Annotated in this window: 53 protein-coding genes, 3 tRNA genes, 1 other RNA gene and 4 pseudogenes (1 of these 61 running past the window's edge); 51 read left to right on the top strand and 10 right to left on the bottom strand. The window is 44.5% G+C overall.

What is annotated here, in order from left to right; all coding sequences use genetic code 11:
* From BM278_RS05560 to BM278_RS05545, 4 genes are all read left to right on the top strand, one after another.
* Positions 1–684, top strand: partial view of a magnesium transporter CorA family protein gene (locus tag BM278_RS05560; protein WP_090948386.1) — the 3' portion only. 261 nt of this gene lie to the left of the window's left edge; 684 of the gene's 945 nt are visible here — the last part of the coding sequence; the start codon falls outside the window, past its left edge; it ends in the stop codon at positions 682–684.
* A 156-nt stretch (positions 685–840) separates the two neighbouring features.
* Positions 841–1746, top strand: a complete 906-nt coding sequence (gene rarD, locus BM278_RS05555; protein WP_208601755.1) for an EamA family transporter RarD — start codon at positions 841–843, stop codon at positions 1744–1746.
* A gap of 206 nt (positions 1747–1952) precedes the next feature.
* On the top strand, positions 1953–2054 hold the full coding sequence (locus BM278_RS05550; RefSeq protein ID WP_090948384.1) for a YjcZ family sporulation protein: 102 nt from the start codon (positions 1953–1955) through the stop codon (positions 2052–2054).
* A gap of 36 nt (positions 2055–2090) precedes the next feature.
* Complete coding sequence (locus tag BM278_RS05545; protein ID WP_090948383.1) at positions 2091–2243, top strand: YjcZ family sporulation protein; 153 nt, start codon at positions 2091–2093, stop codon at positions 2241–2243.
* 384 nt (positions 2244–2627) lie between these two features.
* Here BM278_RS05545 and BM278_RS05540 read toward each other — a convergent pair whose 3' ends face one another.
* Entirely contained in the window at positions 2628–3986 is a 1359-nt protein-coding gene (locus BM278_RS05540; protein ID WP_090948382.1) for an MATE family efflux transporter, read from the bottom strand.
* Between the two features lie 622 nt (positions 3987–4608).
* On the opposite strand from BM278_RS05540, the gene ilvA reads away from it, so the two are divergent.
* Positions 4609–5817 carry a threonine ammonia-lyase gene (gene ilvA / locus BM278_RS05535; RefSeq protein ID WP_090948381.1) on the top strand — a complete coding sequence of 403 codons (1209 nt, stop codon included), beginning with the start codon at positions 4609–4611 and terminating at the stop codon, positions 5815–5817.
* 116 nt (positions 5818–5933) lie between these two features.
* On the opposite strand, the gene BM278_RS05530 is transcribed toward ilvA, so the two are convergent.
* Positions 5934–6191 carry a DNA alkylation repair protein gene (locus tag BM278_RS05530; protein ID WP_090948380.1) on the bottom strand — a complete coding sequence of 86 codons (258 nt, stop codon included), beginning with the start codon at positions 6189–6191 and terminating at the stop codon, positions 5934–5936.
* 320 nt (positions 6192–6511) lie between these two features.
* Here BM278_RS05530 and BM278_RS05525 point away from each other — a divergent pair, with 320 nt between their 5' ends.
* From BM278_RS05525 to BM278_RS05465, 14 genes are all read left to right on the top strand, one after another.
* Entirely contained in the window at positions 6512–7156 is a 645-nt protein-coding gene (locus BM278_RS05525) for a TetR/AcrR family transcriptional regulator (protein WP_090948379.1), read from the top strand.
* A gap of 132 nt (positions 7157–7288) precedes the next feature.
* Positions 7289–8431, top strand: a complete 1143-nt coding sequence (locus BM278_RS05520; RefSeq protein WP_090948378.1) for an acyl-CoA dehydrogenase — start codon at positions 7289–7291, stop codon at positions 8429–8431.
* Between the two features lie 58 nt (positions 8432–8489).
* Positions 8490–10124 (top strand): AMP-binding protein, encoded by a 1635-nt coding sequence (locus BM278_RS05515; protein WP_090948377.1) that lies wholly within the window; start codon positions 8490–8492, stop codon positions 10122–10124.
* A 78-nt stretch (positions 10125–10202) separates the two neighbouring features.
* Positions 10203–11555, top strand: a complete 1353-nt coding sequence (gene accC, locus BM278_RS05510) for an acetyl-CoA carboxylase biotin carboxylase subunit (protein WP_090948429.1) — start codon at positions 10203–10205, stop codon at positions 11553–11555.
* 20 nt (positions 11556–11575) lie between these two features.
* Entirely contained in the window at positions 11576–11788 is a 213-nt protein-coding gene (locus BM278_RS05505) for an acetyl-CoA carboxylase biotin carboxyl carrier protein subunit (RefSeq protein WP_090948376.1), read from the top strand.
* Positions 11789–11802: 14 nt separating this feature from the next.
* Positions 11803–12702 carry a hydroxymethylglutaryl-CoA lyase gene (locus tag BM278_RS05500; protein WP_090948375.1) on the top strand — a complete coding sequence of 300 codons (900 nt, stop codon included), beginning with the start codon at positions 11803–11805 and terminating at the stop codon, positions 12700–12702.
* 16 nt (positions 12703–12718) lie between these two features.
* Positions 12719–13501, top strand: coding sequence for an enoyl-CoA hydratase (locus BM278_RS05495; RefSeq protein WP_090948374.1), 783 nt, complete (start codon positions 12719–12721; stop codon positions 13499–13501).
* Positions 13502–13531: 30 nt separating this feature from the next.
* A complete protein-coding gene (locus tag BM278_RS05490) occupies positions 13532–15076 on the top strand; it encodes an acyl-CoA carboxylase subunit beta (RefSeq protein WP_425272962.1) in 1545 nt (514 codons plus the stop codon).
* A gap of 125 nt (positions 15077–15201) precedes the next feature.
* Positions 15202–15394, top strand: a non-coding RNA gene (ssrS, locus tag BM278_RS05485) — 6S RNA.
* Between the two features lie 173 nt (positions 15395–15567).
* Positions 15568–16008: a MarR family winged helix-turn-helix transcriptional regulator gene (locus BM278_RS05480; protein ID WP_090948372.1), complete on the top strand. Its 441-nt coding sequence runs from the start codon at positions 15568–15570 to the stop codon at positions 16006–16008.
* A 4-nt stretch (positions 16009–16012) separates the two neighbouring features.
* Entirely contained in the window at positions 16013–16651 is a 639-nt protein-coding gene (locus BM278_RS05475; protein ID WP_090948371.1) for an HlyD family secretion protein, read from the top strand.
* 10 nt (positions 16652–16661) lie between these two features.
* Complete coding sequence (locus BM278_RS05470) at positions 16662–18359, top strand: DHA2 family efflux MFS transporter permease subunit (protein ID WP_090948370.1); 1698 nt, start codon at positions 16662–16664, stop codon at positions 18357–18359.
* A 206-nt stretch (positions 18360–18565) separates the two neighbouring features.
* Positions 18566–18676, top strand: a complete 111-nt coding sequence (locus tag BM278_RS18275; protein ID WP_143093420.1) for an NETI motif-containing protein — start codon at positions 18566–18568, stop codon at positions 18674–18676.
* A 28-nt stretch (positions 18677–18704) separates the two neighbouring features.
* Positions 18705–18908, top strand: a complete 204-nt coding sequence (locus BM278_RS05465) for a DUF6501 family protein (protein ID WP_090948428.1) — start codon at positions 18705–18707, stop codon at positions 18906–18908.
* Between the two features lie 231 nt (positions 18909–19139).
* On the opposite strand, the gene BM278_RS05460 is transcribed toward BM278_RS05465, so the two are convergent.
* From BM278_RS05460 to BM278_RS18650, 3 genes and pseudogenes are all read right to left on the bottom strand, one after another.
* Positions 19140–20282 carry a Ger(x)C family spore germination protein gene (locus BM278_RS05460; RefSeq protein ID WP_090948369.1) on the bottom strand — a complete coding sequence of 381 codons (1143 nt, stop codon included), beginning with the start codon at positions 20280–20282 and terminating at the stop codon, positions 19140–19142.
* Positions 20279–21795, bottom strand: a pseudogene (locus BM278_RS19175) (spore germination protein). Before BM278_RS19175 ends, BM278_RS05460 begins: the two are co-directional and overlap by 4 nt.
* A pseudogene (locus tag BM278_RS18650) lies at positions 21781–22230 on the bottom strand (GerAB/ArcD/ProY family transporter); the annotation flags it as partial. The pseudogenes BM278_RS19175 and BM278_RS18650, both read right to left, overlap by 15 nt.
* A 268-nt stretch (positions 22231–22498) precedes the next feature.
* Between BM278_RS18650 and BM278_RS05450 the strand changes: the two are divergent.
* Both BM278_RS05450 and BM278_RS05445 read left to right on the top strand, forming a co-directional pair.
* Positions 22499–23434, top strand: a complete 936-nt coding sequence (locus BM278_RS05450; protein WP_090948427.1) for a DMT family transporter — start codon at positions 22499–22501, stop codon at positions 23432–23434.
* 24 nt (positions 23435–23458) lie between these two features.
* A complete protein-coding gene (locus BM278_RS05445) occupies positions 23459–23956 on the top strand; it encodes a hypothetical protein (protein WP_244151101.1) in 498 nt (165 codons plus the stop codon).
* A gap of 157 nt (positions 23957–24113) precedes the next feature.
* Here BM278_RS05445 and BM278_RS05440 read toward each other — a convergent pair whose 3' ends face one another.
* On the bottom strand, positions 24114–25370 hold the full coding sequence (locus BM278_RS05440) for an ATP-binding protein (RefSeq protein WP_090948368.1): 1257 nt from the start codon (positions 25368–25370) through the stop codon (positions 24114–24116).
* 204 nt (positions 25371–25574) lie between these two features.
* Between BM278_RS05440 and BM278_RS05435 the strand changes: the two are divergent.
* From BM278_RS05435 to BM278_RS05410, 6 genes and pseudogenes are all read left to right on the top strand, one after another.
* Positions 25575–26251 (top strand): annotated as a pseudogene (locus BM278_RS05435) (DUF421 domain-containing protein).
* Positions 26252–26375: 124 nt separating this feature from the next.
* The gene (locus BM278_RS05430) at positions 26376–26792 is read left to right on the top strand and encodes a GntR family transcriptional regulator (RefSeq protein ID WP_090948367.1); all 417 of its coding nucleotides are present in this window, start codon (positions 26376–26378) and stop codon (positions 26790–26792) included.
* Positions 26758–27657, top strand: coding sequence for an ABC transporter ATP-binding protein (locus tag BM278_RS05425; protein ID WP_090948366.1), 900 nt, complete (start codon positions 26758–26760; stop codon positions 27655–27657). The genes BM278_RS05430 and BM278_RS05425 overlap by 35 nt, the downstream gene beginning before the upstream one ends.
* Entirely contained in the window at positions 27632–29347 is a 1716-nt protein-coding gene (locus BM278_RS05420; RefSeq protein ID WP_090948365.1) for a multidrug ABC transporter permease, read from the top strand. The genes BM278_RS05425 and BM278_RS05420 overlap by 26 nt, the downstream gene beginning before the upstream one ends.
* Before the next feature lie 127 nt (positions 29348–29474).
* Complete coding sequence (locus BM278_RS05415) at positions 29475–29840, top strand: ArsR/SmtB family transcription factor (protein ID WP_090948364.1); 366 nt, start codon at positions 29475–29477, stop codon at positions 29838–29840.
* Positions 29830–31959, top strand: coding sequence for a heavy metal translocating P-type ATPase (locus BM278_RS05410; protein WP_090948363.1), 2130 nt, complete (start codon positions 29830–29832; stop codon positions 31957–31959). The genes BM278_RS05415 and BM278_RS05410 overlap by 11 nt, the downstream gene beginning before the upstream one ends.
* Before the next feature lie 38 nt (positions 31960–31997).
* Here BM278_RS05410 and BM278_RS05405 read toward each other — a convergent pair whose 3' ends face one another.
* Positions 31998–32222: a YczF family membrane protein gene (locus tag BM278_RS05405; protein WP_090948362.1), complete on the bottom strand. Its 225-nt coding sequence runs from the start codon at positions 32220–32222 to the stop codon at positions 31998–32000.
* A gap of 128 nt (positions 32223–32350) precedes the next feature.
* Here BM278_RS05405 and BM278_RS05400 point away from each other — a divergent pair, with 128 nt between their 5' ends.
* From BM278_RS05400 to BM278_RS05365, 8 genes are all read left to right on the top strand, one after another.
* Positions 32351–33982 carry a spore germination protein gene (locus tag BM278_RS05400; protein WP_090948361.1) on the top strand — a complete coding sequence of 544 codons (1632 nt, stop codon included), beginning with the start codon at positions 32351–32353 and terminating at the stop codon, positions 33980–33982.
* Complete coding sequence (locus tag BM278_RS05395) at positions 33979–35187, top strand: Ger(x)C family spore germination protein (RefSeq protein WP_090948360.1); 1209 nt, start codon at positions 33979–33981, stop codon at positions 35185–35187. The genes BM278_RS05400 and BM278_RS05395 overlap by 4 nt, the downstream gene beginning before the upstream one ends.
* Before the next feature lie 14 nt (positions 35188–35201).
* Complete coding sequence (locus tag BM278_RS05390) at positions 35202–36302, top strand: GerAB/ArcD/ProY family transporter (RefSeq protein ID WP_090948359.1); 1101 nt, start codon at positions 35202–35204, stop codon at positions 36300–36302.
* Between the two features lie 270 nt (positions 36303–36572).
* Positions 36573–37949: a SpoIIE family protein phosphatase gene (locus tag BM278_RS05385; RefSeq protein ID WP_244151100.1), complete on the top strand. Its 1377-nt coding sequence runs from the start codon at positions 36573–36575 to the stop codon at positions 37947–37949.
* A gap of 72 nt (positions 37950–38021) precedes the next feature.
* Positions 38022–38420, top strand: coding sequence for an ATP-binding protein (locus BM278_RS05380; protein WP_244151099.1), 399 nt, complete (start codon positions 38022–38024; stop codon positions 38418–38420).
* Positions 38413–38844: an STAS domain-containing protein gene (locus BM278_RS05375; RefSeq protein WP_090948358.1), complete on the top strand. Its 432-nt coding sequence runs from the start codon at positions 38413–38415 to the stop codon at positions 38842–38844. The genes BM278_RS05380 and BM278_RS05375 overlap by 8 nt, the downstream gene beginning before the upstream one ends.
* A gap of 138 nt (positions 38845–38982) precedes the next feature.
* Positions 38983–40701: an ABC transporter ATP-binding protein gene (locus BM278_RS05370; RefSeq protein ID WP_090948357.1), complete on the top strand. Its 1719-nt coding sequence runs from the start codon at positions 38983–38985 to the stop codon at positions 40699–40701.
* A complete protein-coding gene (locus tag BM278_RS05365; protein WP_090948356.1) occupies positions 40701–42497 on the top strand; it encodes an ABC transporter ATP-binding protein in 1797 nt (598 codons plus the stop codon). Before BM278_RS05370 ends, BM278_RS05365 begins: the two co-directional genes overlap by 1 nt.
* Positions 42498–42528: 31 nt before the next feature.
* Here the strand turns inward: BM278_RS05365 and BM278_RS05360 are convergent, their stop codons facing one another.
* Together BM278_RS05360 and BM278_RS05355 are read right to left on the bottom strand one after the other, a co-directional pair.
* Positions 42529–43176 (bottom strand): MOSC domain-containing protein, encoded by a 648-nt coding sequence (locus BM278_RS05360; RefSeq protein ID WP_090948355.1) that lies wholly within the window; start codon positions 43174–43176, stop codon positions 42529–42531.
* Positions 43177–43185: 9 nt separating this feature from the next.
* Positions 43186–44190, bottom strand: a complete 1005-nt coding sequence (locus BM278_RS05355) for an LLM class flavin-dependent oxidoreductase (RefSeq protein WP_090948426.1) — start codon at positions 44188–44190, stop codon at positions 43186–43188.
* Positions 44191–44618: 428 nt separating this feature from the next.
* Between BM278_RS05355 and BM278_RS05350 the strand changes: the two genes are divergently transcribed.
* From BM278_RS05350 to BM278_RS05295, 12 genes and pseudogenes are all read left to right on the top strand, one after another.
* On the top strand, positions 44619–45176 hold the full coding sequence (locus BM278_RS05350) for a thioredoxin family protein (RefSeq protein ID WP_090948354.1): 558 nt from the start codon (positions 44619–44621) through the stop codon (positions 45174–45176).
* Positions 45177–45490: 314 nt separating this feature from the next.
* Positions 45491–45877: a gamma-glutamylcyclotransferase family protein gene (locus BM278_RS05345; protein ID WP_090948353.1), complete on the top strand. Its 387-nt coding sequence runs from the start codon at positions 45491–45493 to the stop codon at positions 45875–45877.
* Positions 45878–45903: 26 nt separating this feature from the next.
* The gene (locus BM278_RS05340) at positions 45904–46593 is read left to right on the top strand and encodes an ABC transporter permease (RefSeq protein ID WP_090948352.1); all 690 of its coding nucleotides are present in this window, start codon (positions 45904–45906) and stop codon (positions 46591–46593) included.
* Positions 46580–46790, top strand: a pseudogene (locus BM278_RS05335) (type I glutamate--ammonia ligase); the annotation flags it as partial. The gene BM278_RS05340 and the pseudogene BM278_RS05335, both read left to right, overlap by 14 nt.
* Positions 46791–47016: 226 nt before the next feature.
* Positions 47017–47901, top strand: coding sequence for a sulfite exporter TauE/SafE family protein (locus BM278_RS05330; RefSeq protein WP_090948351.1), 885 nt, complete (start codon positions 47017–47019; stop codon positions 47899–47901).
* A gap of 262 nt (positions 47902–48163) precedes the next feature.
* Positions 48164–49129, top strand: a complete 966-nt coding sequence (locus tag BM278_RS05325) for an MBL fold metallo-hydrolase (RefSeq protein WP_090948350.1) — start codon at positions 48164–48166, stop codon at positions 49127–49129.
* A gap of 253 nt (positions 49130–49382) precedes the next feature.
* A complete protein-coding gene (locus tag BM278_RS05320; RefSeq protein WP_090948349.1) occupies positions 49383–50177 on the top strand; it encodes an SGNH/GDSL hydrolase family protein in 795 nt (264 codons plus the stop codon).
* Entirely contained in the window at positions 50174–51088 is a 915-nt protein-coding gene (locus BM278_RS05315) for an ABC transporter ATP-binding protein (protein WP_090948348.1), read from the top strand. The genes BM278_RS05320 and BM278_RS05315 overlap by 4 nt, the downstream gene beginning before the upstream one ends.
* Complete coding sequence (locus BM278_RS05310) at positions 51081–52061, top strand: ABC transporter permease (RefSeq protein WP_090948347.1); 981 nt, start codon at positions 51081–51083, stop codon at positions 52059–52061. Before BM278_RS05315 ends, BM278_RS05310 begins: the two co-directional genes overlap by 8 nt.
* Positions 52062–52290: 229 nt before the next feature.
* Positions 52291–52364, top strand: a tRNA-Pro gene (locus BM278_RS05305).
* 11 nt (positions 52365–52375) lie between these two features.
* Positions 52376–52448 (top strand) — tRNA-Ala (locus tag BM278_RS05300).
* A gap of 10 nt (positions 52449–52458) precedes the next feature.
* Positions 52459–52551: transfer RNA gene (locus tag BM278_RS05295), tRNA-Ser, on the top strand.
* Between the two features lie 215 nt (positions 52552–52766).
* On the opposite strand, the gene BM278_RS05290 is transcribed toward BM278_RS05295, so the two are convergent.
* Positions 52767–53402 carry an FMN-dependent NADH-azoreductase gene (locus BM278_RS05290; protein ID WP_090948346.1) on the bottom strand — a complete coding sequence of 212 codons (636 nt, stop codon included), beginning with the start codon at positions 53400–53402 and terminating at the stop codon, positions 52767–52769.
* Between the two features lie 444 nt (positions 53403–53846).
* Here BM278_RS05290 and BM278_RS05285 point away from each other — a divergent pair, with 444 nt between their 5' ends.
* The 4 genes from BM278_RS05285 to nfsA all read left to right on the top strand — a co-directional run bounded on the left by BM278_RS05285 (position 53847) and on the right by nfsA (position 57048).
* The gene (locus BM278_RS05285; RefSeq protein WP_090948345.1) at positions 53847–54680 is read left to right on the top strand and encodes a pirin family protein; all 834 of its coding nucleotides are present in this window, start codon (positions 53847–53849) and stop codon (positions 54678–54680) included.
* A 170-nt stretch (positions 54681–54850) separates the two neighbouring features.
* On the top strand, positions 54851–55123 hold the full coding sequence (locus BM278_RS05280; protein WP_208601754.1) for an autorepressor SdpR family transcription factor: 273 nt from the start codon (positions 54851–54853) through the stop codon (positions 55121–55123).
* On the top strand, positions 55120–55758 hold the full coding sequence (locus BM278_RS05275) for an SdpI family protein (protein WP_090948343.1): 639 nt from the start codon (positions 55120–55122) through the stop codon (positions 55756–55758). Before BM278_RS05280 ends, BM278_RS05275 begins: the two co-directional genes overlap by 4 nt.
* Positions 55759–56298: 540 nt before the next feature.
* A complete protein-coding gene (gene nfsA / locus BM278_RS05270) occupies positions 56299–57048 on the top strand; it encodes an oxygen-insensitive NADPH nitroreductase (protein WP_090948342.1) in 750 nt (249 codons plus the stop codon).
* Positions 57049–57671 lie beyond the last annotated feature (623 nt).

Genomic DNA, 57671 nt, shown 5'->3' with positions numbered 1-57671 from the left:
ACAGAGCAGTATATGATTAGCTATGCAGAAGAAAATGACCCATTGATTGAACAAGTAAAAGAAAAATTGGTTCATCATCGCGAACATGCGTCACATCCTGGATACGTGTTGTATTATTTTTTAGATGTATCGGCGCTTCGTTTTTTACAAGTGATCGATGATATTGCCGACCGCATTCAATCGTTGGAAAAACAAGTGTTTAAAACGCCGTTTGCCAATGAAATTGGCCGCAACATTTATCGCTGGAAAATTCAGATTCATGAGCTTCGGCAGATTGCGGAAGCACAAGAGGAAATGATGAAAATGCTTCAGCATACAAAATTTCCTCACATTCATGCGGAGACAAATCCTTATATGCAAGATATCGTTGGCCGTTTTTCCCGCATTACCGCTGCGTTGGACACGTTTAAAGAAACGTTGTCTGGCATTTTTGATTTGCAGCTGTCATTAAAATCCGATCACATGAATGTCATCATGAAAACATTGACATTAGTGAGCGTGATTTTTATGCCGATGACGTTTATCGCCGGCGTATATGGCATGAATTTTGAAGCAATGCCAGAGCTAAAATGGAAATATGGTTATGTTTATGCCCTTTTGTTAATGACCACAATCGGTATTTCCGTTGCGCTATATTTTAAGAAAAAAGGTTGGTGGGGAGAAACGGATACAAAGGAAAAATGATGTCGTGAAAAAACGTTTCGCCATCGCATTTTGCCTCTAGCGGGCGTTTTTCTTGGAAAAAAACAGAAAAATGATTATAATGGTTCAGTAAAACAAAAGTAATCAAGTATAAAAGGGGATAGAGAAGTGAATCGCATAAGTGAAGAGAAAATCGGAATGTTGTACACGGCATTTTCTTATTTGCTGTGGGGGATTTTACCGCTTTATTGGAAGATGCTAGAATCGCGACCTGCCATGGAAATTTTAGCCCATCGGATCATATGGTCGTTTTTCTTTATGGTCGCGCTGCTTGTTGTAACAAGGCAGATCACATCGTGGCGAAAACTCGTATCGATGATGATCAAGCAGCCAAAGTTGGCATGGGGAATAAGCGCAGCGGCGGTTTTAATCAGCGCGAACTGGTTTATATACATATGGGCGGTCAACCACGGCCATGTCGTCGAAACGAGCTTAGGTTATTATATTAATCCGCTAGTGAGCGTCGTATTAGGAATGGTCGTATTAAAGGAACGTCTCAATGTATGGCAATGGATTTCCTTTCTTCTCGCTACTATCGGAGTTTGCATGATGGCATTCCAATATGGCGCATTTCCGTGGATTGCGCTATCGCTTGCCTTTTCCTTCGGTGTTTACGGGCTAGTGAAAAAACTGGCAAGCGTTGATTCCGCGATCGGCTTGACGTTGGAGACAATGGTTGTCACACCGATTTCTTTCATCTATTTGTTTGTTTTATATCACCAACATGCTTCGCTTTTATCGACGATCACCGTTTGGCAGGCGTTATTATTGATCGGCGCTGGTCCGGCAACTGCCGTTCCACTCTTATATTTCGCAAAAGGAGCGAAGCGGATTTCGCTTACGATGCTCGGATTTCTCCAATATATCGCCCCGACGTTGACATTATTATTTGGAATATTTTTGTTTCACGAAGCGTTTACGAAAGCGCACGTATACGCGTTTAGCTGCATTTGGGCGGCGCTTGTCATTTTTTCTTTTTCCAAAACAAAATGGATGCAAGGGTGGCACGATAAAATCGTTAAACGAAATTCATTTGGAATGTAGAAAACGGATCGAAACATCGGTCCGTTTTTCTTTTATATCGAGCGCGGCGATGAACTAATAAATTAGTCATGGTTGGTTCGCCAACCACTTTTTGTCGAAGCGGGCAAGGTCGAAACAATCCGCTGAACACCCATTTTTATGAAAATATCTAACCATTTGTAACCGAAATGAATAGTCTACTAGTACAAAAATGAAGGAGGTGCTCAATGGTGGGTGCAGCTTACGGCGGTGGATTTGCGCTAATCGTCGTTTTGTTCATTTTGTTGATTATTGTTGGATGCGCATGTATTGGTGGTTGGGGGTACTAATCGCCTAATTAATTAATGTAAGGAGGTGAGCATACAATGCCATATGGCTACTATGGCTGGGGCGGCGGCTACGGTTGGGGTGGATACGGTTATGGCTACGGCTGGGGTGGCCACGGTTATGGCCGTAGTTTTGTGCTTATCGTCGTCTTGTTCATCTTGCTCATTATTGTCGGGGCAACATGGTGCTAACGGTCCAATAATCGGGAAGAAGCTAATCAGTCGCTTCTTCCTCATTTTTTCGTTTTGAGAAAAGGTTTTTCCGCATTGCCAACATCGTTAATGATTTAGCTTTCGAGCATTGTCCAGCCGCGATGATGGAAGTATTTTAGCGAAAAGATGAAAATAGAGAGTTTGAAAATTGTAATTTGCGCACTAATCTCAATTAATTTTATCCGCTTTCTCAAGATTGTATACAAAATTTGGAAAACGCGAACTAGAAAAAGAGAAAATCGTATATTAAACGAAAAAGAGGCTTTAGACAGCCTCTTTTTTCGTATAAATGAATCCTCGTTCGTTTCCGCATTCGTCTTTCGCTATGCCATGGAAGGCAAACGGCAAAGAGTGCCGTCTTTTTCATTGGGAAGAAACTTGCCGGTAGCGGCGCTGGATATAAAGAAGGCGGAAAAAGAGGAATATTGCTCCAGAAGCTAATCCTGCAATCAGTCCGATCCAATATCCAAACGCCCCGAAAGAAGTGAGATTGGCAAGCATATAGCCGAATGGAAGACCGATGCACCAATACGAAGCGAAAGCGGCCCAAAATGTAGCATTGACATCTTTATATCCTCTAAGCGCTCCTTGAATCGGGGCTGCTACGGCGTCGGAAAACTGAAAGAAAATCGCATATAGCAAAAATTGCGTCGTCAACGATAATACATCTTGTTCGTCCGTATAAATTTTGGCAATATCCCCGCGGAAAAAATAAAGCAAAAGCGAAGTAACAATCGCTATCGACACCGCCATTCCAATGCCGATAAAGCTGTATTGTTTCGCGTCTTTGTAACGATTCGCCCCAACTTCGAAACCAACGGCGATCGTCAATGCCATCGAGATGCTCAATGGGATCATGTAAAGAAACGAAGCGAAATTCATCGCGCTTTGATGGGCGGCGATCGTCGTCGTATGAAACTCGCTCATTAACAATGTGACGGCGGCGAAAATGCTCGTTTCAAAAAAAACGGCAAAACCGATCGGCAGCCCGATTTTTAATAGTTCTTTCCATGCGGCGAAAGAAAGACGGTAAAAACGTTGAAATAGGTTGAAGCGCGCAAACCGCCGGAAGCGGACGACGATGATGATTGCGATAAAACAGGAATACCAATATGTGATTGCCGTTGCATAGCCAGTCCCGACGCCGCCGAGTTTCGGAAAGCCCCATTTCCCATAAATGAGCAAGTAGTTAAACAAAATGTTAATAGGAAGCGCTGTTAATGTAATCAACATCGTGATTTTCGTCTGCCCAAGCGCATCAATAAAACAGCGCAGTACGTAATAAAGAAACAACGGAATCATGCCGAATGAAAGGGCAATTAAATAGTCATGGGCGATGCGCTGCACTTTTGCTTCTAAATTCATATGATTTAAAATCGGATTTAAGGCAGCGGCGCCGCTAGCGATGATGACTAGGGCGATGACAATCGCTAAATATATCGCTTGGATGACCGCATGGGAAATTTGCTCGTATCGTTTTGCGCCAAGGTGTTGCGCGACAATCGGTGTGAGAGCGAGCAAAATGCCGCTCGTTCCTGTAAAAATGGGAACCCACAAGTTCGAGCCAATGGCGACTCCGGCTAAATCGCTCGAACTGGCGTGCCCTGACATCGTGACATCGGCAAAGTTCATTGCGTATTGGCCGACTTGAGTAATAAATACAGGCAGAAAAATATGGAGCAACTGAATGATTTTTTCTCTTCGCGTCATCGTTTCTTTCATTAAGACCGCCTCTTTTCAAAAAAATTGCGCCAATAATATAGATTACGAAAAAAATCAGAAAGAAACAATCATTTTATTTTGCTATATTTAATCAAACATTGTGCTAAATACAAAATCAAAAATAATCGCAATAAATAAAAGACATGATGGCTGCCTACTTTTTTTACAGTTTTTTACTTATGGAACAAACAGAAATATTTCGCAAATCGAAATAGATAAAATCTCTATGGCAAAGCGAGAAAATGAAACTATTTTTTTGTATTTATTGAACTATGTTCTAAATAATCAATAAAAATAATCACAAGAAAAAACTCAAATAGAGGATCAAGTCCTGATTATTGTGTAAATTTTCATTTCTTGGTTCAGCAAATTGACGTTTTGGAGAAATCAAACTGTTTTTTGCCGTTTCTTTTTACACAAAATTTTGGACTTAATCCAAATAGAGTCGGTATATTCGGCTTATTTGCATTATATTAAGCTTTTTAGGGTTTCCTTTTGTACGTGGCGCATTTATTAGAAAATGAAAAACGTTATATCCGGATATAATTTGTAGACAAAATATTATTTATGTATAATGATCAATATCGGCTTTTAAATGAACGATAGTTAGGTGATGAAAACGATGTTAACATTGAATGATGTTTTAGAAGCAAAGGAAAAAATGAAAGAGGTTGTTCATGAAACTCCGCTTGAGCATTCCCAAACGTTCACGAATCTTTCCGGAAATGAAGTATACATGAAGCTAGAAAATTTACAAAAGACAGGATCGTTTAAAGTGCGCGGATCGTTCAATAAAATTATGTCATTGAGCGAAGCGGAACGAAAGCGCGGAGTCATTGCTGCTTCGGCTGGAAACCATGCTCAAGGGGTAGCCTATTCGAGCAGCATGATCGGCATTCCATGCACGATCGTCATGCCGAAAGGAGCGCCGTTAAGCAAGGTTGAAGCGACAAAAGGATACGGAGCGGAAGTGATTTTGCACGGCGATGTGTTTGACGAGTCGCTTGAGTACGCGTTCGAATTGCAGCGGCAGCGCGGCATGACGTTTGTCCATCCGTTTGATGATTTGGCGGTTATGGCAGGACAAGGGACGATTGGCTTAGAAATTATCGAGCAGCTTCCGGATGTCGATGTGGTGCTATGTCCGATTGGGGGCGGCGGATTGCTTGCCGGATTGGCGTTTACATTAAAGCAGTTAAAGCCGTCGATTGAAGTATATGGCGTCGAATCGTCTGCTTGTCCCGGAATGACGGCAGCGCTTCGCCATAAAAAGCCGGTAACGATTGCTTCTTCCGAGACGATTGCTGATGGCATTGCAGTGAAGAAGCCGGGAAATATTACGTACGAATATATTGAAAAATATGTCGATGGTGTCGTTTGCGTCGAAGAAGCGGAAATTTCCCGAACGATGCTGTATTTATTGGAACGTAACAAGCTGCTGGTCGAAGGCTCTGCGGCATGTCCATTGGCGGCGTTATTGTATCAAAAATTGCCGTTTACCAGAAAAAAAGTCGTTGCCATTTTAAGCGGGGGCAATGTCGATGTCACTCTGATTTCGCGAATCATTGAACGCGGGCTCGTCGAATCCGGGCGGTTTGTTACGTTTACGACCGTCATTTCCGATAAACCCGGCCAGCTCAATAAGCTGTTGCGCATTATTGCTGAACTGGAAGCAAACGTCATGTCGATCCATCATCAGCGCATTGGTGCAAAAGTATTGCCGGGTCAGGCAGAAATTCACTTCTCGCTCGAAACAAAAAATCGAGAACATATTCATCAAATACATCAAGTCTTGTTGAAGAAAGGATATGACGTCGAATTTTTCCAGTAACATATATGAGGGATGGCGTAACCGCGTCATCCCATTTGTTTTGCAATAAACGTTTGCCTATCGCGAAGTTTTGTTTGCCTGATTTCATCATGCTCCAATTGTTTGCTTTTTGTTTGTCATGTTTCCCTCCCCATTTGTGCCAATTTCGCGCGTTGAATAAACATCTCGGCATCCTCTATTAATCCGCATACGCCGCATTGCACGCGATAGCTCGGGCCGCGATACGGAAGATGGAACGGTTCTAATGACTCGTTCGCATATTCTTGTTCAATTTCGCCTGTTTGTGGATTAAGCTTTACTGCTTTTGGATGTTGCTCGATGAAATGGAAACGGGTTCGATTTGTTTTACAGTTTGGGCATAACATCGGTTTCAAAAGAAACCACCTCCATTTTTATAATTTGGAAAAACGGTCATGATTATGTATAAAATTTGTAAGAAATTTACCTGTATGCCATAGAGGAATCGCATCCAAAGGTGGAGAACATCGTAATGTAGTTAGAGAAAATTAGAAAGGAGAGGAGCAGGATGCAAAATGCGATTACATTGACTCATCGCGGCATGACGTTGCGCGGGATGGAGCATATCCCGGAAAAAGCGGATAGTTGACAATTCCGTAATGATTCCGTATTTTATAAATAGAAATATTTTATTTTTCAGAAAATAACAGTAACATAGAGGTAAAGGAGATTTTTCATGGCAGAAAAAACGTTAAAGGACCGAATTATTGACACAGCACTTCGTTTATTTGAAAAATACGGCTATCATGGTGTGACAGTCGACCGGATTGTGACGGAAAGCAACACATCGAAAGGCGGATTTTATCATAACTTCAAATCAAAAGATGAACTTCTTTATCGCATTCATGACGTATTTATTACGTATGTGTTGAATAAAGCGCAAGAAGCGTATGAAAATTACACAACTCCAACAGAACGGTTATATGCCATCATTCAGTCGTTTGTCAAAGTGTTTCACTTATATAAACCGCATATTGCTGTTTTCTACCAAGAAAGCGCGTATTTAAAACCGGAGTATTCCGAAAAAATTAACCAAAAACGGGATGAATTTAAGCAAATCATCTTCCGCGTTATCCGCGAAGGAATCGAGGCGGGTGAATTTCGGCCTGAATTATCTGTTGAAATTGCCGGAATGTCGATCATCGGCATGGTGAATTGGACATACAAATGGTATAATCCAGAAGGTCCGATGACGATTGAACAAATTGCAAACTATTTCGCTGATTTTATTTTGCATTCCATTTTGACGGAAGAAGCAAAGCAGCGGCCGCAAATATCCAACTTTTTCATTAAACCGTTTTCTTGTTCACTTCAACAGTAATATTAAAAAATTTAAAGAAGCACCAATCATTGTTTTGCATATAAAACAAACCAACTAGTCGGTCTCAATAGTTGTATACTTATTAAACCGACTAGTCGGTTTAAAAATGATAAATTGAATGGGGGAGAGAGAATGAATTTCGCATTAACAAAAGAGCAGCAGATGATTAAAGAGATGGTCCGTGACTTTGCTGAGAAGGAAATCGCGCCATATGCGGCGAAATGGGATGAAGAAGCGCATTTCCCTGTTGAAGTTTTTAAAAAAATGGGAGAGTTGGGGCTTTTAGGCATTCCGTTTCCGGAAAAATACGGTGGCGCTGGCGGAGATACAATTTCATATGCGATCGCCGTGGAAGAAATCGGCCGCGCATGCGGAGGAACTGGATTAAGTTATGCCGCTGCCGTTTCCCTAGGAGCAAGCCCGATTTATTACTTCGGCACGGAAGAACAAAAGCAAAAATGGCTTGTGCCGATGGCAAAAGGAGAAACGTTGGGAGCGTTTGGCTTGACCGAACCAAACGCCGGGTCCGATGCAGGCGGAACGCAGACGACAGCGGTATTAGACGGCGATGAGTATGTCATTAACGGTGAGAAGTGCTGGATTACTAACGCTCAATATTCGAGACAAGTGATTGTCACGGCGGTAACAGGAAAAGACGAACGAGGCAAAAACATCATTTCCGCGATCATCGTTCCAACCGATACTCCGGGATTTACAATCCGCTCGAACTACGACAAAATGGGCGTCCGCGCCTCGAACACGTGCGAATTAATATTTGAAAACGTCCGCGTGCCAAAAGAAAACGTGCTTGGCGATGCGAAAAAAGGGTTTCAACAATTTTTGTACACGCTTGATGGCGGCCGCATCTCCATTGCCGCATTGGCGGTTGGCATTGCGCAAGCCGCGTTTGAGAAAGCGCTTCAATACGCGAAAGAGCGTGTCCAATTCGGTCAGACTATTTCGAAATTTCAAGCGATACAGTTTAAGCTTGCCGACATGGCGATGGAAATTGAGCTTGCTCGCAATATGGTGTATAAGGCAGCATGGTTAAAAGATCAAGGAAAATCGTTTACAAAAGAAGCATCGTTCGCGAAACTGTTTGCTTCGGAAATGGGCTTCCGCGTTTGCAATCAGGCGATTCAAATTCACGGCGGCTATGGGTATATGAAAGAGTATGGAGTCGAGCGCCATTTACGCGACATCAAACTGATGGAAATCGGGGAAGGCACGTCGGAAATTCAACGTCTCGTGATTGCCCGTCAACTTGGATGCTAAATTCTGGGGAACGCGCATATAGTTAGAAAGGAATTTGGACAAAGGGGAGGAGACGTTTATGTTGACGGTCACGGTGGGGAAGCTGCTGGAAGAAAAAGCAAAGCTGCATCCAGATCATGAAGCGGTCGTGTATGCAGACCGCGGCTTAAGAATGACGTACAAACAATTTGACGATTATTGCCGTCTTGTTGCCCGTGGATTTATGGGACTAGGAATCGAAAAAGGAGAACATGTGGCGATTTGGGCGACGAATGTGCCGGAATGGCTTGCGTGCCAGTTTGCTACTGGAAAAATGGGTGCGGTGCTTGTCACGGTAAATACGAATTACCGTGCGGCAGAACTGGAATATTTATTAAAACAATCTGATTCGACCACCCTTCTATTAATAGAACGGTATCGCGATTCCTCCTATATCGACATCCTTTACGAAATTGCTCCGGAGTTGCGCGAATGCAAGCCTGGGCAATTGCAGGCAAAACGGCTTCCAAAATTAAAAAACGTCATCGTGATCGGTGATAAGCGCTATCCAGGTGCGTATACGTGGAACGATATTCTTGCACTGGCACAAGACGTAACGGAAGAGCAGCTAGACGAACAGATGAACTCGCTTGACCCTCATGATGTCATCAACATGCAGTACACCTCAGGTACAACAGGATTCCCAAAAGGAGTCATGCTCACCCATAATAACATTGTCAACAACGCTTACAACATCGCGCAATGTATGAAGCTGACGAAAGAAGACCGGCTTTGCATTCCTGTGCCATTTTTCCATTGTTTCGGATGTGTGCTCGGTACGCTGGCATGCGTCTCAGTCGGCGCGACGATGGTGCCGATTCAAGAATTCCATCCAAAGCAAGTGCTGCAAACGGTTCAAGATGAGAAATGCACTGCGCTGCATGGAGTGCCGACGATGTTTATCGCCGAATTAAACGACCCCGATTTTGAAAAATACGATTTGTCATCACTTCGCACCGGAATTATGGCTGGTTCCCCTTGCCCGATTGAAGTGATGAAAGCGGTTATTGAGAAAATGGGGGCGAGGGAAATTACGATCGCGTATGGGCAGACGGAATCATCACCGGTGATTACGCAAACGAGAACGGACGATCCGATTCACCTTCGCGTCGAAACAGTCGGACGCGCGCTTCCAAACGTGGAAGTAAAAATTGTTGATCCAAGCACGAATGAAGAAGTGCCGCCAGGCGTGCAAGGAGAATTATGCACGCGTGGCTACCATGTGATGAAAGGCTATTACAACAATCCGGAAGCGACGAAAGAAGTCATTGATGAAGACGGATGGCTGCATACTGGCGATTTAGCAGTGATGGATGAAAACGGATATTGCCGGATTACGGGACGACTAAAAGACATGATTATTCGCGGTGGGGAAAATATTTATCCGCGCGAAATTGAAGAGTTTTTATACAAACATCCAAAAATTTTGGATGTTCAAGTCGTCGGCGTGCCGGATGAAAAATACGGCGAGGAAGTCATGGCGTGGATTATTTTGAAAGACGGGGAAACAGCGACGGCGGATGAAATTCGCGAGTTTTGCCGCGGAAAAATTTCGCGTCATAAAATTCCGCGCTATATCGAATTTACCAATTCATTCCCAATGACAGCATCTGGAAAAATCCAAAAATTCAAATTGCGAGAAATGGCGAAACAACGCCTTGGATTAACGAATTAATATGGTTGCTGTCAGGCGCGCTTCTTCCTCGAAGCCGCGCTTGGCCATCAAACAATGACGCAAAGGGTGAATATTATGATGTTTTCAAAAATATTAGTCGCCAATCGCGGGGAAATTGCTGCACGTGTCATTCGCACATGCAAAAAACTAGGAATTCAAACGGTCGTCGTTTATTCGGAAGCGGATGCCGATTCGCTTCATGTGCAATTAGCGGACGAAGCACATCTTATAGGCAAGCCGCGGGTTAGCGAAAGTTATTTGAATATCGAGAAAATAATCGAAGTCGCGAAAATGACGAAGGCGGAAGCCATTCATCCGGGCTATGGATTGCTATCGGAAAACCCAGAATTTGCCCGCCGCTGCGAAGAAGAGAATATCGTCTTTATCGGGCCGAAAGCGAATGTGATCGCAAAAATGGGAAGCAAAATTGAAGCGAGAAAAACGATGGCAGAAGCTGGAGTGCCGATCGTACCAGGCATCTCTTTTCCGCTTCAAGATGTAGAGGAAGCGATAAAAACTGCTGAAGCGATCGGGTATCCGATTATGTTAAAAGCTTCGGCGGGAGGCGGCGGCATCGGCATGCAAATCGCCCGCGATGAAGACGAGTTGCGCAAAGCGTTTGCAAGCAACCAAAAGCGTGCTGCATCGTTCTTTGGCGACGGGTCGATGTATTTGGAAAAGTATATCGCCAATCCGCGCCATATTGAGATTCAGCTTCTCGCTGATCAATATGGAAGCTGCATTTATTTGTGGGAACGCGAATGTTCGATTCAGCGCCGCCACCAAAAAGTCATCGAAGAGGCGCCATCGCCGTTTTTAGACGAAAAAACGCGGCGGAAAATGGGGGAAGCTGCTGTCAAGGCTGCCAAACATATCGGCTATACGAACGCCGGAACGATGGAATTTTTAGTCGATGAACAAAAAAACTTTTACTTTCTCGAAATGAATACGAGATTGCAAGTCGAACATCCGGTAACGGAAGAAATCACCGGTATCGATTTAGTCGAGGAACAATTGCGCATCGCCGCGGGGGAACCGCTTCGCTATAAACAGGAAGACATTCGCCGCGACGGCCATGCGATGGAAGTGCGCATCTATGCGGAAGACCCAAAAACGTTTTTACCGTCGCCAGGGAAAATCACGAGCTTCGGACTGCCGCAAGGAGAAGGCGTGCGCAATGAAACGGCAGTGCAAAGCGGCATGATGGTCACGCCGTTTTACGATCCAATGATTGCCAAACTCATTACGAAAGGAAACAACCGTCAGGAAGCGATCCAACGCATGCTTATGGCGCTAGAAAACTATCAAATTGAAGGAATTAAAACAAACATTTCAATGCTAAAAGAGGTGCTTTCCCACCCTGCGTTCCAAATGGGAGACACAACCACCAATTTCATCGAAAAACATTTGCAAACCGCATCGACAAAATAGAAGAAATGGAGGTAGAAGCGATGAGTCAAGTAGTCGCGTCAATGGCAGGAAGTGTATGGAAAATTGTCGTATCGGTAGGCGACGAAGTGGGTGAAGGGCAAGATGTCATCATTTTAGAATCGATGAAAATGGAAATTCCGATCGTTGCTGAATCTTCCGGAGTCGTGAAACAGATTCATGTGCAAGAAGGGGACTTCGTCAATGAGGGAGATGTGCTTCTCGAACTAGAGTAAGAGGTGGGATGGAAATGAACAAATGGCCAAAGCAAGTTACGATTAAGGAAGTCGGTCCGCGCGACGGGCTGCAAAATGAAAAAACACAGATCGCGACTGAAGATAAAATCGCCTGGATTAACCAATTGTCCAAAACCGGGCTCACTTATATCGAAATTACTTCATTCGTCCATCCAAAGTGGATTCCGCAGCTTGCCGATGCGTTGGAAGTGGCGATGAGAATTGAACGGGCGCCCGGCGTGACGTACGCCGCGCTCGTTCCAAATCAAAAAGGATTGGAAAAAGCGTTGGCCGCAGAAGTGGATGAGGTGGCGGTTTTTATGTCGGCGAGCGAAACACATAACCGAAAAAATATTAATAAGTCGATTGAAGAAACGTTTCCGGTATTGGAAGAAGTAGTGAAAACAGCAAAACGAGCAGGAAAAACGGTCCGCGGCTACGTATCGACCGCCTTTGGCTGCCCATATGAAGGAAACGTTTCGATCGAGCAAGTCATCCGCGTTTCCGAGCGGTTGTTTGCCATGGGAATTGACGAGCTTTCATTAGGCGACACGATCGGTGTTGCCACGCCAAAGCAAGTGCTGGAGTTGCTTGAAGCCGTTTTGCAGCGCTTTCCAAAAGAAAAGCTGGCGATGCATTTTCATGATACAAGGGGGACGGCTTTGGCCAATATTCTCGTTTCGTTGGAAATGGGAATCACAACATTTGACAGTTCGCTTGGCGGGTTAGGAGGTTGTCCATATGCGCCGGGCGCGTCGGGGAATGTGGCGACAGATGATTTAGTCTATATGCTTCACGGCATGGGCATTGCCACCGGCATCGATGTCGAACGATTAACGGCTACGGCTTTGTTCATTCAGGATAAAATCGGCCGTCCGCTTTCTAGCCGGTATTTACAAACGATTGCGCGGTAATCAAAGGAGGGATATGATGCCATCATTCGTTTCATACGAATCGTTTGAAAACGGAATTGCGCTTGTAACGTTAAACCGGCCGGAAGCGGCAAACGCGCTATCGATCGCGCTCTTAAACGAGTTGTCCAAGCTTCTTGATGATCTTGCCTTTGATAAGTCCGTTCGCGCTGTCATCATCACGGGAGCCGGAGACAAAGCGTTTTGTGCCGGAGCGGATTTAAAAGAACGCGCCGGCATGGACGAAACGGAAGTACAAAAAACGGTCGCTTATATTCGTGAGACGATCAACAAGATAGAGCAGCTGCCGCATCCGGTCATCGCCGCGTTAAACGGTTCTGCGTTTGGCGGAGGGTTGGAGCTCGCCCTTGCTTGCGATATTCGCATCGCCGCAGACACGGCGCAATTTGGTCTTACAGAAACATCGCTTGGAATCATTCCAGGCGCTGGCGGAACGCAGCGGCTTCCGCGTTTAATTGGAATTGGAAAAGCAAAGGAATTAATTTTCACCGCTAAGCGCATTACCGCCAAGGAAGCGGAACAAATCGGCCTTATCGAATACGCGGTGCCGCGTACGCAATTAATGGAGAAAGCGCTCGAGATGGCCGGGCAAATCGCCGCCAACGCGCCAATCGCCGTCAGGCAGGCGAAACTTGCGGTCAACCGTGGGTTCGATGTCGATTTGGCGACTGGATTGCGCCTCGAGCAAATGGCATATGAGGTGACGATTCCAACAAAAGACCGTCTTGAAGGGTTGCGAGCGTTTAAAGAAAAACGAAAACCGATCTACAAAGGGGAATAGGAGGAAGGCAGCATGCAACCAAACGATGTCATGAAAAGACAAAATGTGGTGCTGACAGAGCAATTACAGGAACGAATTCGGCAAATTGAACAAGGAGGAGCGCCAAAATACCACGAAAAAAATGCGGCGCAAGGAAAGCTGTTTGTCCGCGACCGCTTAAAATTGCTGTTGGATAACGGGCTCGAATTTGAAGACGCGCTCTTTGCAAACTGCCTTGCTGATGGGCTTCCTGCGGATGGTGTTGTGACGGGGGTTGGAAAAATCAACGGCCAAACGGTATGCGTCATGGCGAACGACTCTACGGTGAAAGCGGGTTCTTGGGGAGCTCGGACGGTAGAAAAAATCATCCGCATTCAAGAAACAGCGGAAAAATTGCGCTGCCCGATTCTTTATCTAGTCGACTCGGCCGGGGCGCGCATCACGGATCAAATCGAAATGTTCCCGGGACGGCGCGGCGCGGGGCGCATCTTTTATAACCAAGTGAAATTATCGGGAAAAGTGCCGCAAGTTTGCCTCTTGTTTGGCCCGTCCGCGGCTGGTGGCGCATATATTCCGGCGTTTTGCGACATTGTCATCATGGTCGAAGGTAACGCCTCGATGTATTTAGGCTCGCCGCGCATGGCGGAAATGGTGATCGGCGAAAAAGTGACGCTTGAAGAAATGGGCGGCGCTCGCATGCATTGCACTGTTTCCGGCTGCGGCGATGTGCTGGTGAAAACGGAGGAAGAGGCGATCGCCTATGCCCGCCGCTACCTATCCTATTTTCCGGCTCATTGCGGCGAAAAGCCGCCAGTTGCGGAAGCGAAACCGACAAAAGCGTTTGAAAAAACGATTGAAGATATTATTCCGTCGAACCAAAACGCCCCGTTTAATATGTACGATCTCATCGAGCGCGTGATCGACGAAGATTCGTTTTGTGAAATCAAAAAGTTGTTTGCGCCGGAAATTATTACTGGGCTTGCCCGTTTAAACGGTCAGTCGATCGGCATTATCGCCAATCAGCCGCGCGTCAAAGGCGGTGTCTTGTTCCATGATTCCGCCGACAAAGCGGCGAAATTTATCACTCTTTGCGATGCGTTTAACATTCCGCTTCTCTTTTTAGCCGATGTTCCAGGTTTTATGATCGGAACAAAAGTCGAACGCGCTGGCATCATCCGCCATGGAGCGAAAATGATTTCAGCGATGTCGGAAGCGACCGTGCCGAAAATTTCGATCATCGTGCGCAAGGCATACGGCGCTGGGCTGTATGCGATGGCCGGGCCGGCGTTTGAACCGGACTGCTGCTTAGCGTTTCCAAACGCGCAAATCGCCGTCATGGGGCCGGAAGCAGCCGTCAACGCTGTCTATGCGAATAAAATTGCCGAATTGCCGGAGGAAGAGCGCGCGGCCTTTGTTGAAAAAAAACGTGAAGAATACCGCCGTGATATCGATATTTACCGGCTTGCGTCAGAAATGGTCGTCGACGGTATTATCGCGCCAAACGACTTGCGCGATGAACTAATCCGCCGTTTTGCAGCATACATGTCCAAATATATGACGTTCTCGGAAAGAAAACATGGCGTATATCCGGTATAATTAAAAAATAAGCTTAACGAAAAGCGTTAAACTTGTCATTATTATGTATGCCGTTTATATATGCTGAAATAAGTAAGTCGACCACTTGAAAAAAAAAGAAAGATTATGTATGATAATAATCACTAAAAACGCTGCGTTGTACGTTGAAGAATGAGTTTCAACCGATGGCAATAGAAAGGGAGTTCTACATCGAAACGGGAATGTCATGCCTCCCTACTTTTGGTAGGTTTGAGGACGACAGGAACGTTTCTGCGAACACCCACCTGGTGGAGTGTGGTTGAGAAACTGCATTCAACCAACGGCAAACGCGGCGGTACGTAAAGGTGAGTGAAAAGCCGATCTCTTGCGGAGATCGGCTTTTCTCATGCAGTTTTTTATCCAAAACGAAACAATATAGTTGATTTATAACATAAGCATGTTATAATTATACTTCGTATAAAAATAATTCGTATTGGAATTATTTCTATTATACATAATGAGGAGGGGGGCTTATGGAACAGCTTGGGCGAGAAATTCTGTATTCGGTGTTTCGAATGCAAAAAGCGTTGTACCGGCTCGTCCGCGAAGATGCGGCCCGGGTAGGTATTACAGAAGTGCAACTAATGATTCTTTACACGTTATGGAAAAAAGAAAATATCCGGCTGAACGATTTGGCGGAAAAATTAAATTTAAGCAACAGCAACGTCAGCGGTACGGTCGACCGTCTTGTCAGCGCCGGGTTGGTGGCACGGGAGACGTCGAAAGAAGACCGCCGTGCTGTGATATTAAGTTTGACCGATAAAGGCAGACAGACGATTAAAGAAGCGTTTAATCATGAATCCATCCTTTTGCAACGGCTACGAAAAATCGAACAAACTATTGATATGGAAGAAATTTTGCAATTTCTTTCAATCCAGCAAAAAATGAAAAATATTTTATTAGGGGAGGAATAAGAAAGTGAACGTAAAACGATTAATCGCGTTAAATATTATCGTTCTCATTTTGCTAGTCGGCGGCGGTTTTGCTGCATATTATTATTTTAATGAAGCAACCAACTATATTAAAACAGACAATGCTCGCATCGACGGACAGGCGATTTCGATTGCTTCGCCGTATTCCGGAAAATTGACAAGCTGGTCGGGAAACGTTGGGAAAACGTTTAATAGCGGCGATCAAATCGGTGAAGTATCAGACGGGAAACATAACATTCCGATCACCGTTCCACATCATATGACGATCGTCCAACAAAATGCCGTCGAAAATTCGTTTGTCCCAGCGGGAATGACGTTGGCGCGCGGCTATGATTTAGACGATTTATGGGTGACGGCAAATATAGAAGAAACAGATATTGAAGATGTCAAAGTAGGCCAAGATGTTGATATTTATGTGGACGCCTATCCAGATCGCAAATTTACGGGGAAAGTAGAGAAGCTTGGATATGCGACTGCCAATACGTTTAGCTTGTTGCCAAGTTCCAATAATACAGGCAACTATACGAAAGTGACGCAAGTAATTCCGGTTACGATTTCGATTGACGATGATAACGGGGCGGGGCTAGTACCAGGAATGAACGTCACTGTTCGCATTCACAAGTAGGTGATTGGATATGTCAACGTTTTTAACTGGTTATATTATATTTTCCGTTGTCGTTCTCGCTGTTATCAATGTTGCGGTGAGAAGACGAAAAAGCGCACCCGTCCCGCGTGACGCGGAAAAAGCGGAGCTTTCGAACGGCATCATGGTAAATCGTAATGTGGAGACCGCTTCGACAGCGGCGCCGCCGCGCCAAGCGGAATTGGCGAATATTGGCGATAGTCGGGCTAAAGTAGTGGCTACGATTATGCTTGGAGCGTTTGTGGCGATTTTGAATCAGACGCTCATTAATGTCGCACTTCCGCATATGATGAACGATTTTAACGTGGAAACGTCGACGATTCAGTGGCTTGTCACAGGATACATGCTCATTAACGGTGTGTTGATTCCGATCAGCCCTTTTTTGATCGCGAAGTTTCCTACGAAGAAATTGTTTCTTGCGGGGATGGCATTTTTTGCGATCGGCGCCTTTATTTGTTCAGTCGCTCCTTCCTTCGCCGTCATGCTAACCGGCCGCCTTATTCAAGCGATCGGTGCGGGGATTATTATGCAATTGATGATGGTTATTATGTTAAATATTTTTCCGCCAGAAAAACGCGGAGTTGCGATGGGAACGGTCGGAATCGCGATGATGTTTGCGCCGGCTGTCGGCCCAACGTTATCCGGATGGATCGTTGATCACTATTCGTGGCGCCTTTTATTCTACGTCGTATTACCGATTGCGATAATTGATATTGTGCTAGCTTTTCTTTGGTTAAAAGATACGTCGAAAACAGGTAACCCGCCACTCGATTGGCGCGGAGCGATTTATTCGACGATCGGTTTTGGCGGTGTGCTATATGGATTTAGCGAAGCGGGAAGCAACGGTTGGGTGCAGACGAACGTTATCGTGTCGATTATCGTCGGTGTTGTATTCCTTATTTTATTTACGTGGCGTTCGTTGACGGTGGAAAACCCAATTTTAAACTTTCGAGTGTTTAAATATAACGTCTTTACATTATCTACAATTATTGGCTGTGTCATCAACATGGCCTTGTTTGCCGCGATGGTGCTGCTTCCGGTTTATTTGCAAAACTTGCGCGGTTTTACGCCGCTTGACGCCGGCTTGCTGCTTTTGCCTGGAGCGATCGTAATGGCTATCATGTCGCCGATTTCCGGTTGGATTTTTGACCGCATCGGCGCGCGGATGCTTGCGATTGTCGGTCTAGTCATTACGGTCGTGACGACATGGGAGTTCAGCAAGCTGACAATGGATACGCCATACAGCCATATTTTGATGTTATACATTTTCCGTATGTTCGGCATGTCGATGCTAGGGATGCCGATTATGACGGAAGGGCTCAACGCGTTGCCGCGCCATTTATACAGCCATGGAACGGCGATGGCAAATACATTGCGGCAAGTCGCCGCTTCGCTTGGTACCGCGTTTCTCGTTACCGTCATGTCGAACCGCACAAAGTTTCATGCGGAAAATTATCGCAACGAAATGACGGAAAACAATCCGTTCTTCTTAGATATAGTGGCGCAGTTAAAACAAGTCATTCCAAGCGATGAGGCAATCGCGCAGCTTTTGTATGGCATCGTGCAGCAGCGTTCCGCGATAGAAGGCATTAACGACGCGTTTTTTGTCGCGACAGGGCTCGCGTTTCTCGCGCTCATTTTAGCGTTTTTCTTAAGAGGAAAAAAACGAAACGCTCCGTCTTCTTCCTAAAACATACTAGCCACCTTTCCGATGGGAAGGGTGGTTTTTCTTATCGCTTGAGTTAAAAAAGAAGGTAGCGTCAAAAGTTCTATGAAAACTCCACATCCGCCATCCCATGGAGCATCGTGAGGCATCCTTGGAGCCGGATTCGCCCTTGACCAACACCCGCCAAAGGTGCGAAAGGGACGTCAAGGGCGACAAGGGGGATGATGGGCATGAAAAAGATATTTGTCGTCGAAGAATGCGAAACGATTGACAAATGCCTGGAACGCATAAAAGCAGAAGGATATTGCGGCCAAATCGAAATACCGCTAAAATGGAAGTAGTATGATGACAGAAAAAGGGGAGTCGTACATGATACATCACACTTGGTTAAAACGGCCAACATTAAAAAAAGTGAAATGTGTACATACCAACGCGGAAAAATACATCGTTGACCATGTGCTGACGCCAGGGAAAACATATGAAGTGAAAAACGAAACAGAAGAATTTTATTTTATTATTGATAACACCGGGAAAATCGGCGGGTTTTATAAAGACTATTTCGAGGAAGTATAAAAAGGCGCAGGGAGACGGCTTAGGAAAAGGTGCGCAACCTCCTAACATTCTGCAAATCAGGAATCATTGAACCGTCAGCTTTATATGCAAATGAAGGAAGGCTGACTTCGTTTCTTGCGAAGACAGCCTTTTTGCTTTTATTGGGAAGTGAACGACTTTTTCTTTCGGAAACATTTTATTATAATAACTTATTTGTGGTGATGAGATAAAGAAAGTTTTTACAATACATTATCACCGTAATTTCTCCTTCCCAGATGTATCAATGGAGATTTTTACGTTGATCTTTTTTAAGTTTTCATCCGTTAATGAAATCTTTCCATTTTTAGAAAACTTCTTCCAATCTTCTGGATTTTGGCGATACAACGTTTCAGAAAGGTTAAGGGTATCGATATCGTATTTTAGCCCTAACTTGTAGAGTCCTCTTATTTCCTCTTCCACCGTTTTTTGCGCTAGGCGGATTAGCTGTTTTTCCGTTAACTTTTCCCTTAACTCAATCACATTCCCACTGATGGATACGTCTATGTTAAATACGGGAGTATTTCCGTTACGTTGGTAGGAAATTTTTGACTCCGGATGAAGAACGGTGATCGATGCGACTACTTTATTGCTTTTTTTCACATAAATAGTGACCCTGCTTTTTTCTTTTTCCAGCCATCTGATTCCAAGCAACTTAGAGCGATCAAAACATTTTTGAAGTTCATAATCGTTTATAAAGCACATTCCTTTTAAATTTAACATCAGCTTTTTTTCTTCATCTTCCTGCCAATTGTGTGCCGCAATGTTGAGATAGGGAAGTTGCCCTGTTTTGGAAGGCTCATGGATGTCAGCTACAAAGCGATTTAAGCGAATCGGCCAAATAAATGAACTTTGCTGAGAAATCTCTTCAGGATTGGATAATAAAGAATAGTATGGAGATGTATGCAAAACTGGTGTTGCTCCAAAGAAAAGTTTTGTTAACGGTTCATCTGTCGCATAAACCCATATTGTATTCCTGATTTCGTTATATCGGTCTAAAACGTCTAAGACGTCTTCTAATACTACTTTCTTCAGCGCTCTTTTTGTAAACACAATACTTTTCACATGCGCCCATGACACCATTCGTTGAATAGAAGAATACAGGTTATCGGTGGCAATATTAAACGATTCGCCTTTGGCTTTTCCAATGGCAATGCCCGATTTTTCCTTGGCACCTCCGCTCTCGACTTTCGCTAATCCGGTAAAGCTAGTGAAGGCCACATAAACGATAAACTGATCATCCTTATAATCTACACCAATTGCACCAACATAAAAAAGATGATCAATATTTTGTGCTCCCCAGCATCCTGCCAACAAAAAGATAGAGAGGATCAAGGGAAAGGCTGTTTTGCGTTTCAATTTGCTTCCCCCCTTGGTGTATCATCCTTCGGTTTTACCAACCCTGCTCTTTTTTTGAATTGTTTCCAACCATTCGGAATTAAGACTTTGAAAATATCCATGGTTGGAGGAGAGAGCGGAGTAAGATACGGAATCCCAAATGTTTTTAAATTCGCTACATATGTCAAAAGTAAAAATAAAGAAGCGATAAACCCAAATAACCCTAGCACAGAAGAAGTCGCTAAGACAATAAAGCGCAATAACGTCACGGTTCCTGACAAATTTTGATTCACTAACGTAAACGCGGCGATAACGGAAATGGCGGCAACGACAAGGCTTCCTGGTGTGAATAAGCCAGCGTTGACAGCCGATTGTCCGATAATCAATCCGCCGACAACCGATAACGTTTGCCCGATCGCTAACGGCAGGCGCATGCCCGCTTCTTTAAAAATTTCGAACAACCCGACCATGATAAACATTTCCAGTGGGACAGGCAGCGGCACTCCCTGTCTAGAAAGCACAACCGTTCCTAAGAGAGTGAATGGTATTTCTCCTGGATGGAAAGATAATAAGGCGGTCCAAAATCCGGGCAAATAAATAGCCAACGAAATTCCCATAAAGCGAAGGAGTCTCTGAAAAATGACAAAGATAGGTGTTGTAACGTTGTCTTCTGATGTATTCAGCAAAAACATTAAGTTTCCCGGACCGATGATGACGGTAGGAACCCCGTCCAGCAAAATGACAAATCTTCCATTCAATAAACTATTTGCCGCAAAATCTGGGCGTCCTGTATAGGCAAATAAAGGAAACAGCGAGAAACGTTTATCGCCAATCAGTTCTTCCAACTGATTGGTACTCATAATGGAATCAATATTTAACTGCAAAATTCTTTTTTCACTTCATGAATCATTTCGCGATTTGCGATGTCATCGATGTACATTAATCCCACTTTTGTTTGGCTTCTTGTTCCGACGATAAATTGTTCATAGCAGAGCTTATAAGATTTTATCCGCTTGCGGATGAGTGCGACGTTTTTTGAAATTTCCTCAATAAAGCCGTCTTTCGGACCGCGGATGGACACTTCCGTGTTTGGTTCTTCCGGATCGCGGTTCGGCGGATTGGCAAGCGTGAGGGAATATAAAACATCGGCTTCCTGAAAGTAGACTAATAAATCACCGTTAAAGAGATGATAGTCCAGATCATCCATCAGCACTTCTTTTCCAAGCAACTCCATTGGCAACAGTTTGTTTGCCTCAATTTCGTTCACTGAATGGCAAGGATATTTACGGCACATTTCGTGAAACATCGGAAATATAACTTGTTTCATCAGTTGGGTGTCACACAGCTCCTCGCAATAGACGAACACTAAGGTGAGCGCGCCGCTAGCGGTGTTGTCCGGTTGAATCGTCGCGGTAAGAATCGCCACATCTTTACAGCGAGAAAAATGATCACGTAAAGTTTGTTCGGAAATGATGAGTGTTTCCAAACCGCTATGATCAAAAATCCCAAAAATAAAAACGAATGGTAAAAGGATGACAGCTGTCTTTGCAATGGATGGTATGCCATGATAGGCGTTATAAAAGCACATTACTGTTAAAGTTAACAAAATGGCCCAATCGGGTGTACGCGTTAAGTAGGTAGTAGTAGTAAACGTAACCGTGTCGCTGAGTGTAATATAGCTGATAACCAGTAATAATAGGCTTCCAAGAATGGCTACGAAATATGCAATGGCGCTTTTAAATTCTGTTTTTAACCATAAAAATAAATTCATTTGCTTGGATTGTTTCATGACAAAATACAAGAGCGGAAGCCATAATGGCAATGCGCCAAGAGCCATGATTGCCGAAATCCACGCATCACGACCGGCTGCGTCTAACAGCAGTGGAATTACAATGACATGATTCATTAGCCCGATGGACAACATAAATATACAAATCAATTGAATGATATTTAATGGATTGTTATTCACAACATATCCCTTTCTTTAAGAGAATGGCCAATCTCACCACTATTTTTTCCAAAAGCGGAAATGCCTATCCTTTTTTGCGGCATGCGCAATATGCAAAAATATTGTGAAGTTGGCGAGCATCTGATACAATGAAACAAAATGAATAGTTATAGAAAAAATAGCATATTGGAAAATTCGCATTTAAGACGAGAAAAGCGGCTAAATGACCGTGCCTCTTCTTAGGGAGGATGTTTCTTTGATCCCTATGGAAGCCGGAGGATTGTTTCAAATGAAAAAAACATTGTTTGGTTCCTTCTATTTATCATTAGCAGCCAGCATTTGGGGCGGAATGTATGTTGTCAGCAAATATGTCCTTGATTTTGTCCCGCCGTTTACGCTAGTGTGGCTTCGCTATATAACCGCGTTTATTGTTTTATTTGGGATATTGAAATTCCGCCAATATAAAACAAAAATGAGGCTATCCATTCGAAAACAAGATTATTTTTTGCTAGGATGGATTGGTTTTATTGGTTATTTTGTTTCGATATCATTGCAATTTATCGGAACAAAATTATCCGATGCGCATACAGGGGCGTTAATCACGTCGGCAACGCCAGCGTTTATTGTCTTGTTTGCAAAGTTTGTTTTACATGAGTGGATCACCTTGAGAAAAGCTGTGGCTCTTTTGCTGGCCACCATCGGAGTTGTCATCGTCATCGGTTTGGACAATAACGGCGGGCAATCATTTTGGGGAAATATGATGTTAGTTGGGGCGGCGCTGACATGGGCGCTTTTATCGGTGTACGTGAAAGTGGCATCCGCCCGCTTTTCGGCCTTGGCGATCACCACATATGCCATTTGGTTTGCCTTATTATTCACTACCCCAGTTATGCTTTGGGAACTACATGAACAACCTGTTTCTGTTCCTAGCATGAGCGTCGTGTTTGGGATTCTTTATCTTGGGATTATTTCGACCGCGGGGGCGTTTTTTCTGTGGAATAAAGGAATGGAAATGATGGATGCCGGGATTGGCTCGTTGTTTTTCTTTTTTCAACCGCTCGTTGGCGCTGTTTTTGGCTTTTTGTTTTTACGTGAACAGATAACAGCTTCGTTTTATTTAGGTGGATTGCTAATTATCATAGGGGTGTTTATTGCCATTCTGTCTCCTATCCATCAACGTCAGTCCAAAGAAGGGGTGAATCATGGTCGATCACTAGTCGAATAAAAGGGCTAATGATGGTCATCACCGGTGCAGCGCTTTGGGGATGATCAGGAGCTGCGGCGCAAGTGTTATTTCTGGAAAAGCAAATCACCGCACATGGCTTGTCGTAGTGCGAATGATGATGGCGGGAAGTGTGTTACTATTGTTTGCAGCATGCAAACGGATGGCGATATTTTCGATTTGAATCGGACTGTTGTTTGGGTTTATCGGCATGCTTGGAGTGCAATATATGCGTATTTTGCATTGATCGCTACAGGCAATGCCGCTGCGGCGATGTTATTGCAATATTTAGCACCTGTCTATGCCGGATCGAGCTTACTATCTAGCCTAGAGCCACTATTAGCCGTAATGGTCTCGATCGTTTTTTTACATATTCCGTTTAGTCTATTTCAAGCTATCGGATCTGTTTGCATGATAGTGACCGTTCTTTTGCCGTCTCCGAAAAAGAGAGCAACTTTTGCAATCGGCATCGATATGTGGATGGGCTTAACTTCTCTTTTGTTTATTGAACAAGTAGGAACATAATTCGACTTGCATCCAATGACAAGTGTGTGCGAAAGGAGCGATGGTGAAGCGCAAAGACGCGTTGATTACGGGAGTGGCTTGAGAGAAGACGGATTATTTTATGCAAATATATATAAAAACGAAAAGAGGGCATATAAGCCCTCTTTTTCTGCCTGAATTAGTTCGTGGCTTTAGGAAACGTAATCGTTAACGTAGTTCCTTTATTTACTTCGCTGTCGATATGCAGCGTCCCTTGCATCGCTTGAATCGTCTTGACCGCCACCATTGTGCCAAGACCGGTTCCTGTATCTTTTGTACTAAAGTATGGCTCACCAAAACGGTTTACTTGTTCCGTTGTCATTCCTACTCCTGTATCTTTAATCGTGATGATGACATGATTCCCGTGCAAACGGGACGAAATCGTCAACGTCCCTCCATTCGGCATTGCTTCGATGCTGTTTTTGATCAAATTCAAAAAACATTGTTGGAAGTACTGAATGTTTCCGACAATCGCGCCCGGTTGTAGATTTTTAACAATTTCAATCGAATTCATATGGGCCATTGGCGCTAACATCTGCACTACCTTTTGCAATTCCTCATTGACCATGAGACGTTCTACCTTGTTGGATGCTGGTTTGGCAAAAGTTAAATAATCGTTAATAATCGCTTCTGCTCGATTAATTTCGTCTAAAGCAATTTGAATGTATCGGTCTCTTGTCTCTTGTGAAAGCGAAGGGGTTTTTAATAATTGAATAAACCCTTTCACGACGGTTAATGGGTTGCGAATTTCGTGCGAAATGCTGGCTGCAAGCTGGCTAACCACTTCCATTTTCTCGACTTTGACGAGTTGGGAACGCATGATAATTGCCTCTTTTAATGTTTCGATAATGTATACGACAAACAGCATCCCAATCGGAGGAAGCAAAATGAAATAAACAATATAAGAATTCGTTACTGGAAAATCAGCGATGAAAATGGCAAGAAACGTGACGAGAATCGCCAGAAAAAAGGTCAGACAGACTGATATCGACAGCTTGTTTGAGCGTTTTAATATATGGAATGTTGGCGAAATGGGAGCCGTGACAACCAACATAGTCATATATACAATCGCCGTAATATACTCAAATCCGTAAATTAGAGAGCGAGTAGCCAATAAAATTAGAAGTAAAATAAAGCCAACAATTCCCCCGCCATACAGCGTGCCGATGAGAAAAGGAATTTGGCGGAGATCATGGATGCACTGTTTATCTATATAAATAGGAAACTTCATGCATAAAATAATCGAAAAACTCATGCAAGCAGTAAGAAGCGCGTTTCTATATAATATTCGCTTTTTAAATATCTCGCCGTGATCATAAATAAAGTAAAAAACAAACACGCTCACCAAAATATAAAACAAATTGTTTAATACGTGCTGGTTTATATAAGCCCCCATACAATATCTCCTATCTGCGAAAATTCCACATTATATTATTATACGGGCAAGAATGGACTGAAAAAATAGTTTTTTATCGTTGAAAAAGAGTTGAATTCATCCGACATTTTTGGATTTCAGATGAAAAAACGTTGCCGTGACATAATTTCGCGCGTTGTCGTTCATAATGAAACTAACGAATCGCAATCAGGATGGTGGCAATGGATGAAATGGATGCATTTAACAGTAGAACTTGTGACAGGATTTATGCTTTTATTTCTTATTGTCAAAGTGGCTGGCAAAAAACTGATCCATCAAATAAGCCCATTTACGTTCATTTCTGCGCTTGTATTAGGAGAGCTATTGGGCAACGCTCTATATGATGACCATATCCATCTGTGGTATATCATCTATTCAAATCATTATGGGGAGCGCTATTATTGCTTGTCGAATACATGAGCCAAAAATGGCTCCTGTTTCGCCGCCTTAGCGAAGGGAAGCCGACAACGTTAATCCGCAATGGAATCATTGATGATAAAGCATTGAAAAAAAGCCGGATGACGCTCAATCAACTGCAAAGTTTGCTGCGGCAAAACGAAACGTTTTCGCTGCGAGAAGTCGCTTTTTGCTATTTAGAGGCAAATAGAACGATCAGCGTCTTGAAAAAAGCAAAATATCAAAAAACAACTCGTGAGGATTTTCAATTGCCGTCGCATCCCGTTCATGTTCCGATTACGATTATCCGCGACGGAGAGCTACTTATCGACGAACTGCGTGAACTTGGAAAAGATGTGCAATGGCTAAACGAACAATTGCGTGCCCATGGCGTGTCATCGTATCAGGACGTCTTCATTGCCGAATGGCTGGAAGGCGATGGTCTATTTGTACAGACGTATTCGTAACACAAGGAATTATATTCCTTGTGTTACATTTTTTATATTATTAAAAAGCACTTGTGGTTTATCTGTTATAAGTGTATTATTATTAATAGAACGGTTGGTACAGATGATGAAAGGATGAGGGGGTATGTTTGAGCTAGACGTCCGCAGCCGTCAGCCGATTTATGAGCAACTTGTTGAAAAAATGAAAGAAATGATCATCCGCGAAGTATGGAAGCCCAATGAGCAGCTGCCATCGGTGCGCATGCTTGCCAAACAGTTGACGATCAATCCGAACACGATTCAAAAAGCGTATCGGGAACTGGAACACCAAGGATTTATTTATTCGATTCCGGGAAAGGGAAATTTTGTTTCCCCGCAGCCGAAAACAGCAAGCGAAGAAAAAATCGAAGCAATTCGTCGCGATATCGTCCGTCTGGCAGCCGAAGCGCTTTTTTTAGGGGTGACGAAAGAAGAAGTGCTGCAATGGATCGAACAAGCGGAACAAGGGGAGAGAGGAGGAAAAACAGATGATTCATTTGACGAACGTCACAAAAATGTTTGACCGCTTTCAAGCGATTCGCGGAGTGAATATGACCGTGCAAAAAGGAAGGATTTACGGTCTGCTTGGCTCCAATGGCGCCGGGAAAACGACTTTGCTTAAGATGATGGCTGGAATTATCCGTCCCGATCACGGCACAGTGCTTATTGACGGGGAAGAGGTATGGGAAAATCCAGAAATAAAGCAGCGAATCTTGTTTTTGCCGGACCACGTATACTTTTTTCCGCACACCACGATCGAGCAAATGGCTGCGTTTTACGAAAGCGTCTATCCATCTTTTCAGCGGGAGCGATTTACGAGATTACAAGAACTATTTTTGCTTGACCCACGCAAAAAAATTCATCAGTTTTCGAAAGGAATGCAGCGCCAGGCTGCGTTTTGGCTCGCCTTTTCGACGATGCCGGACGTGCTCATCATGGATGAGCCGCTTGATGGACTCGATGCCGTTGTTAGACAGAAAGTGAAAAACATTATCGTTCAAGAAGTCGCCGAGCGGGAAATGACAGTGGTCATTTCTTCGCATAACTTGCGGGAGATGGAAGATCTGTGCGATTGTATCGGCATTTTGCATGGCGGTGAAATGCTATTTGAAAAAGAGCTCGATGCGATGAAAACCGATATCCATAAAATTCAAGTCGCTTTTCGAAACGGAATTCCAGAGCAATTTGCCAAACAGCTTGATATCGTTTACAAAGAGCAGCGCGGCAGCGTTCTTCTCCTTATTGTGCGCGGCGCAAAGCAAGAAATCATTTCCTATATTCAGCCGTTTCAGCCGCTAATTTTTGATATTTTGCCGCTTACGCTCGAAGAAATTTTCATTTACGAAATGGGGGATGTCGGCTATGCCATCGAAAATATTATCGTTTAATCGCGGGCTTTTTGTGCAAAATCTTCGCAGCGTCAGCTGGATTGGCATCGTTCACTTCTTGCTGTGGTTCGCTGCCATCCCGCTGCAATTACTGATGGCATACTCACAGAAGGAAGACGGTGGCATTTATCTGGAATGGGAAAGCTTATACAGCATTTCCGCAACGTTTCAAGCGATGATCGCCTTTACGCTACCAGTGTTGTTGGCCACCCTGTTGTTTCGTTACATGCAAGGCAAGCAATCGGTTGATTTTATGCATAGTTTGCCTGTGCAGCGGGCGGAGCTGTTTTGCCAACAGACTGTGTTTGGCGTGATGCTCATTGTCATGCCAATCGCGCTTATTTCGTTGCTTACCGCCGTTTGCCACTATGGATTAAGTTTTCCGATGTCACTGACGTTCGGTGATATCATCCGTTGGACGTGGGAAACGACCGTCATGGAGCTGTTTGTGTTTGCCGCTTCTATTTTTGTCGGAATGATGACAGGCATGTCGACGTTGCAAGTCGTATTTACTTACATTTTGCTTTTGTTCCCGGCGGGCATCACAATTTTGGTGTTGGCAAATATCTCGTTTTTATTGGTTGGGTTCCCGTTCGAATATTATTTATCGGACAATCTCGAAAAAATTATTCCGTTTTTGCGCTATATCAATCTCGAAGCAACATCGCTGACGGTGGGCGAATTGCTTGCGTATTTGCTTTTAACTATTTTGTTTCTTATTTTCGCGATTTGGCTGTACCAAAAACGTCCTAGCGAAGCGGCGACGCAGGCGCTGGCGTTTCCGGTGCTCCGCCCGATCTTTAAGTATGGCGTCACCTTTTGTACGATGCTTCTTGGCGGTCTTTATTTCGGTGTTACGCAAAATCAATTTGCCTGGATTTTGTTTGGATATATCGCCTTCTCCTTGCTTGGCTTTTTCATTGCTGAAATGATTATCGAGAAAACGTGGCGCGTTTTCTATAAATGGAAAGGATACGTTTATTTTGCTGCTGCGATGATCGTCATTGGCGTGTTGATTCATTTCGATGTCACCGGGTATGAAAAACGGCTGCCAGCGCTAGAGAATATCCGCCAAGTCTATTTCGGCAGTTCCGTCTATGATTTTGTCGAGAATCATAAACGCCCGTATGTGCCGTTTGAGCAAGAAAACCAGTTTTTAAAGGAAAAAGAAAACATTCGCGCCGTCTACGCGTTTCACCAACAGTTAGTTAAAGATCAGCCAAAACCGTCGCGGTTTACAGAACAAAGACAAGTGGTGATCGGCTATGTGCTAAAGGATGGCAAGCGAATGATCCGCCAATACAATGTGCCTAGCGATCTGTATTTTTCCTATTATAAACCGATTTTAGAGTCGAAAGAGTATAAGAAAAATTATTATTTATTGCTACGCGATCAAGGATATTCGCCGATTCGCCAAGTCACGTTCCACCATCCAGAAACGGGAGAAAGAACATTGACGATCATCGAGCCGAAGCAAATTGATTCGTTTGTAGAAGCGTTAAAAGCCGACTTACTGGAAGAGCCGGCAAGCGCAATGTTTGATAGCAGCAAAGTATGGAAAGGAGATATTGAGTTTTTGCAAAGCGACGGCGATACTTTTATTCTGTCGTGGAAAAAAACATATACGCATGTCGAAAAATGGCTTAACGATCATCAACTTCTCGAAAAAGCCCGCGGGGATGCGGAATGATGGAAGGGAATCGCAATGATTCCCTTTTTTGATTGAAAAATATTCAAATAATTGTTTGAATAAATTGACACGTTTATTTAGGAAGGAATATACTATATTCAAACGAATATTTGAATGAGGTGACAAAATGGCGAACGACGTATGTGAAGTATTTTCTATTAACGCGGAAAAAGTCGGCGCCGTCCGGCAGCGCATCCATGAAATCAGCGGGGTGGAACAGCTGTTTAAAGCGCTCGCTGATGCGACGCGCTTAAAAATCACGTATGCGTTAATGCTCGAAAAAGAGCTATGCGTCTGCGATGTCGCGACGATTATCGGCTGCACGGTCGCGACCGCTTCCCACCATTTGCGTATGCTGCGCGATATGGGCATCGCCAAACACCGCAAAGAAGGGAAACTCGTGTTTTATTCGCTGAAAGACGATCATGTCGAACAGCTTGTGGCTCTAGCGCTCGTTCACGCCAAAGAGGGGGAAGAAGACGATGGAAAATAAACAGGTATACCGCCTTCAGGGACTTTCCTGCGCCAACTGTGCAGCAACGTTTGAGAAAAATGTAAAGGCGATTGCGACGGTCAAAGACGCCGAAGTCAATTTTGGCGCGGCGAAACTGACGGTCATCGGCGAAGCGTCGATCGAAGAACTCGAAAAAGCGGGAGCGTTTGACGGCATCACCGTCATCCCGGAAACGGAGCGGAAAGAACAAAAGGCAGAGCCGTTTTGGAAAAAGAAAACAAACGTGGTCGCGCTGATATCGGCTTTGTTTCTGCTTGCCGGCTATATAGCCACTTATACGATTGGAGAACGTCATATCGCGACCATTTTCTTATTTATAGCAAGTATCATCATTGGCGGCTACCATTTATTAAAAACCGGAATCAACAATCTTGTTCGTTTGCAATTTGATATGAATACGCTCATGACGATCGCTGTCATTGGGGCGGCGTGCATCGGAGAATGGAAAGAAGGGGCGGTTGTCGTCTTCCTGTTTGCGATTAGTGAAGCGCTCGAGCGGTATTCCATGGATACAGCGCGCCGTTCGCTTCAGCGGCTTATTGATATCGCCCCGAAAAAAGCGACCGTGCTTCGGGATGGCAAAGAGCATGAAGTAGATGTGGAAGATGTCGTTGTCGGCGATACGGTTCTTGTGAAACCGGGGCAAAAAATCGCGATGGACGGCATTGTGATTCGCGGCGAATCGTCGGTAAACGAAGCGGCCATTACCGGTGAATCGATGCCGGTCGCAAAAACCGTCGGCGATGAAGTATACGCGGGAACAATGAACGGAGAAGGCGCCCTTGAAGTACAGGTGACAAAGCGTGTCGAAGACACGACAATTGCGAAAATCATTCATCTTGTCGAAGAAGCGCAGGCCGAGCGGGCGCCGACCCAGCAGTTTGTCGACCGCTTTGCCCGCTATTATACACCAACGATTATGCTGATCGCGTTGTTTGTCGCCATCGTGCCGCCGCTATGGCTTGGCGGAGAATGGCTGACATGGGTTTACCGCGGCTTAACGGTGCTTGTCGTCGGCTGCCCGTGCGCGCTTGTCATCAGTACTCCGGTAGCAATCGTAACTGCCATTGGACAAGCGGCGCGGCAAGGGGTGCTGATTAAAGGCGGGGTGTATTTAGAAGAAATCGGAAAGATCTCGACGATGGTGTTTGATAAAACAGGAACATTAACGACAGGAACACCAGAAGTAACCGTTATTCATCCATTTGGCGATCTGGATGAAAAGGAAGTGCTAAAAATCGCCGCAGCCATCGAAAAACAGTCGGAGCATCCGCTTGCTTCCGCCATTTTGCGCAAGGCAGAGGCATCGCAAATATCATTCGACGATTTGCAAGTAAGCGAATTTCGCGCAATGGCTGGCAAAGGTGCAGCAGCTCGTGTGAATGGAACGATGTATTATATTGGGAAACCGTCTTTGTTTTCCAGCACGTTGTCTATAAGTGAAAATGTTCGCGCGCAAATCACACACGCGCAAAAACAAGGAAATACGGTCATGCTGCTTGGTGATGAAACAAAGGTGCTTGGAATGATTGCCGTTTCTGATCAACTGCGTGAAAATGCTGCTTTTGTGCTCGAAACATTGCGCAATCTAGGAATCACTCAAACAATCATGTTAACCGGCGACCACGAAGCGACAGCGCGGGCTGTTGCGTCTTCCCTTCCGCTTACCGATATTCGCGCTGAATTGCTTCCAGAAGAAAAATGGACGGCGATTCAAACGCTACAGCAACAATCAGGACGTATCGCGATGGTCGGCGACGGTGTCAACGATGCTCCCGCGCTTGCTGCGGCAAATATTGGTATCGCAATGGGGGATATTGGAACAGATGTGGCATTAGAAACAGCGGATGTTGTCTTGATGGGCGATGATCTTGGAAAACTTCCGTATGTCATTCGGTTAGGCAGAAAAACGATGCGCATTATCCAACAAAACATCGCGATCGCTTTTTTGTTAAAAGTATTGGCGCTCGTTTTAATTGTTCCGGGTTGGCTTACATTATGGATGGCCATTTTTGCGGATATGGGAGCGACATTGCTCGTATTGCTTAATTCGCTGCGGTTGCTTCGCCTTGACGGGATCAGTAAAAGTAAAAAGTGATGATGCAAAAAGGTTTCTTGCTGAGGCAAGAAACCTTTTTACATTTTTTTTTGCTTTTGAAAAAATAGCGCCGCTAACAGATCGACCGTCCATATCAATAAAAATAAAAATAGAATAAACGTTTCTGGAGTTTCCATGACACGAAATGGGTTAAAGACGTTGTGCATCGATTGACGCAACGTAAAGCCCATTAACAGATCCATTTCAATGGCGACACCGATTAAAATGCTGCCAATCAACAATGAAATAGCCAGCACTTTCATCTATTTCACCTACTGTTGCTGTTTTTCCTTAGTTTTTGTTTTCTAAAATGAAATCATTCGTTTATCGTATATTAGCCCCCTTCGTTGTCTATAATGGCAAGTAAATGAGTTGGAGCGAGGGGAAAACGATGCTGTTTCAGTGGGGATTGCAAAAAAAGCAAAAAGAAAAAAAAGAACCGACAATTCAACAAGAACGTGACCAAAGCGGTCAAGCGCAAGACGTTCCGCGTGAGCCGATTCATTCGCTACTTGATGTTAATCTCGACATCATTCGCCATACAACCGGGAACAGTTCCGATATTGTCATCCGCCGTTTTACGATTGGACAAGAACGGTCGATTCGCGCCGCCCTCATTTTTATCGATGGGCTTGCTGATGAAAAAAATGTGTATCAATTTTTGCTTGAACCGCTGATGGCAGCGACGTTTCCCATTTCCTTATCCTCGAAAGACACGTTGTCCTTTGTGGAGAAAAAGCTGGCTGCTGTTGGCGGAATCAAGCGTATTTCTCATTGGTTTGATTTATTTTTAGCACTTACATCTGGAGAAACGATCATTCTTCTTGACGGGATGCCGTCTGCTTTAAGCGCGAGCACAAAAGGCGGAGAAACTCGAGCGATTCAAGAACCGCAAACGCAGCTGGCGATTCGCGGCCCGCGGGATGGTTTTACGGAATCGCTGCGCATGAATACGGCGCTTATCCGTCGGCGCATTAAAAATCCGAATCTTTGGTTGGAAACGCTGAAAATTGGCGAAGTGACACAAACGGATGTTGCCATTATGTATGTAAAGGGAATTGCCAACGATGACATCGTCGAGGAAGTCAAAAAACGGCTTCGCAGCATTCGGATTGACAGTGTCCTTGAATCAGGAGATATCGAACAATTAATCGAAGATCAAACATTTACGACTTTCCCAACGATGTACCATACTGAGCGTCCGGACGTGGTAGCGGCAAACCTTTTGGAAGGAAGAGTTGCGATATTTGTTGAGGGGACTCCGTTTGTGCTTGTTGCGCCCGCTTTGTTTATTCAATTTTTCCAAGCGGTTGAAGATTATTACGCCCGTTTTGATATTGCGACAGCACTGCGGTTTTTGCGTGTTCTTATTTTCTTTCTTTCCCTTGTTGCCCCGGCGATTTATATTGCCGCAACGACGTTTCATCAAGAAATGATCCCAACACAGCTTGTCATTGCGATTGCTGCCCAACGCGAGGCGGTTCCGTTTCCGGCGTTTGTGGAAGCGTTAGTCATGGAAGTAGTTTTTGAAATTTTGCGGGAAGCGGGGGTGCGCTTGCCGCGCGCAGTTGGTCAAGCCGTTTCGATTGTCGGAGCGCTTGTGATTGGGCAGGCAGCGGTAGAGGCCGGGTTTGTTTCATCGGCGATGGTCATTGTCGTTTCCATTACGGCAATCGCCAGCTTTGCGACGCCGTCGTTTGCGATTGCCATTTCCGCGCGTCTGATCCGTTTTGCGCTTATGTTTCTCGCCGCCATGTTTGGGTTTTACGGCATTATCATGGGAATTTTGGTGATGACGATTCATTTGTGCAGCCTGCGCTCCTTTGGCGTTCCATATATGTCGCCGCTTGCGCCGTTTATTCCATCCAACGTGGGCGATACGCTTTTTCGCGTGCCGACATGGGCGTTTAAAGAGCGCCCTCGTTTAATCAGCCAGAAAAATATCGTGCGCCAAGGAGAACATCAACGGCCGCAGCCTTCTTCTATAAATCGTCAAGAGGAAAACGAGGGAGAGCAATCATGAAACGAAAAATGGCGATGATTTTTTCACTTCTTTTATGTGCAATCACCCTTTCCGGATGTTGGAGCAAAAAAGAGTTGACGGATTTAGCATTTGTCATCGCGGTCGGGATTGATAAAACAGAGGATGGAAAATATATGATGATTTTTCAAGTCGTCAACCCCGGAAACGTTGCTGGTGCGACACAGCGAGGCGGCGGCAGCGGTGGGGTGCCGGTTTCCATTTACAAGGCGACAGGGGATAACGTCGTCGAAGCGAGCCGAAAAGCATCTAACAAGCTATCGCGGCTTATATATTACGCGCATACCAACTTAGTTGTCATTAGCGAAGAAATTGCGAAAGAAGGAGTCGACGGGCTGTTGGATGCGCTTGAAAGAAATAGTCAATTTCGTACGACCGCGATGGTCGTGATCGCCCGCCATCATTCCGCGGAAGACGTTCTGAAAATATTAACGCCCATTGATAAAATTTCCGCCAATCAAATTATAAAAACATTACAGTTTTCCGAAAAAGTGTGGGGACAAACGCTGAATGTTCGTGTAGGGGATGTCATTCATGATCTCGATTCCGCAGGAAAAGCGCCAATCATTAGCGGTGTGGAGATTGTCGGGGCGGTGAAAAAGGGAAAGCGGCAGACGAATGTGCAAGCTTCCGAGCCTGATGCACGATTAAATATTAATGGTATCGCTATGTTTAAGAATGGAAAATTAGTTGGATGGGTTTTTGGCGAGACAGCGCGCGGAGTGTTATGGGTGATGGATAAAATTGAACAGACGAGCATTACGGTCGAATGGAAACGAAAAAAAGAAGCAGTGGCCTATAAAGTCGTTCGGGCGAAAACGAGCGTGGCGGCGCATATGAAAAACGGGAAACCGTCGATTTCGATTCGCATCAAGGCAGAGGGAGATATCGGCGAATCGCTTGTACCGATTGACTTTACAAATCCGATGCAAATTTTTGCGTTAGAAAAAAAGATTGAACAAACGATAAAAAATGAAGTTGTTCACGCGGTGGGAAAAGCGAAAAAAGAAAAAACGGATGTTTTCGGGTTTGGAAACGCTGTCTATCGTTCGTATCCGCGTGAATGGAAAAAGATGAAACACGTTTGGGATGAAAGCATTTTTCCACAATTAGAAGTAAATGTAACGGTGGATGCGTTTGTTCGCCGGACGGAATTGCGTACTAAACCGTATATATTTGGACAATAAGGACGGTGAAAGGAATGGAACCGGTGAAAATAAACGCACGGCAATTGTTTGTGTTAATCGTCTTGTTTGAACACGGGAGCTCTATCGTTATTCCGCTTGGTGTAGGGGCAAAACAAGATGTTTGGCTTGCGATTTTATTAGGTTTAACGTTCGGCTTATTATTGTTTTTTGTCTATTATCGACTCCATCGCTACTATCCGGATGCTCCATTGACTGCATATGCACAAGACATTGCCGGCCCTTGGGTCGGTAAAATATTGGCGTTTATATATATTGTTTATTTTCTTTATATTGCCTCCCGCGTGCTCCGAGATTTTGGCGAGCTGTTGCTAACGTTTGCATATCCAGAAACACCGCTCTTTATTTTAAACGCGATTATGATGTTGGCGGTGATGTATGGTGTATACAAAGGGATTGAAGTGGTTGCGCGGACGGGGGAGTTGTTTCTTACCTTTCTTTATCTCCTTGCGGTATCTGGGTTTATATTGATCATTTCCACAGGGTTAGTGGATCTTCATCGGCTGCAACCAGTTTTGGAAGAAGGGTGGAAAAGGGTGTGGAAAGTCGTATTTACGGAAACGCTTTACGTTCCATTTGGAGAAATGATTGTTTTTACGATGTTATTTCCATATATGAACAACCCGAAAAAAATGAAGCAAGTCGCGATCGCAGGCATGGCGTTAAGCGGCATTAATTTGGCGATTATTATGACGATCAACATTGCCGTACTCGGAGCGGATGTCGCCGCTCGTTCCACGTTCCCGCTTTTAGATACGATACGGAAAATTCAAGTTGCTAATTTTTTGGAACGTCTTGACATATTTTTTATGATTGCCCTTATTATTGGCGGGTTTTTTAAAGTATCGGTATTTTTTTATGCCGCGGTCATTGGAACAGCGAATTTATTTCACATGCAAAATCATCAGCGTCTCGTATACCTGCTCGGGTTGATGGTTTTGCTGTTGTCCATTGCCATTGCGAGCAACTATCCGGAACATATTAAAGAAGGATTGAAAATTGTCACCATTTATATGCATGTGCCATTGCAAATTATCATCCCGTTATGCTTGCTCGTTGCTGCAGCTATTCGCCGTCGCAGTTTTAAACAACAATAAGAACGCATTCTTTTTTATAAAAAGAAGGAAAAAAAGAATGATAAGCGAAGTAATAAAAAAGAAAAATTTTTATTTTCAAAAAATGGTCTCCTTTTTTTAAAGGCGGCCTTTTGTCATGAAGCGGAATGTGGTGTATGTTTGCGTAATGATCAAGAAGATTACTATGAAAAAGGGTTGAACAATAGTGAAACTAGATTTACAGGCGATAGGGAAAACATGCGGCCGTCGTACAGGCGAAGGAATTGTCATTACAGATCGGAATAAATGATCGTGGCGGTAAACGACGGGGCGGTAGCGTTAACTGGCTACTCCAAGGAACAGTTAATCGGCCAATCGTTTTATCTTCTTGTCTCCGATGAACATCATGTTGAGAAGTACGAATTAATCTGGAAATCGGTATTGGAAAACGGCTATTGGGAAGGAAAAATCGATTATCTTATCGACAATGACCGAAAATTGGCGCAAACGTTAACTGTTTATGCGCTTACAGGTGCAGCGGACGAATTTTACATTTGGCGTTTTTCGAACATGGAGACAACCACCTGTTCGCCAGAACCAGAACAAACGCTTCAAGCCATTTATCAAACTGCTCCCATCGCGGTTATTTCATTGTGCAAAAATATGGCGGTAAAAGAATGGGGAAAGGCGGCGGAAACATTATTTGGCTGGAAGCGCGAAGAAGTCATCGGCCGGGAATTTGTTTCATTATTTCCTGATCAGCCACCACGTATAGCGATGTTTTCTCATCCGTTAAAAGGAGAAAAAGAGCGGATTGCAACAGGGGAATGTACGGTAAGGCGAAAAGATGGAACGTTCGTGGATGTTGCTTATTCCACCATTTCGGTTACTGATTCGGAAGGAAATGTGGCGGGATACATAATGATGGCCAACGATATCACAAAACAAAAGCAAAAGGAAATGGAATATAAGAAACAAGTCGAGCTTGCGAAAAAAATTCAGCAAAGCGTACTAACTCCTCCGATACAAAACGATGCAGTGACGATGGACGCAATTTATATTCCGTCTGATGACTTATCTGGCGACATGTACGCGTGTTATCAAATTGATTATGATCGCTATGGCGTCATTATTATTGACGTGATGGGACATGGCATTTCTTCTTCACTCGTCGGCATGCTGCTCCGCTCGCTGTTAAGAGGGTTGATCGTGCGCGTTATCGATCCCGTGTATGTCGCGATAGAACTGGAAAATCATGTGCGCAATTTATTTCCTAGCGATGCGGATGAACTAAGATATTTATTTTCGATGATTTATTTAGTCATTGATACGAAAAAAAAGCAGATTGAATATACGAACGCTGGGCATCCGGCTGGATTGTTAGTTACGGAAGATGGGGAAGTCATTGAATTGGATAAAGGCGGGCTGGCGATCGGCAGTCCGTTTTCTGTGCCGTTTGAAAAGGGGGTTATTCGTTATCGGCGGCGAACAAGATTGTTTTTATATACAGACGGGATTTTAGAGGAAATAGACCCATCTATTTTGCAAAGCATGAATAAAATTCGCCACTATGCGAAAGTATATAGTCATTTGCCAGATCAACAATTTTTGCGCATGTTGATCGATTACGATCGGTCGCCGGTAAATCCCGCCGATGATATATACTTATTATCGATTACGATTCAATAATATCTCTCAATGAATTGTGTCAGAGTAGGTGCGAAACCATGTACGAAATGACGATACAATGTGTAGCGACGGATGAGGCCATTGATTTTTGCGATTTGCTGGCGGAACAAATTGCTCGTTTTTTTTTCGGTTCAAGATCGCGATATGTTCGTATTGTCTGTTCACGAAGCGGTCATTAATTCGGTCAAAGCAATAAAACAATTGGGGGAAGAAACGGCAAAAAAGACGTTTTTATTATCTTTGCGAATTACGGAGGAGGACGTCACTGTAACGGTGATGGATGAAGGAGATGGAATCCCGGTCAAACAGTTGGAACGAATGCGCGAGAAAAATCTTGAAGATTTGTTGCTTGCGGAATCAGGGCGCGGCCTTTTGCTGATAAAAGAAACGATGGATGATATATGGTTGGAACATCGAGAAAATGGAAAATGCGCGATTGCGATGAAAATGAGGAGAGAGCGCAATGAATAGGCAAATATCTACTCTGGAATTAGAGATGACATCGTCAAAACGATATGGAAAAATATTGCTAAAAGGGAAGTTGGTTTACAATACACAGCAATTTGCGTGTCAAAAGATTGGAATGGCGCTATCGGAAATGAAAGGGGACGTCGTCGTTGTGGATGTCAGCAACCTTCAGTTTATTGATAGTACTGGTTTGGCGTTATTAATCCATTTTCTAAAAAAAGAAGTTGCTAAAAAAAAGAAAGTGATCTTTGCCGTTTCTTCGAATAAAACGATCAAAAAGCTATTAATGATCGCGAAATTTCATAAATTGTTTCCGATTGTAGAGAGCGAACAAGATGTCATGCCGTTTTTCGCTTCTTCATATGGAGCGATTGCTGATCAAGAAACGTTGATGCGAATTTGGACTGGAGTGCGGAAGCGGGATTAACCATTTCTCTAATTTTTGTCAACAAAACGCATGGAGAGATATCCCCCGGTAATTTGCTTTTAAAGTATCGAAAAATTGTAAAATATTTTTTTTGCAAGTAGAATGAAAGTTACATCATAGGCGCGGGGGAGTGAAACGATGCAGCAAGTGCTGTCTTACTTAAAACCGTATCGCAAATGGATGATCATCGCTTGGTCGCTTATGTTCATTGAGCTGTTAGTGGAATTGTGGCAGCCGCTGTTGATGGAAAAAATTATTGACAACGGGATAATGACGAAAAACCTTTCTGTCGTTTGGACGTGGGGAGCGGTCATGCTTGGCACTTCGCTGTTAGCGTTTGCTTCGGGAATTGCCAATTCATTTGCCGCCGCCTACGTTGGTCAAGAGTACGGGTTTTTGCTTCGAAAACATTTGTTTGAAAAAATTCAATCGTTTTCGTTTGCCGATTTTGAACGGTTTCCGACCGCTTCGCTCATTACAAGAATGACAAACGATGTGACGCAAATCCAAAACATGGTGTTTATGAGTTTGCGCATCGCTTTGCGGGCGCCGCTTCTTGTTCTATTTGGGGTAGTGATGTCTTTTGTCGTTCACGTTCAGCTGGCGCTTGTGTTTGCTGTTACTGTTCCGATATTAGTCGCGTTTCTTTTATGGATGATGACAAAAGCGACAGCGTCTTTTTCGATCGTGCAGCAAGCGCTCGACCGCGTCAACCGAGTGATGCGTGAAAATTTGGCGGGGATGCGCCTCATTAAGGCGTGGATGAGAGGAACATATGAACAGCAGCGGTTTATGAAAGCAAACGAAACGCTGATGGAACGGACAATCAGCGCGTTGCGTTTAGTAGAAACGATTACTCCCGTATTATTGTTTATTATGAATATGGCGATTATCGTCATTCTTTTCGTCGGCCGCATCGACGTTCAATTAGGAAGTGCGACGGCGGGGCAAGTAGTGGCAATTGTCAATTATACGACCCGCATTACCTCGGCGTTATCGATGTTTACATTTATTACGATGGCCTTTTCGCGCGCTAAAGCATCGGCTGGCCGTGTTGCTGACGTATTAAGCGTGAAAGTGGATATTGAAGATGATCAACAAGCAAGCGAAAAAGTCTCCGGACAAGGAGAAGTCCGCTTTGAACACGTGTCATTTCGTTATCCGAATAGTCACGCTCTCGTTTTAAAAGATATTTCATTTGTCGTTCACCCTCATGAAACAGTCGCGATTTTAGGCGCAACTGGTTCAGGAAAATCGTCGTTGCTTCAGCTGATTCCCCGTCTGTACGATCCGATTGACGGGCGGGTGATGGTCGATGGCGTCGATGTTCGGCAAATAAAGCAAGAACAGTTGCGCGCATTCATCCGTTTCGTTCCACAGGAAGTATTGCTGTTTTCTGGAACGATTGCCGAAAACATCCGTTTCGGAAACGAGCGCGCTTCGATGGAAGAGATTATCCAAGCGGCGAAACACGCGCAAATCCATGATACGATTATGAAGTTTCCAAATGGATATGACACGGTCATTGGGCAAAAAGGAGTAAACTTGTCCGGTGGGCAGAAACAGCGTCTTTCGATCGCAAGGGCGCTCGTTGGAATGCCGAAAATTTTATTGCTCGATGACAGCACAAGCGCCTTAGATTTAAAAACGGAAGCAAAATTGCTGCGGGCGCTAAAGGAATATACGTGTACAACATTTATTGTGACGCAAAAAATTCAAACAGCGATGGAAGCAGATACGATTTTTTTGCTAGATGACGGAAAGCTTTTAGCAAAAGGTAGCCATGATGAGCTGCTAGAGAAAAGTGAGTTGTACCGGAAAATTGTAGAATCACAGTTTGGAAAGAAGGGAACATAATGTTGCGACCGCGACATAGCACGATGGCAACTGTCGGGCAAAAGCAACAAGCAAAAGACAACATCGGAACATTGAAGCGACTTTGGTCATTTCTTTCTCCGCAAAAAGGATGGCTTATTGCCGTTGTCGCAATGGTCATCATTAGCTCTTGTTTAAGCCTTCTTGGCCCGTACGTAGTCGGAAGAGCGATTGATGCCTACATCGTCACGAAACGGATGGACGGTTTTTTTCTTGTTGTGGCGCTTCTTCTTTTTATTTATGCGTCACTTTCTGTATCCACTTTTTTGCAAAGCTACTGGATGATCAGAGTCGCCCAAAAAACGATTTATGCCATTCGGCAACAGCTGTTCCGCCATTTTCACGAACTACCGATTTCGTTTTTTGACAAGCGCCAGCAAGGGGAATTGATGAGCCGGATCACGAACGATATCGAAAATATGAGCCAAACGTTTAACAGCACGGTGATTCAAGTGATATCGAGCACGCTTACGCTTGTTGGAGCGATCTGCGTCATGCTTTGGCTAAGTCCGCTTTTAACGTTTGTCACTTTACTTGTTGTTCCACTGATGTACATTGGGATGAGATGGATTACCAACCGCACGCAAAAACGGTTTCGCGAGCAGCAGCGCTGTTTAGGAGAGATGAATGGGTTTATTGAAGAAGTGATTTCCGGGCAAAAAATCGTGAAAATGTTTGCGCAAGAACGAAGAGTGATTGACGAATTTTTGCGGAAAAACGAAACATTGAAACAAGCTGGATTTTGGGCGCAAACATATTCTGGATTTATCCCGAAACTAATGAACTTTTTAAACAACTTAAGCTTCGCGCTTATTGCCGGCGTCGGCGGTATTTTAGCGCTGAAAGGAATGATTTCCATTGGGGTTATCGTCGTATTCGCCGAATACGCGCGCCAATTTACCCGGCCGTTAAACGATTTGGCGAACCAATGGAATACGCTGCTTTCGGCGTTAGCCGGAGCGGAACGGGTGTTTGAAATTTTCGATATGGAAAAAGAAGAACAGGATGAAACAGGAGCCATCTCGCTTGACTACATCCAAGGAAAAGTAGAATTTGACCATGTCGTGTTTTCTTATGACAAAAAGCAAGATGCGATCCGCGACGTCAGCTTTTCCGTTTCTCCGGGAGAAACGGTGGCGCTCGTCGGTCCGACCGGTGCGGGGAAAACGACGATTTTGCAACTGCTGGCCCGCTTTTACGATCCGGATCGCGGCCATATTTTCATTGATGGGCACGATAGTCGCTCGATTAAACGGGCAAGTCTGCGCGCCCATATGGCGTTTGTTTTGCAAGATACGTTTTTGTTTGAAGGGACGATTCGCGACAACATTCGCTACGGAAAATTAGACGCGAGCGATGAAGAAGTCGAGCGGGCGGCAAAATGGGCGAACGCGCATTCGTTTATTATGAAGCTGCCGAACGGTTATGACACGGTGTTAAAGCAAGATGGCGGCGGCATCAGCCAAGGCCAAAGACAGCTGTTGGCCATCGCCCGAGCAATGGTGGCAAACCCGTCGATTTTAATTTTAGACGAGGCAACAAGCAATATCGATACAGTGACTGAAATGAAAATTCAGGAAGCACTCGAACGGCTGATGAAAGGGCGGACATGTTTTGTCATCGCCCATCGGCTCAATACGATTCAAAACGCCGACCGCATTCTTGTTTTGAATGAAGGGAAAATTATCGAACAAGGCACACACGAATCGCTGCTAGAAGCAAAAGGATTTTATTATGATTTGTATCATCATCATTTGCAAAAAGAAGAAGTATCATAAAAAACGACTTGTACATGCGCGTACAAGTCGTTTATTTGTCAGCGATGGCGGAAAGCCTTGCCGCAAACGCTTTGCGCCAGCTTTCCGACAAGGCTGGTTCCGCGATGATTTTTTGCATTGCTTCGCCATCTGTTTTTTCAACATAGTAAATGTGGTTGACATATTGGACAGATAACCGGGTCTGGCTGCGTTCAACAAGTGTGAGCTTATCCCCTTGTTGAATGATTCCTTCTTGCAACACCCGAAAATAAAAACCGGTTCGCCCTGTTTGCTGCACGGCAAGCGGAAGGTCCGGAAGGCCGTGCCGTTTGGCGAGCTTAAAGCAAGGCTGCCTTGGCTGGGAAAGTTGAATGACGGCGGTTCCGACGGAAAAAATATCGCCGATGCATACTTGCTCTTCTGTAAGTCCTTCTAACGTAAGGTTTTCTCCAAACGCGCCAGGAGAAAACGGGCGGTGATACCGTTTTTCCCATTCGGCGAAATGTTCGGACGGATAGGCGCAAATCGCTTTGTCATATCCGCCGTGATTCACTAAATCCGCTTGTCCATCTCCAGCAAAGTTGTGTTTTGTCACGAAGATCGGTTCAAGCACAGGTTTTTTATAAATTCCCGTTGTGAGCGGTTTTCCATCGATTATCACTGTTTGCGGCGCGCCGACGTTGACAGAAATCACTTTCATTTTGTTCCTCTACCCCCATACTTCTTCGGCAATTAATTGGAATGACGTCAATTTATCTTGAAAATCATACGTAATCGTGACCAACATGATTTCGTCGGTTTCATATGCCTCGCTTAATCGGAAAAGCTGTTCTTTCATTTGTTTCGGTGTGCCGACGATCATCCGCTTGCGATTTTCAACAACCCGTTTGCGCTCAAACGGGCTGTATGGGTAAGCCATCGCTTTTTCCGGGCTTGGCGTGCCGTTCGACATCATGCCTTGCTCAATCATCAACAGCGATAAATCCAGACTTGATGCCACCCATTCCGCTTTTTCTTCCGTTTCGGCGCAAATGGCGAACACGGCGACCATATTGCGCGGCTTATCCAAATATTTTGATGGAACAAACTGTTCGCGGTACAATTTCGTATAATATTCTCCGCCTTCGCCGTTAATAAATTGAGCAAACACATACGGCAACCCTTTTTGCGCAGCAAGAAGCGCGGTGGATGAGCTTGAGCCGAGCAGCCACACATCGGGCGCTGTCTGAACGTTTGGCGTCGCCTTTAGCCCGTGCAACGGATGTTTTTCTGGCAAATCGTTATGCAAATAAGCAAGCAAATCGTCAATTTGTTCTGGATAGCGATCTATATCTCTTCGCTTTCCTTCTTGCAAGGCGATCGTTGCGATCGGCATGCCGCCAGGCGCCCGTCCGACGCCTAAATCGACCCGGCCGGGATGAAGACCTGCGAGCACTTTAAAATTTTCCGCTACTTTATAGGCGCTATAATGCGGAAGCATGACTCCGCCCGACCCGATGCGAATGCGCGATGTTTTTGCGCCAATATGGCCGAGCAGCACTTCCGGAGATGAGCCGGCGAGGCTGTTTGTATCGTGATGTTCCGATACCCAAAAACGTTCATAGCCGAGTTTCTCGACAAATTGCGCGAGCCGGACGGTATTCGCTAACGCTTCTTCCGCGGTCATGCCTTCGGCGATCGGAGACTGGTCTAAAACGCTTAATTTCAGGCGCATGAAAAACATCCTTTCGTGATCTAATGCGTTTTTTAGGAAATTCTCCCATAAAACGATAAGACATTTATATTCATTATGGTTCAATTTCAAAAAAATGTCTATTAATTTGCCTGTAATATATTTTAACATTTTTTCCTCCGCTTATCCGCGGGCCGCGTCCTAGTTATGGTGTAAAACTTCTCTCTCCGTTCAGTAAACTTGGGTAACCGGAAAATAAAACTGCTTTTTTATACAATTTCCGGAACTCCATTATTTGCAGGAATGTTTTCTACATTTTCGGTATAAGACCTAAACGCTTATGAGCGTCGTGAATGACGTGAATGCTATATGTATGTTTATTCGTTCATCCGTTGAAGCGGGGATTTGTGATTCGCTTTGTTGCTTTGGTATAATAAAGTAAAATATGGATTTGGAAAGGGTGTGGATATATGCCAGCAGTTGAATCGAACATGTTCCCGTTAGGCAAAAAAGCGCCGTCGTTTGAACTGGTGAATGCGGTTGATGGAAAAACAGTCCGCTTGGAAGACGTCAAATCGGATGTGGCCACGGTGATTATGTTTATTTGTAACCATTGCCCGTTTGTCAAACACGTGCAGCATGAACTCGTCCGCCTTGCCAACGATTATCAGCCAAAAGGAGTGACGTTTGTCGCGATTAACTCGAACGATGTCGAAAAATATCCGGAAGACTCGCCGGAAAACATGAAAAAAGTGGCGGAAGAATTAGGGTATCCGTTCCCATATTTATTTGATGAAACACAAGAGGTGGCGAAAGCGTATCAGGCGGCGTGCACTCCAGATTTTTACGTGTTTGACCGCGATTTAAAATGTGTCTACCGTGGACAATTGGACGATTCGAGACCAAACAACGGCATCCCGGTTACAGGCGAGTCGATTCGTGCCGCTCTTGATGCATTATTAAACAACGAACCGGTGCCAGAAAAGCAAAAGCCGAGCATCGGTTGCAGCATTAAGTGGAAAGAATAGTCAACTCTTGACATTCCCGCATCGATCGATTAGCATAAAACGAGCATCGTTTGTTACGGAACGGTTGCAATGAATATCGATGCTCCCTTTTACACTGAAAACAAAAGTGATATCGCTTTTGGCGGTATCACTTTTTTTGCGGCGGTCCGTTTCTGTCGAAAAGGCAAATTCACGCTGGCGCAGCTTCGGAGCTGCAAGGATGGATGAGAGGTAGGGCTTCCATTGTTTTTGTTTTTTCGGTATGGTAAGTAGTAGATATCATTTCTACTAATAACCATAATATTGTTATGTAAACTTATGAAGGGAGAAAAGAAATGAGACCGCTGCTATACCGTGTGTTTGTGTATGGAACGTTGCTAGTCGGAGAGGAAAACCATCATGTCGCGGCACCGTACATCCGCGATATCCAGCCGGGGAAAGTGAAAGGCCGTCTTTATCATGTCGGCGCATATCCCGCGCTCGTTATCGAAGAAGAAGGAGAAGTAGTTGGCGAATGGTTGACGGTAACAGAAAAAGGGTTGCAAGCGATGGATGAGCTCGAAGGGTATGAAGAAGGAGGGCAAAATAACGAGTACGAACGGGTTTGGATTAAAGATATCGAGCAGCCGATCGAAGGATATGTATATGTATACCCGAAAAGCAAAGCCGCCCACCTTCCGCTTATTCCGTCAGGGTCATGGCGGCATCGGCATATGGACTAACTGCTACGTGAAAGAAGGTGCTTTGATTGAACGAAATCAGTCATACGTCGCTTTTCGTCATATGGCTGTTCATCCTTGTGCCGGTATTTGTATCTTACCGCCAATCATTAAAATTGGAAAAAGACATTATTTGGTCTTCATTGCGCGGCTTTGTTCAACTACTCCTATTAGGATATTGTATTTCTTACCTTTTTTCTCTAGAAAAATGGTATGTCATCATTGGTTATGTGCTATTGATGGTCGCTGTCGCCTCGTTCAATGTTTCAAGGCGGGGAAATGATACAAAACGCACGTTTTTTCTTGTTTTTTTCAGCATGATCGTTTCTGTCGGGATTCCGATCATGTTATGGCTGATTTGCCGCATTATTCCGTTTCAGGCGCGGTACATGATTCCGGTTGCCGGCATGTTTTCCGGAACGGCGATGGTCGCTGCAAGCGTCGTATTAGAAACGATGAAGCAAGGGCAGCGCGAAAATATAAAACAGCACGCGGTCAAAATCGCGATGATTCCAACGATCGATTCTTTAAAAACAATGGGGCTTGTACAAATTCCCGGAACGATGACGGGAATGATTTTGGCGGGTGCGGAGCCGATCGCTGCGGTGAAATATCAAATTTTTATTGTGTTTACCCTTCTTGTTGTTGCCGCGATTTCCTCGATTATCGTTTGTTTTCTCAATTATCGATCGTTTTATCAAACCAACGATCACCAATAAATATGGGCTGCGTGCCACGTTTATGCCAAAGCCGGTGTTCGGTATCAATGGCTCCGGCATGCATGTGAACATGTCGCTATTTAAAGACGGAGAAAATGCGTTTTTTGATCCAAATGATGAAAACCAATTGTCGAAAACGGCTTATCAGTTTATCGCTGGTTTACTCGCGCATGTTTAAAAGCTTTGCCGCCGTTACGGAACATATATCAAGCGAAATTTTAAACGGAAAAGATTGCGCTAGCAGCCTTCTTTGTAAATTTTGATAGAAAAACGCTGCATAACACTTAGGCAAAATAGGGTTCAGATAATGAGTCTGAACTCTATTTTAATTTTTTATAATTCAAAGTTGACAACTATGAATACTTGGTATTAATGTATTAATTAATAAAAATATTCTATCGTTTCAAACGGAGGGACACTGAAGTGAAAAAGTTAATCGTATTTGTGATTGTCGGATTTATCGCACAGCTTATTGACGGTTCGCTCGGAATGGCATATGGGGTCACATCAACAACGCTGTTGCTTGCGTTTGGAATTACTCCTGCGGTCGCCTCTGCATCGGTGCATTTAGCGGAAGTAGTCACGACAGCAGCTTCGGGCGTGTCGCATATGAAATTCGGAAACGTCGATCGCGACATGATGATCAAATTAATTATTCCCGGCTCGCTCGGCGCGTTTGTCGGCGCTTGCTTTTTAAGCAATCTTCCGGGGGATCTCATCAAACCATATGTTTCGCTATTTTTGCTGGCGCTTGGATTTTACATCATGTACCGGTTTTTGTTCCTTTCTGCCAGACAAGATCAACAGCCGCCACGAAAATTTTCGAATAAGCAACTTGTCCCGCTTGGTTTAGTGGCCGGTTTTCTAGATGCGACTGGCGGAGGAGGATGGGGCCCGATTTCCACCCCTGTTCTTCTTGCCAACAAAGGAATGGAAGCGAGAAAAGTGATTGGAACGGTTGATACGTCAGAGTTTGCCATTGCTTTATCCGCAACGATTGGCTTTGTTATTTCGTTAGGTTGGGAGCAAGTCAATTGGTTTTGGGTAGGAACGCTCATGTTAGGAGGCATTATCGCTGCGCCAATCGCCGCGTGGCTCGTCCGCAAGTTGCCATCCCATTTGCTTGGGGTGTTAGTCGGGGGATTAATCATTTTTACTAATGTTCGCACATTGCTTCATGCGTGGGAGGTTCCTGACAAATGGTATCCAGCCGTATACGGCGCTATCGTGCTCGGTTGGGCCATCTCGATATGGTTGGCGGTTCGCAACCATCGGAAAATGTCGCTATCTAATGATCTTGCGTCATAAAAATAAGCGAAAGGACATGTCGCGGATTGAAAAGTAAACGTTCCTTGATGCTGGGATGGAGAAACAGCCCGTTTATCCAGCACGTCAAGTTAATGCCTTTATTCAAAAACAACACGAGGAGATATAGATGTAAGGTAGATCGTATAAGACATAAACGATGGAAGATGGATAATCGGAAATCGTTTATGTCTTCTTTATTGTGGAGATTCTCTTTTTTATTTGTTAGAATATTAAAATAAATATAAAAATGGGAGATGACATTATGCAAAAACCGGTTGACTTAGGATATGGTATTTCCATGATTGACTTGTATGATTTAGGAGTTGCACAGCGCACCGGTACATATGTGCTTCATGAAGAGCAACCAGCCATTATCGAGACGGGGCCGAGCCCTTCCGTTCCGCATTTATTAAAAGGATTGGAAGCGCTTCATATTGATCCTGCGGATATCCGCTATATTATTGTGACACATATTCATTTGGATCACGCCGGCGGTGTTGGGATGCTGCTAGAAAAGTGTCCAAATGCCCTTGTTGTCGTCCATCCGAAAGGGAAGCGGCATTTGGCAGACCCATCGCGATTAATCGCTGGGGCGAAAGCGGTGTATGGGGAGAAATTTGAAAAATTGTTTTCCCCTGTTTTACCGGTTCCAGAGGACCGTCTTATCGTAAAAGAAGATGGCGATACACTTACGCTCAGCGACAAGCGTGAACTGACGTTTTTTGATACGCCTGGCCATGCCAACCATCATTTTTCGATTTACGATTCACGCAGCCGCGGCGTTTTTACCGGCGATACGATCGGGGTATTTTATCCGCAGTTGCTGAAAAATGGCTTGGAATATTGTTTGCCATCCACTTCCCCAAACCAATTTCGGCCGGAGGCGATGCTGCAATCGGCGGAACGTCTCGAACAGCTTCAGCCTAAACGCATTTATTTCGGTCATTTTGGCATGCTAGAAAACCCTCGCACCGCGTTCGAACAGCTTCGGTTTTGGCTTCCAAAGTTTATCGAGGCGGGAGAAAAGGTGATGGCGGAACACCACGAAGCGCCGATGCGCGAAAAAGCGGAAGCAGTGTATCAAGCGCTATATCAAGAGGTCAACGCCTTTTTGCAAGCAAAAAATATTCCGTCGACATCCGAAGCGCACGATATCATCCGCCTCGATCTGCAAGTATGTTCGCTCGGAATTGTCGATTATTTGCAAAAGACAATTAATCAAGGTTAGATGGGAATGGTTGTGTTATTTCTGATGCAATGCGATTGCCGATGCAAGGCTAGTTTCATCGTATTTTGAAAAGGAACATTCGAAGTGCATCAAGTGTATACCGATTGAGATAAATGTATATCCAGAAAATGGTTCGAACATAATGGGCTTGGTAACATCACCAAGCTGTTTTTTTGTGCAAAAAGCCATACGTTAGGCAACGTCAAGAAAATGTTGTATGATAAAAAAATAAAGATAAAGAAAGGATGATTGCATGCGCCGCGGTATTGTTGGCATCATCACGATTGTATCCGCGCTGGCAGGAATATTATGGCTTGGCGGCCTCGCCATGGCGATTCAAGACCAATTTTTTGCCGCCAAAGCGCCGCCGGCAGGCACGGCAAAATATCCAAAAGAGGAGAAAACGGATAACCGTGGAATTTATATTGTTGCCCTCGGCGACTCGCTGACAAGAGGAACGGGAGATGAAAGCGGAAAAGGATATGTCGGCTATATGGTTGATCAGCTCCGCCAAAAAACGGCGAAGCCGATTCGCGTCACAAACTTGGCCATAAAAGGGCAGCGGTCTGCCGGACTTCTTCAGCAATTAGGACAAGCCGAAATCGAGCGGCAGTTGAAATTAGCCGACATTATTGTCATGACGATCGGCGGCAATGATTTATTTCAAGGTGGGGAAGCGCTGAAGCTTGCGCCAAAGCAGATTGAACAAGCAAAAGCTTCGTATTTGCGCAATTTAGACCGCATTTTTCAAACGATTCGCCGCATCAACAAAGATGCCGTCGTTTTTTACATCGGGCTTTACAATCCATTTAGCGATCTCGGCGATGCGAAGCAAACGTCAGCGATCGTACGGCAGTGGAATTTTGCTTCAGCAGAAACAGCGGCTCGCTATTCGAATATTATCGCTGTGCCAACGTTCGATTTGTTTGCGCTTCATGTTAATGATTATTTGTACAGCGATCATTTCCATCCGAATAAGGAAGGGTACAAGCGGATTGGCGAACGCGTCGCTTCCTTAATTACATTTACAGAGGGGGACGAAAAGTGACGAAGCAGGCGACATTAATCGTAGAAAATTTGCGCAAAACGATTCGCCGCAAAGAAATTATTAAAGGTATTTCGTTTGAACTAAAAGAAGGGGAAGTATTCGGCTTTTTAGGGCCAAACGGCGCGGGAAAAACGACGACGATCCGCATGCTCGTCGGGCTCATCAAGCCAACGTCCGGGCGCATTTCCATCTGCGGCTATGACCTCGAGCGTCAGTTTACGAAAGCGATTCGCCATATTGGTTGCATCGTCGAAAATCCCGAGTTATATCCGTATTTAAGCGGCTGGGAAAACCTCGAGCATTTCGCGCGCATGGTTCCAGATATTCCGAAAGCGCGAATGAACGAAGTGGTCGAACTGGTCGGGCTGCAAAACCGCATTCATGATCGTGTCAGCACGTATTCGCTTGGGATGCGGCAGCGCCTCGGCATTGCCCAAGCGCTGTTGGGAAAGCCAAAAGTGCTGATTTTGGACGAGCCGACCAACGGGCTTGATCCTGTCGGCATCCGCGAAATGCGCGAATTTATCCGCTTTTTGGCGGAAACGGAAGGATTAAGCGTCTTAGTGTCTTCCCATTTATTAAGCGAAATTCAGCTGATGTGCGACCGTGTGGCAATTATGGCGAAAGGGACGATGCTTCGGGTTGATACGGTGGAACATTTGTTAAAAGAACAAGCGCGTGTCGTCTGGAAAGCCGAGCCGCTGGAGGCGGCAAAAGCGATATTGGCGGCGGAAACGTCGATTTTTCGAACAGATGGGGACACGTTGATCACCCCATACGAACCAAAAAAACTTTCCGTGTGGAACAAGAAGCTTGTCGAAGCAGGGGTTGCCGTCCATGAGATCCAGCCGAAACTGCCGACGCTCGAAGATTTGTTTATCGAATTAACGGGAGGAGAGACAATTGAATAATCTCGTATACAACGAAATGTTAAAAATTGTCCGCAAAAAACGTCTGTTTGTCATTGCTGCGATCGTCGCCGTGCTCGTTGCCCTTTTTACGTACGCGCAATTTAAGCAGGTCAAGGAGCTGCAAGAACGTTTAGGGACGAGTGATTGGCGGACGCAGCTTCAGCAGCAAATTATCGACGCGCAAAATCGGCTGAATTCGAGCAGCATTTCGGAAGAATGGCGGAAATATTTGCAAATCCGCCTCCAACAACAGCAATACTATTTAGAGCATGACATCAACCCATCCGCCCCTGGCGCGCCGACGTTTATGCGCATGTTTATCGAAAATGCGATCGATTTGTTTCTCCCGCTTTTAGTCATGGTCGTTGCCGCTGATTTAGTATCATCAGAAGCAAGCGGCGGAACGATCAAGCTTTTGTTGACAAGGCCGGTGAAAAGGGGAACGATTTTGCTTAGCAAATACATAGCTCTTCTTTTAGCGATTTCGTTTATTTTGCTGACGGTCGCTTTGCTTTCTTATTTGATTTCAGGAATTGTATTCGGGTATCACGGATGGCGTCTGCCATTGCTCACAGGTTTCACCATTAACGGGGAGGACCTAAATACGGAAGGGGTTCATTTGCTTCCGCAATGGAAATACGTGTTAATCGAACTAGGGCTTGCCTGGTATGTTGCGATTGTCGCTGGGACATTAACGTTCATGCTTTCTGTATTGATGCGCAGCACCGCCGCGGTGATGGGCATTATGCTTGCGGCGCTGATTTCCGGAGCGATTTTATCCAATATGGTGTCCTCATGGGAGTCGGCGAAATATTTGTTTATGGTCAACCTTCGCCTTACGGATTACATCAGCGGAACGGCGCCGCCAATTGACGGAATGACGCTCGGATTTTCCATGACGGTGTTAGCGGTGTGGGGGCTTTTGGCGCTTGCCATCGCGTTTATTGTGTTTACGAAGCGCGACGTATATTAAAAAAAGAAAGGGGACGAGACCCAATAAGCATTACCCGCTTTAAGGGTTTCGTCCTTTTTTTGCTAAACGTGTTTGCAACAAAAAAGTATTTTTTATTTTTTAAATAGTAAAAAATAAATGAATTTAGGAGTGGAGTAAAAAAAATCGATAAATCTATTGACTTTTTTATTTTTTTCGTTAGAATAATAATTGCCGCAAGCGATAGAAACTATCGATTGCGGCGAGATGTCGGGAAGTAGCTCAGCTTGGTAGAGCACATGGTTCGGGTCCATGAGGTCGCAGGTTCAAATCCTGTCTTCCCGATCATTCATGATGGGGCCTTAGCTCAGCTGGGAGAGCGCCTGCCCCGCACGCAGGAGGTCGTCGGTTCGAATCCGATAGGCTCCATCATTGAACTGGAGGAGTACCCAAGTCCGGCTGAAGGGGTCGGTTTCGAAAACCGATAGGGGTGTCACAGCCCGCGGGGGTTCGAATCCCTCCTCCTCCGCCATTACATATTCAAGTGAGAGTGCACAGCTTGTCGATTCACATCGACAAGCTTTTTTATTATAGCGATAAAATGAGATCACATCTGATGATTGGCACAATCTCTTTCTGTTCAGCGAACTTGGATTATCGGAAAACAACAACGTTTTTTGTCGTTTCTTTAACTACATCGAAAATGGCCTGTCCTTCATGAAAGGAACAGGCCAAAATTTGCTTTCATTAAAAGTTTTTCGCTACTTCTTCCGCGCGCTTGATCGCGTTTTGCTTAATGGCTTCAGCTTCATTTGGGAATTGCGCCATCCCCTCGGCAATTACAGATTGTACGTCGGTAATCCCGATGAAGCCGAGTATCGCCCGTAAATAACGATCCCCAAATTCCAATTCTTTCGTTGGCCCTTCTGAATAAATTCCGCCGCGTGCTTGAATGTGTACCGCTTTTCTTCCTGTTAATAGCCCTACCGAACCGTTTTCCGTGTAACGGAACGTTTTTCCTGCGATGCAAATCGTATCAATATAAGCTTTCATTTTTGGCGGAAAAGTAAGATTCCACATCGGTGTGACAAACACGTATTTATCCGCGCTGATAAACTGATCTGTTAGTTCGTTAATGCGGCTTATTTTTTGCTTTTCTTCCGCGCTTAATTGTTCAAACGATTGTCCTTGCTGTAGTTTGCCCCAGCCGTTCAATACGTCGGCATCGATATAAGGGATGTCGGTGCGGTAAAGGTCTAATTCGATAATCTCGTCTTGCGGGTTTTGTTGTTTATAAGCGTTCAGAAACGCTCTGCCGACGGATAAGCTGTAAGACTCTTCTTCTCGTTTAGGGTTTGCCGTAATGTACAATAATTTTGCCATGTTTTTTGCTCCTTTCATTGCGATGAATTAATGCGTTTGTTAAACACTATATACATCGGCATTACATGTAGCATAGTGTTTGAACGTTAATATAATAATGTAACTGACTTACTTTTGTAAAGTGAAGTACTTTTTTCTATAAATTTAAAAATTTATATCAGTAAGAAAAAAGTAAATTATCTCGAAAACATAAAGGGAGTGAAAAGAAGCGCTTGCCTGCGTGCTAGGCTTTCGCTTTTGCAAGAGATGTTTCATCAGCGAAAAGAAATCGTTTCAAAACGCGCAAAGCATGATGGAGCAGCGCGAACGAAGCTTCTATCCGTTTTGGATATAAGAAAGAGATGCCGCTAGAGATAGAGAAATAAATCGTTTGCATTTATCAGCTATATTGGGGTACGATACAAATGAAAGTTGCTTGCAAGCAAGGGATAAGGGGGAAACAAGATGCCGGTACAGCGTCGCATCCGCCGCGTAAAAACGGTGCAAATTGAGACAAACAGCCCGATTCACCGCAGCGGCCAAGTATTAGAGCCAGGAAATTGGCAAGAATACGATCCGTTTTTATTGCTAATGGAGGATATTTTTGAAAGAGGAACGTTTGACTTTCATCCACATCGCGGGATTGAGACGGTGACGTACGTTATAGACGGACAGCTGGAACATTTTGATAGCAAAGCTGGTCATGGAACGTTAGGACCGGGGGACGTGCAATGGATGACTGCGGGCAGAGGCGTCATTCATAAAGAAGATCCGGCCCGTGGCTCAACGGTACATAGCTTGCAGCTGTGGATTAATTTGCCGAAGGAGAAAAAAATGACGGAGCCGCGCTATCAAAATTTAAAGGCGGAGGACATGCCGATCCGCCAAGAAGATGGGGCGCTGATCCGCGTGTTTTCCGGGTCGTCGCAAGGGGTAAAAGCACCGACGCTCAATCATGTTCCCGTAACGATGGTTGAAATGATATTGGAACCGGGGGCAAGTGTCGTGCAAGATTTGCCGGGAAGCTACAACGGCTTTTTTTATATTTTAGAAGGAAGCGGGACATTCGGCGCCGATAAAACGGAAGGAAAAGCAGGGCAAGTATTGTTTTTAAGCCGTGCCGAAAACGAACCGGAAAGTGAAATTACCGTTATCGCCAAAGAAAAGCTGCGCGTCCTCCTTTATGCCGGCGAGCCAGTCAACGAGCCAGTTGTTGCTTACGGACCGTTTGTGATGAACACGCAAGAAGAAATCCGCCAGGCGATCCGCGATTACCAAGAAGGAAAATTCGCTGAATAATAGAGACAAAAAGCGTTCCGAAGTGGGACGCTTTTTTCTATTATCGATATTGCCAAACGTTTTTTATTTTGGAAGAATATTGACAAAGATCAAAATATTTTCTATTCTAAAATTAAATAATTAGATAATTTTCTAAATAATAAAATAATGATGGTGAACGTAATATGAAAATGAACCTTGTGTATAAAGCACTGGCCGATCCAACGAGAAGGGACATTCTCAACTTGTTAAAAAACAAGAATTTAACGGCGGGGGAAATCGCCGATCATTTCCGCATTTCCAAACCGAGCATTTCCCATCATCTTAATTTGTTAAAGCAGGCAGATTTAGTGCACTCTGAAAAAGAAGGGCAATACATCTATTACTCTATCAACACGACGGTATTGCAAGATGTACTTGCGTGGCTTTTATCTTTGCAAGAAGGAAAGGAGAAGACGGAATGAAAAAGCATTGGTATTTTTTCTTGCTAATCATCATTATGGCTGGAGTTTCGCTGTGGGCATATGTGCAATTGCCCGACCAAGTTCCGACGCATTGGAACTTTTCAGGGGAAGTTGACGGCTATTCTTCAAGGCTATTTGTTGTTTTATTTGGACCTATTTTTTTAACTATTATTTATGGAATATTTCTTGGAGTGGCGAAAATCGATCCGCGCAATGAGAATTACGAAAAATTCGCGGGAGCACATCGCGTTGTCGCGAATGCGGCGCTAACGTTTTTTGCCGTCATTCATATCGCTGTTATTTTCAATGGTCTTGGCTATGATGTCAATATCGATTGGATTGCACATATAGGATTAGGCCTGCTTTTTATCATTCTCGGAAATTATATGCCAAAAATCAAAGCGAATTATTTCATGGGCATCCGCACGCCGTGGACGCTGGCGAATGAAACGGTGTGGGCGCGCACACACCGGTTTGGCGGCAAAGTATTTTTCATTGGCGGAATCATCATCGCCGCATCCGCTTTTGCGCCATCTTCCATTCGCGTTGTGCTTCTTATTGCGTCGATCGTCTGTATCGCCATCGTACCGATCGTATATTCTTATGCCATTTATAAAAAGGTGGCTGATAAATAAGAAGAGAGGGAGCAAGTGCTGGAAAATATGCTAAAAAGAAAACGGAAAAAGCGCTCTCATTTCGTGGACATCCAAGTTTATCGGACGCAGAGGGAAGGTTTACGCGATAAGTGAAACGCAGCCAAAACGGCACACCGTGATCAACAAAAGTGTTCTTTTCAGCGTTTTTGGAGAGGTGGCAACTTGTTTTCATTGTCTGCCTCTTTTTTATTGTTCATTTGTTATGAAAAGTTGAATGAAGAGGAGGAGTTTGCTCGCCGTTTCGCTATTGCCATGAAACTAAATGGTTTCGTATAATCAAAACGCAACCAAAAAGTTTCGTATTAAATGTGGAGGTTAAAATAATGACAGCAGAAAACATAGCAAACGGCATGTTGCCGCATATTCGCCACACGAATTACGTGGAAAATGGCGAAGGACATATTGTTGATGATGGTGATGATAAATAAACAACTTGGAAAGAGTCAATCATTTTTTGGCTCTTTCTTTTTTGGTATGATAAAAAAGCAAAGCGATTAATGGTAATAGGGGGCATTCATGATGAATCCAGTTATTGAAACGATTTTGCAGCACCGTTCGATCCGCAAATTTGAAGACCGTCCGTTAACGGACGAGCAAATTCGCACGATCGTCGAATGCGCGCAAGCGGCGTCGACATCAAGCTTTGTGCAAGCGTATTCGATCATTGGGGTAAAGAATAAAGAGACGAAACGAAAGCTTGCCGAACTAGCGGGAAATCAGTCTTATGTCGAACATAATGGCCATTTCTTCGTATTTTGCGCCGATCTTCACCGTCATGAAGTGGCTGGCGAAATGGAACAGAAAGATGTGCTGCCATCGCTTGAGAGCACGGAAAAATTTATGGTTGCGCTCATCGATGCGGCATTGGCGGCGCAAAACGCAGCTATCGCCGCTGAATCGATGGGGCTTGGCATTTGCTATATTGGCGGGTTGCGCAACAACTTGCCGGAAGTGTGCAAGCTGCTGAAAGTGCCGAAACGGGTCATTCCTCTCTTCGGGCTGGCTGTCGGCTATCCGGCGCAGCAACCGGACAAAAAACCGCGCTTGCCGTTTGAACACGTGTATCACGAAGAAACGTACGAGCAAGACCGGACAAAGTTCGAATCACAATTGCGGCAATATAATGACACCGTATCGGCGTATTACATAAAACGCACAAACGGCAAACGACGCGACACATGGACCGGGCAGATAGCCAACATGCTCAGCAACCCTGCTCGCATGTATATGAAAGAATTCGTGGAAGGAAAAGGATTCAATCTTCGTTAATCTCGCTTCTTTTGAAAGCATGGAAATTAAATATATAGCCGTAATCCCTTATGTATCAAGGGATACGGCTTTTTGGTTTTTCAATCGATATCCCTAACGACCACATTCACTACCGATTTTCATTTTTTTGTTGTACATGACCTCTAATTTTCATTCAATGACGATTGATCAAGTCCGCAAATTGTGTCAAAACAAAACGGTAAAAAGCGATTTTATTTTCCCATAAATCTTATTTACTGTGCTAGTAATGGAATTTTACACAATAATTTGGACTTAACTTGACGAGGTCAAGTCCTAATTATTGTGTAAATTCCCCTTTGATAGACAACATGGACCTGATGACTTGACGTATGGTAGGCAAGTCCGGCAAGTCTCCCTGCCAGTCGCCTTCCCGGACAAACGATCATGTTGTCAAGGAACAGGCGTGTCAAGGAGCTTTCGCGGCATATCCTCGCTTCGCTCCGGTATTCCACGTTCTCCTTGACACAGCGAAGGGGTTACCCTACTCTTTTCATCTCCGAAACTTCCTGATTCACCGATCGAGCTTCTTGCTCTTTCGTTTTCCGCCACTGCCAATATTCGGACATATCTAAGTATTTACGTCCCGACATCCATTTTTCATC

It is taken from the genome of Parageobacillus thermantarcticus (assembly GCF_900111865.1).
Lineage (GTDB): Bacteria > Bacillota > Bacilli > Bacillales > Anoxybacillaceae > Parageobacillus > Parageobacillus thermantarcticus.
Note: the sequence above shows the minus strand (reverse complement) of the source record. Positions and strands in the feature narration are given on the sequence as shown.

Bases quoted from the DNA above. Each gene is read 5' to 3' on its own strand.
- rarD (WP_208601755.1), top strand. From the start codon at position 841: ATGTTGTACACGGCATTTTCTTATTTGCTGTGGGGGATTTTACCGCTT.
- BM278_RS05550 (WP_090948384.1), top strand. From the start codon at position 1,953: ATGGTGGGTGCAGCTTACGGCGGTGGATTTGCGCTAATCGTCGTTTTG.
- BM278_RS05545 (WP_090948383.1), top strand. From the start codon at position 2,091: ATGCCATATGGCTACTATGGCTGGGGCGGCGGCTACGGTTGGGGTGGA.
- BM278_RS05540 (WP_090948382.1), bottom strand. From the start codon at position 3,986: ATGAAAGAAACGATGACGCGAAGAGAAAAAATCATTCAGTTGCTCCAT.
- ilvA (WP_090948381.1), top strand. From the start codon at position 4,609: ATGTTAACATTGAATGATGTTTTAGAAGCAAAGGAAAAAATGAAAGAG.
- BM278_RS05525 (WP_090948379.1), top strand. From the start codon at position 6,512: ATGGCAGAAAAAACGTTAAAGGACCGAATTATTGACACAGCACTTCGT.
- BM278_RS05520 (WP_090948378.1), top strand. From the start codon at position 7,289: ATGAATTTCGCATTAACAAAAGAGCAGCAGATGATTAAAGAGATGGTC.
- BM278_RS05515 (WP_090948377.1), top strand. From the start codon at position 8,490: ATGTTGACGGTCACGGTGGGGAAGCTGCTGGAAGAAAAAGCAAAGCTG.
- accC (WP_090948429.1), top strand. From the start codon at position 10,203: ATGTTTTCAAAAATATTAGTCGCCAATCGCGGGGAAATTGCTGCACGT.
- BM278_RS05505 (WP_090948376.1), top strand. From the start codon at position 11,576: ATGAGTCAAGTAGTCGCGTCAATGGCAGGAAGTGTATGGAAAATTGTC.
- BM278_RS05500 (WP_090948375.1), top strand. From the start codon at position 11,803: ATGAACAAATGGCCAAAGCAAGTTACGATTAAGGAAGTCGGTCCGCGC.
- BM278_RS05495 (WP_090948374.1), top strand. From the start codon at position 12,719: ATGCCATCATTCGTTTCATACGAATCGTTTGAAAACGGAATTGCGCTT.
- BM278_RS05490 (WP_425272962.1), top strand. From the start codon at position 13,532: ATGAAAAGACAAAATGTGGTGCTGACAGAGCAATTACAGGAACGAATT.
- BM278_RS05480 (WP_090948372.1), top strand. From the start codon at position 15,568: ATGGAACAGCTTGGGCGAGAAATTCTGTATTCGGTGTTTCGAATGCAA.
- BM278_RS05470 (WP_090948370.1), top strand. From the start codon at position 16,662: ATGTCAACGTTTTTAACTGGTTATATTATATTTTCCGTTGTCGTTCTC.
- BM278_RS18275 (WP_143093420.1), top strand. From the start codon at position 18,566: ATGAAAAAGATATTTGTCGTCGAAGAATGCGAAACGATTGACAAATGC.
- BM278_RS05465 (WP_090948428.1), top strand. From the start codon at position 18,705: ATGATACATCACACTTGGTTAAAACGGCCAACATTAAAAAAAGTGAAA.
- BM278_RS05450 (WP_090948427.1), top strand. From the start codon at position 22,499: ATGAAAAAAACATTGTTTGGTTCCTTCTATTTATCATTAGCAGCCAGC.
- BM278_RS05440 (WP_090948368.1), bottom strand. From the start codon at position 25,370: ATGGGGGCTTATATAAACCAGCACGTATTAAACAATTTGTTTTATATT.
- BM278_RS05430 (WP_090948367.1), top strand. From the start codon at position 26,376: ATGTTTGAGCTAGACGTCCGCAGCCGTCAGCCGATTTATGAGCAACTT.
- BM278_RS05425 (WP_090948366.1), top strand. From the start codon at position 26,758: ATGATTCATTTGACGAACGTCACAAAAATGTTTGACCGCTTTCAAGCG.
- BM278_RS05420 (WP_090948365.1), top strand. From the start codon at position 27,632: ATGCCATCGAAAATATTATCGTTTAATCGCGGGCTTTTTGTGCAAAAT.
- BM278_RS05415 (WP_090948364.1), top strand. From the start codon at position 29,475: ATGGCGAACGACGTATGTGAAGTATTTTCTATTAACGCGGAAAAAGTC.
- BM278_RS05410 (WP_090948363.1), top strand. From the start codon at position 29,830: ATGGAAAATAAACAGGTATACCGCCTTCAGGGACTTTCCTGCGCCAAC.
- BM278_RS05405 (WP_090948362.1), bottom strand. From the start codon at position 32,222: ATGAAAGTGCTGGCTATTTCATTGTTGATTGGCAGCATTTTAATCGGT.
- BM278_RS05400 (WP_090948361.1), top strand. From the start codon at position 32,351: ATGCTGTTTCAGTGGGGATTGCAAAAAAAGCAAAAAGAAAAAAAAGAA.
- BM278_RS05395 (WP_090948360.1), top strand. From the start codon at position 33,979: ATGAAACGAAAAATGGCGATGATTTTTTCACTTCTTTTATGTGCAATC.
- BM278_RS05390 (WP_090948359.1), top strand. From the start codon at position 35,202: ATGGAACCGGTGAAAATAAACGCACGGCAATTGTTTGTGTTAATCGTC.
- BM278_RS05380 (WP_244151099.1), top strand. From the start codon at position 38,022: ATGAGGCCATTGATTTTTGCGATTTGCTGGCGGAACAAATTGCTCGTT.
- BM278_RS05375 (WP_090948358.1), top strand. From the start codon at position 38,413: ATGAATAGGCAAATATCTACTCTGGAATTAGAGATGACATCGTCAAAA.
- BM278_RS05370 (WP_090948357.1), top strand. From the start codon at position 38,983: ATGCAGCAAGTGCTGTCTTACTTAAAACCGTATCGCAAATGGATGATC.
- BM278_RS05365 (WP_090948356.1), top strand. From the start codon at position 40,701: ATGTTGCGACCGCGACATAGCACGATGGCAACTGTCGGGCAAAAGCAA.
- BM278_RS05360 (WP_090948355.1), bottom strand. From the start codon at position 43,176: ATGAAAGTGATTTCTGTCAACGTCGGCGCGCCGCAAACAGTGATAATC.
- BM278_RS05355 (WP_090948426.1), bottom strand. From the start codon at position 44,190: ATGCGCCTGAAATTAAGCGTTTTAGACCAGTCTCCGATCGCCGAAGGC.
- BM278_RS05350 (WP_090948354.1), top strand. From the start codon at position 44,619: ATGCCAGCAGTTGAATCGAACATGTTCCCGTTAGGCAAAAAAGCGCCG.
- BM278_RS05345 (WP_090948353.1), top strand. From the start codon at position 45,491: ATGAGACCGCTGCTATACCGTGTGTTTGTGTATGGAACGTTGCTAGTC.
- BM278_RS05325 (WP_090948350.1), top strand. From the start codon at position 48,164: ATGCAAAAACCGGTTGACTTAGGATATGGTATTTCCATGATTGACTTG.
- BM278_RS05320 (WP_090948349.1), top strand. From the start codon at position 49,383: ATGCGCCGCGGTATTGTTGGCATCATCACGATTGTATCCGCGCTGGCA.
- BM278_RS05290 (WP_090948346.1), bottom strand. From the start codon at position 53,402: ATGGCAAAATTATTGTACATTACGGCAAACCCTAAACGAGAAGAAGAG.
- BM278_RS05285 (WP_090948345.1), top strand. From the start codon at position 53,847: ATGCCGGTACAGCGTCGCATCCGCCGCGTAAAAACGGTGCAAATTGAG.
- BM278_RS05280 (WP_208601754.1), top strand. From the start codon at position 54,851: ATGAACCTTGTGTATAAAGCACTGGCCGATCCAACGAGAAGGGACATT.
- BM278_RS05275 (WP_090948343.1), top strand. From the start codon at position 55,120: ATGAAAAAGCATTGGTATTTTTTCTTGCTAATCATCATTATGGCTGGA.
- nfsA (WP_090948342.1), top strand. From the start codon at position 56,299: ATGAATCCAGTTATTGAAACGATTTTGCAGCACCGTTCGATCCGCAAA.